Below are 54,718 nucleotides of genomic sequence, written 5' to 3'. Positions count from 1 at the left end.
GCTGGTAGCCGGACCCGGCCGCCTGCCCGATCAGCTCGGTGACGGCGGCGGCCACGTCGGCACCGCCGGCCACCGCGAGGCTGCCCCCCTCGCAGAAGTCGTTCTGCACGTCTACGACGATCAAGGCGCGGCGCATGGTCGGTGTCCTTCGGTTATGGACGCGGAGGTCGGGACGGTGAAAGGGTGCGGGCCCGGCCGTGAACTTCCGAGCCTAGAGACTTCCCGTTCGGTGCGGGAGGGGGCATGGGGTGAGCATGCCGGGCGCGCTCGCTTCACGCCCCCGTCCGGCTCCCCGAGCGCCCGTTGACATACTCCGTCGGAATGACGGGTTCCCCTCGCGACAGCTGCGTCGCGGACAGCGGCAGGTTCGCCCGGGCGGCCGTGTGCCGGTCCCGTACGACGTCCAACGGCTCCCGGCCCAGCACGTCACCGCCCTTGACCAGCTCGACCAGCAGCTGCCGTTCGGCGAGCTCGGGCGGAACCGGCCCGGTGCCGATGACCTCGGCCTCCGCGACGCCGTACTCGTCGAGGCGGCGCGCGGCCCACTTGCGGCCGCCGACGGAGGTCTTGCCGCCGGTGGACTTCTTCGCCACCGCCACCATCGGCGCCCCGGGGTCGGCCGACTCGGCGCGGGCGACCAGCTTGTAGACCATCGAGCTGGTGGGGTGCCCGGACCCGGTCACCAGCTGGGTGCCGACGCCGTACGCGTCCACCGGCGCCGCCGCCAGCGAGGCGATGGCGTACTCGTCCAGGTCGGAGGTCACGATGATCTTCGTGTTCGTCGCGCCCAGCTCGTCCAGCTGCTGCCGCACCCGGTGCGCGACCAGCAGCAGGTCGCCCGAGTCGATACGGACGGCGCCCAGCTCGGGTCCGGCGACCTCCACGGCCGTACGGACCGCCTCGGCGACGTCGTAGGTGTCCACGAGCAGCGTGGTGCCGCGGCCCATGGAGTCCACCTGGGCCTGGAAGGCGTCCCGCTCGCGGTCGTGCAGCAGGGTGAAGGCGTGGGCGCTGGTGCCGACGGTGGGGATGCCGTACCGGAACCCGGCGGCCAGGTCGGAGGTGGAGGTGAAGCCGCCGAGGTAGGCGGCCCGGGAGGCGGCGACGGCGGCCAGCTCGTGGGTGCGCCGGGCGCCCATCTCGATGATCGGACGGTCACCGGCGGCCGACGCCATGCGGGAGGCGGCCGCGGCTATGGCGGAGTCGTGGTTGAGGATGGAGAGGATCACGGTCTCCAGCAGCACGCACTCGGCGAAGGTGCCCTCGACCCGCATGATCGGAGAGCCGGGGAAGTACACCTCCCCCTCGGGATAGCCCCAGATGTCGCCGGAGAAGCGATAGCCCGCGAGCCAGTGAAGGGTCTCGTCGTCGACGATCCCGCGCTCGCGCAGGAAGTCGAGGACGCCCTCGTCGAACCGGAAGTTCTCCACGGCGTCCAGCACCCGCCCGGTGCCCGCCACGACGCCGTAGCGCCGGCCGTTCGGCAGCCGCCGGGTGAAGACCTCGAACACCGACCGTCGCTCGGCGGTGCCCGCCTTCAGGGCGGCTTGCAGCATCGTGAACTCGTACTGATCCGTGAAGAGCGCCGTCGAGGGGACGTCCACCGGCAGCCCAAGGTCCGCTGTGTTCATGAGGGGGATGGTACCCCCATTTCGTCAGTCTGACGATTTCGGGGGCGGGTCGGCCGCTCCCGCCTCAACGCACGCGTTGCGCAGCCCGTTTGTGCGACCGCGCCCCTCGGGTGGCAGCATGGGCTGTGTGACGTCACCCGCTCCCCTTGAGATCGAACGCACCGAGTCGGCGGAGGAAGTCTTCGCCGTACCTGAGCCCGACGTCCCCTGGGTCACGATCGTCCACAACGACCCTGTCAACCTCATGAGCTACGTGACGTACGTCTTCCAGTCGTACTTCGGCTACTCCAAGGACAAGGCCACCAAGCTCATGCTCGATGTCCACCACAAGGGCCGGGCGGTCGTCTCCAGCGGCACTCGTGAGGAGATGGAACGCGACGTGCAGGCCATGCACGGCTACGGCCTGTGGGCCACCCTCCAGCAGGACCGGAAATGACCCGACCCGCCTCGCAGGACCGGAAGTAGCGAATCTCCTCCATGCCAGGAACCTTCGAACCGCTCCCCGGCGGCGGCGCGGCCGTCGCCCTCGACGACGTCGAGATCTCCATCATCCGGTCGCTGGCCGTCCAGCTCCTGGAGCTCATCGGCCCCGGCCCCGCCGAGGACGCCTCCGACGACCCCCTGGCCGAGCTGTTCGCCGAGGGTCCGAGCGAGCCGCCGGCCGACCCGGTGCTCAAGCGCCTGTTCCCGGACGCCTACAGCGACCCCGAGGGCACCCCGCAGTCCGCGGAGGCCGAGGAGCAGCGGGCGTACTCCGCGGAGTTCCGTCGCTACACCGAGAACGACCTGCGCGCCGGCAAGCGCGACAAGGCGCTCGCGGTGGTCCGCTCCCTGGACGCGCTCAGCGCCGCCTCCGCGGGAGAGGGCGGCGCGGTGCTCAAGCTCTCCCCAGAGGAGTCCCGGCAGTGGCTCGGCGCCCTCAACGATCTGCGTCTGGCCATCGGCTCGCGCCTGGAGATCACCGACGAGGACGACACCGACCTGCTCTACCGGCTCCCCGACGAGGACCCGCGCAAGCCGATGGTGATGGCGTATCTGTGGCTGGGCGGGCTCCAGGAGACACTCGTCGCGACGCTGATGCCATGAATCCCGACGACTTTGTGACCACATGTGGTGATTCTGTGTTCGCTCAGAGGACGCTCAAATCCGAATAACGATCCTGTCAACGCCGTCGCCCTTTATGAGCGGCGGCGGTTTGTTTGTCCGGTTCTTCTTGTGTGATGTGCCACATGTCCCGGACCCGATCACTGTTACGGCCGTGATAAATCTTCACGACCGCCCGGCGAACACCACCCGAATGTTCGGCCGGGTGCGCCATGTGGCCGGCGGATCGCCGACCAGGCACGGGTGGGCCCCGCGGCCCGCCCAACTCCATCAATCCGGGGGGATCGAGACCCGATCCGAGGCCGACGAAAGGCCCGGGTCGGCATGGAGAAAGGCGCACTACACATGACCTCTTCGAAGGTCACTGACACGCAGGCCGCCGAAGCCCCCGAGGAGGGGTACGAGCGCGGTCTCGGCAGCCGTCAGGTCCAGATGATCGCGATCGGCGGCGCCATCGGCGTCGGCCTGTTCATGGGTGCCGGAGCGAACATCGCCAAGGCCGGCCCCAGCATCATCCTCATGTACGCCCTCGCGGGCGTCGTCATCTTCTTCATCATGCGGGCCCTGGGCGAGCTGCTCCTCTACCGGCCCGTCTCCGGCTCCTTCGCCGAGTACGCCCGCGAGTTCCTCGGTCCGTTCTTCGGCTTCGTCACGGGCTGGACGTACTGGCTCATGTGGGTGGTCACCGGCATGGCCGAGCTCACGGCCGCCGCGATCTACATCCACTTCTGGTTCCCGGAGATCCCGCAGTGGGTCAGCGCCCTGGTGTTCCTGGTGGTGCTCTTCGGCGTCAACCTGATCTCCGTCAAGATCTTCGGCGAGGTCGAGTTCTGGTTCTCGATGATCAAGGTCACGGCCATCATCGGCATGATCGTCATCGGCCTCGGCGTGCTCACCCTCGGCTTCTCCGACGCCGGTGACACCGCCACCGTCTCCAACCTCTGGGCGCACGACGGCTTCTTCCCGAACGGCATCGGCTCCAGCCTGATGACGCTCCAGGGCGTCATGTTCGCCTACCTGGCCGTCGAGCTCGTCGGCGTCACCGCGGGCGAGTCCGAGAACCCCGAGAAGACCCTGCCCAAGGCCATCAACACCCTGCCCTGGCGCATCATCGTCTTCTACGTCGGCGCGCTCCTCGTGATCCTCTCCGTCGTGAAGTGGACCGAGTTCTCCGCCGGTGAGAGCCCCTTCGTGCACGCCTTCGGCAAGATCGGCATCCCGCTCGCCGCGGGCATCGTCAACTTCGTCGTGCTCACCGCGGCCCTGTCGTCCTGCAACTCGGGCATGTACTCCACCGGCCGTATGCTGCGCGACCTGGCCTCCAACAGCGAGGCGCCGCAGGCGTTCGGCAAGCTCAACGCCCGCAAGACGCCCGCCGTCGGCATCACGGTCTCCGTGGCGCTCATGGGCATCGGCGTGGTCCTGAACTACGTCGTCCCGGAGAAGGCGTTCCTCTACGTCACCTCCGTCGCCACCGCGGCCGGCATCTGGACCTGGATGATGATCCTGGTCAGCCACATCCGCTACCGCGCGGCGGTCGATGCGGGCCGACTGCGCGCCTCGTCCTTCCCCGCCCCCGGCGGAGCGCTCTTCAGCTGGGTCGCACTCCTCTTCCTCATCGGCGTGACCTGCATGATCGCGTACGACAAGGACGCGCGGATCTGCCTGTACGTCGCGGCCGGCTGGGCCGTCGCCCTCGGCGTCGGCTGGAAGGTCCTGAAGAGCCGCAACCCGCAGCTCGCCGCTCGCGGCGGCGAGGAGCCGGAGCTCGAAAAGGTCGGCTGACCCGAGACCGTGGACGTCCAGCCGGCAGGGGGCACTCGTGGCGCCCGCTGCCGGCTGCCGCTCAGGACGTCCACACTCAGGACGCCCCCACGTCCGGCATGTGGGCCGTCCCGTACCACTCCTCGGTACGGGACGGCCCTTCTGCTTATCCTGACCGACATGCTGACCATCACCCAGGCCCTCGTCGACCAGATCGTCGCCCACGCCCGCAAGGACCACCCCGACGAGGCGTGCGGCGTCGTCGCGGGGCCGGCCGGCTCGGACCGCCCCGAGCGCTTCATCCCCATGCTGAACGCCGCCATGTCGCCCACGTTCTACGAGTTCGACTCCGGGGACCTGCTCAAGCTCTACCGCGAGATGGACGACCGCGACGAGGAGCCGGTGGTCATCTACCACTCCCACACCGCGACCGAGGCCTACCCGTCCCGCACGGACATCTCCTACGCCAACGAGCCCGGCGCCCACTACGTCCTGGTCTCCACCGCCGACACCGACGGCCTCGGCGACTTCCAGTTCCGCTCCTTCCGGATCGTCGACGGCGAGGTCACCGAGGAGGAGGTCAAGGTCGTCGAGGCCTACTGATCCACGACCCCGCGGCGGGACGCCCGTCCGAACCTTCTGAGCAGCGCGGTCTCACCCTCCGACCCGGATCCGTCCGCGATGTGGGATCGCCTTCCAGAACCCGGACCGGGAATCGATACGATGACCCCATGGTTTCCCGCGACGTGAGCGAAAAGACGCCGGGCATGATGCTCGTGGCGCGGCTGCACGTCGACCTGTGCAGGCTCGCCAGCGCCATCTGTTGACGCGACACCCTGCCGCCGTACGGCCGTGAGCCGCGGCGCTGCACACACGCACCACCCTGCTGCACTTGCGCTGCCGCGCGCCCCCGACTGACTACTCCCGACAGGAGCCCTGAGCCATGGCCATCGAGGTCCGCATCCCGACCATCCTCCGCACGTACACCGACGGTCAGAAGGCGGTGGAGGGCAGCGGTGACACCCTCGCCGACCTGTTCACCGACCTCGAAACCCGGCACACGGGCATCCAGGCCCGCATCGTCGACGGCGACCAGCTGCGCCGCTTCGTCAACGTCTACCTGAACGACGAGGACGTCCGCTTCCTCGACGGCATCAACACCAAGCTGTCGGACGGCGACAACGTCACGATCCTGCCGGCCGTGGCCGGCGGCATGGCCTGAGGGCCCTGACCTCCGATGCGTTACGACTCCCCGTTGGCCGCGGTCGGCAACACCCCGCTGGTGTGCCTGCCGCGGCTCTCGCCGTCCGCCGACGTCCGCATCTGGGCCAAGCTGGAGGACCGCAACCCCACCGGCTCGGTCAAGGACCGCCCCGCGCTGCACATGATCGAGCAGGCGGAGAAGGACGGCCGTCTCACGCCGGGCTGCACCATCCTGGAGCCCACCAGCGGCAACACCGGCATCTCGCTGGCCATGGCCGCCAAGCTCAAGGGCTACCGCATGGTGTGCGTGATGCCCGAGAACACCTCGCAGGAACGCCGTGACCTGCTCGGCATGTGGGGCGCGCAGATCATCTCCAGCCCTGCGGCGGGCGGCTCCAACACCGCCGTACGGGTCGCCAAGGAACTCGCCGCCGAGCACCCCGACTGGGTGATGCTCTACCAGTACGGCAACCCCGACAACGCCGGTGCCCACTACGCGACGACCGGCCCGGAGATCCTCGCCGACCTCCCCTCGGTCACCCACTTCGTCGCCGGCCTCGGCACCACCGGCACCCTGATGGGCGTCGGCCGCTACCTGCGCGAGCACAAGCCGGACGTCAAGATCGTCGCCGCCGAGCCGCGCTACGACGACCTCGTCTACGGCCTGCGCAACCTCGACGAGGGGTTCGTGCCCGAGCTGTACGACGCCTCCGTCCTGACGACCCGCTTCTCGGTCGGCTCGGCCGACGCGGTCACCCGCACCCGCGAGCTCCTGCAGCAGGAGGGCATCTTCGCGGGCGTCTCCACCGGAGCCGCGCTGCACGCCGCGATCGGCGTCGGCAACAAGGCGTTGAAGGCGGGTCAGTCCGCCGACATCGTGTTCGTCGTCGCCGACGGCGGCTGGAAGTACCTCTCGACCGGCGTCTACACCGCGGCGACGACGGAAGAGGCCATCGAGACGCTCCAGGGCCAGCTCTGGGCATGAGCCGGCCCTCCGGCTCGGGGGCCGCGAGGCCCTGACGGGGCGAGTGACGGCGCCCTACGTCGCGAGGTGACGGACCTGGTCCCACACGATCGGGTCCATCACCCCGACCCGCCGCCGGAAGTCCCACACCGGCACGTGGCGCAGCTCGCCCGTCTCCAGGAAGCTCGCCCGCCCCCGGGCGTCCCCGACCGAACCCGGCGGCAGCGGGATGACCCCGTGCCGCTCGTCGCGGTACTTGCTGGTGATCTTGGCGACGGTGACCTGCTGCCCGCGCACCGCGAGCACCAGACACGGCCGGTCCTTCGCACCCGGCCCGTCCTCGTACGGCACGTTCGCCCACCAGATCTCCGCGGGCTCCGGCCGACGCGCCGGAGCACGCCCCCTGGCTCGCCCCAGAGGCCGCCCGGGCGGCCGGGTCCGCCGCCCCTGCGGCCGCCGCCCGCGCCCCCACCCGTCGACGAGCGTGGCGACCAGCGCGAGCAGTACCACCGCCGCGAGCGCGAGCCACCAGGACGTGTCCATAGGGACGAAGGTACCGGCGCGCGCACACCCGCGCGCGCTTTCTCTCACGCCTCACACTCCCCGCGTCCAGCCGAACGCGTGACACCACAGGTGAGTTCGCCCACAACAGCCCTTGGCGGAGGAGCGACCGGAGGATTTGCGCCTTACGCTCGACAAACCGCACGACCCCCGACGCCAAAGTTCCCGATCCTCTCATTTTCCGCCAGCGGAGGTTTCTGTTTCATGAAGCTCACCGTCGTCGGCTGCTCGGGGTCGTTCCCGTCCGCGGAATCGGCCTGTTCGAGCTACCTCGTCGAGGCCGACGGCTTCCGGCTGCTTCTCGACCTGGGCAACGGCGCCCTCGGCGAGCTGCAGCGCCACTGCGGTCTCTACGACCTCGACGCGATCTTCCTCAGTCATCTGCACGCCGACCACTGCATCGACATGTGCGCGTACTTCGTGGCGCGCTACTACCGGCATGACGGCGGCCGCTGCGACCCCATCCCGGTCTACGGACCCGAGGGCACGGAACAGCGTCTGACCACCGCCTACGCCGACACCCCCACCGCCTCGTCCATGAGCGAGGTCTTCGACTTCCACACGGTCAAGCCGTCCACCTTCGAGATCGGCCCGTTCACGGTGCACACGGAACGCGTGGCCCATCCGGTGGAGGCGTACGGCATCCGCATCGAGCACGGCGGCAAGGTCCTGACCTACTCCGGCGACACGGGCATCAGCACCGCCCTGGACGAACTCGCCCTCGACGCCGATCTCTTCCTGTGCGAGGCAGCCTTCACGCACGGCAAGGAGGACATCCCCGACCTGCACCTCAACGGCCGCGAGGCGGGCCAGACGGCCGCCCGCGCGGGTGTCCGCCGCCTGGTCCTCACCCACATCCCGCCGTGGACCGACCCCGAGGTCAACCTGGCCGACGCGCGCGCGGTCTACGACGGTCCGGTGGAACTGGCGGCGCCGAGGCAGACGTACGAGATCTAGAGACGGACGTACGGGGTTCGGTCCCGTACGCGCGCGAAGGCCCCGGAACCATCCCGTTCCGGGGCCTTCGTCGTGCCGTGGCGATCACGCCTTGGTGAGGTCCTCGACCTCCTCCTCGGGCTCGCGGCCCGGGGTGGCCAGGTTCCACTTGGTGATGGCGAAGCGGAAGACGGAGTAGTAGACGGCGGCGAAGACCAGTCCGACCGGGATGATCATCCAGGGCTTGGTGGCCAGGCTCCAGTTGAGGAAGTAGTCGATCGCGCCGGCCGAGAAGCTGAAGCCGTGGTGGACGCCCAGGGCCCAGGTGACGGCCATCGAGAGGGCGGTCAGCACCGCGTGGATGACGTACAGCACCGGGGCGATGAACATGAACGCGAACTCGATCGGCTCGGTGATGCCGGTGACGAACGAGGTCAGCGCGAGCGACATCATCATGCCGCCGACGGCCTTGCGGCGCTCGGGGCGGGCGCAGTGCGTGATGGCCAGGGCGGCGGCCGGGAGCGCGAACATCATGATCGGGAAGAAGCCCGTCATGAACTGGCCGGCGGTCGGGTCACCGTGGAAGAAGCGCGGCAGGTCACCGTGCCAGACAGCGCCCGCGGAGTCCTTGAAGGAACCGATCTCCTGCCAGGCCACGGTGTTGACGAACTGGTGCATGCCCACCGGGAGCAGCGCGCGGTTGATGGCGCCGAAGACGGCCGCGCCCGCGGCGCCGAGGCCGGTCATCCACTCGCCGAAGCTGGTGATCACGTCACCGACGGGCTCCCAGACCAGGCCGAAGAAGACACCGACAGCGGTGCCGATGAAGGCCATGAGGATCGGGACCAGACGGCGGCCGTTGAAGAAGCCCAGCCAGTCGGGAAGCTTGGTGCGGTGGAATCGCTGCCAGGTGACGGCGGCGATCAGGCCCATCACGATGCCGCCGAGCACCTTGGGATCGTTGTACGTCGCAGCGACGTCCGCGCCCTTGGTTATCTTGGCCTCGGTGATCGGGAACGCGGTCAGCACGTTCTTGTACACCAGGAAGCCGACCAGCGCCGCCAGCGCCGTGGAGCCGTCGGCCTTCTTGGCGAAGCCGATGGCGATGCCCACGCAGAACAGCAGCGGCAGGTTGGCGAAGACGGCATCGCCGGCCGTCATGAAGACGGCGGCGACCTTGTTCCAGCCGAGACCGTCCTTGCCGAACACGTCGTCCTGGCCCAGGCGCAGCAGGATGCCCGCCGCCGGCAACACGGCAATGGGCAGCTGCAGGCTGCGGCCGACCTTCTGCAGGCCCTGGAAAAGACCGGATCCCCACTTCTTCGTGGGGGCCGCCGATGCGGTGGCGGTGCTCATAGACTTCCTCCATCGGGTGGTGGTCTACACCACTCAGTGGTGTAGACCTGTTGTAGCACGATGAAGGTGAGATAAGGAACCCGCGATTCCCAAGGGTTTTCCCGACCGTTATCAGGCCCTTTTAGATCTTTGCGACGTCCTCGACCTCGTCCTCCGGCTCCCTGCCCGGAGTCCTGAGATCGAACCTGGTGATCGCGAAACGGAAGATCCCGTAATAGACGACCGCGAAGCACAGACCGATCGGAATGATCGCCCAAGGCCGCGTCGCCAGATTCCAGTTGATGACGTAGTCGATCAGCCCGGCCGAGAAGCTGAAACCGTCGTGCACCCCGAGCCCCCACGTCACCGCCATCGACACCCCCGTCAACAGGGCGTGCACCACGTACAGAAGCGGAGCGACGAACAGGAACGAGTACTCGATCGGTTCCGTGATCCCCGTGACGAACGACGTCAGCGCCACCGACGTCATCAGCCCCCCGACCTCCTTGCGCCGACTCGGCCTGGCGCAGTGCGTGATGGCGAGGGCCGCCGCCGGCAACGCGAACATCATGATCGGGAAGAAGCCCGAGGTGAACTGACCCGCGTCCGGGTCGCCCGCGAGGAACATGTTGATGTCCCCGTGCACCACCTCCCCGTCCGGCGTGGTGTAGCTGCCGAACTGGAACCAGATCGGCACGTTCAGGAACTGATGCAGCCCCACCACCAGCAACGCGCGGTTGGCGACGCCGAACACACCCGCACCCCACGCACCCAGGTCGCTCATCCAGTCGCTGAAACTCTCCAGCGCGTCCCCGATCGGCGGCCACACCCACAGACACAACGCGGCGAACACGATCGCCACGAACGCCATGATGATCGGCACCAGCCGCCGCCCGTTGAAGAAGCCCAGCCAGTCCACCAGCCGCGTACGGTGGTAACGCTGCCAGAAGAAGGCCGCCAGCAGACCGACGACGATGCCGCCGAACACACCCGGGTTCTGATACTCGTACGCGCTCACCGTCCCGTCGGCCGCCGCACAGCCGATGTCGGTGACCTCCCTCGTCCCCGCCGGACAGTCCTCCGGGAACTCACGCAGCACGTTGTAGTAGACGAGGAACCCCACCACCGCCGCCAGCGCCGTCGAGCCGTCCGCCTTCTTCGCCATGCCGATGGCCACACCGACGCAGAACAGCAAAGGCAACCCCAACGAGCCGTCCAGCAGCGCACCACCCGCGCCGTCCATCACCTTCGCGACGTTGTCCCAGCCCAGCCCGTCGTCCCCGAACACATCCGGCTGCCCCAGCCGGTTGAGGATGCCCGCGGCCGGCAGCACGGCGATGGGAAGCTGCAGACTGCGCCCCATCTTCTGCAACCCCTGGAACGCACGGTTCCAACGGGCACGCGCGGGACTGACCGTACCGTCGGCGCTGTCGGCGCTCATCGCTTCCCTTTCCGGCTCCCCCCACCGCTGGGTTTGTCGGCCGTCCCCGTGGTGGTGTAGACCAGTCGACGGGACGGTTCCGCTGTCGTGAACGCCATCCTTCGGCAGGTACGACAGGACCGCTCGCAAAGATGGGCCAACTGTGGGTTACTGCGACAAAGCGGTTCGGATCAGGGAGAAGGAACATGGCCACCAAGGCTGAGAAGATCGTCGCCGGGCTCGGCGGCATCGACAACATCGAAGAGATCGAGGGCTGCATCACCCGACTCCGCACCGAGGTCAGCGACCCCGCACTCGTCGACGAGTCCGCCCTCAAGGCCGCCGGCGCCCACGGCGTCGTCAAAATGGGAACCGCCATCCAGGTCGTCATCGGCACCGACGCCGACCCCATCGCGGCAGAGATCGAAGACATGATGTGACGCACCCGCGTCCACAGCGGCCACACCTTCAGGCCCTGCCCGGCCCCTCCCACCACGGGAGGGGCCCTTCCCATCTGCGACTAGGCTCAACGCCATGTCCTCACTGTCTCGAATCGACGGCCGCACCCCCGAACAACTCCGCCCCGTCACCATCGAACGCGCCTGGAGCAAGCACGCCGAAGGCTCCGTCCTCGTCTCCTTCGGCGACACCAAGGTCCTGTGCACCGCCTCCTTCACCGAAGGCGTCCCGCGCTGGCGCAAAGGCAGCGGCGAGGGCTGGGTCACCGCGGAGTACGCCATGCTGCCCCGCGCCACCAACACCCGCGGCGACCGCGAATCCGTCCGAGGCAAGATCGGCGGCCGCACCCACGAGATCAGCCGCCTCATCGGCCGCTCCCTGCGCGCCGTCATCGACTACAAGGCACTCGGCGAGAACACCATCGTCCTCGACTGCGACGTCCTCCAAGCCGACGGCGGCACCCGCACCGCAGCCATCACCGGCGCCTACGTCGCCCTCGCCGACGCCGTCTCCTGGGCCCAGGCCAAAAAACTGATCAAGCCCGGCCGCAAGCCGCTCACCGGCACCGTCAGCGCCATCTCCGTCGGCATCGTCGACGGCGTCCCACTCCTCGACCTGCGCTACGAGGAAGACGTCAAGGCCGACACCGACATGAACGTCGTCTGCACCGGCGACGGCCGCTTCGTCGAGGTCCAGGGCACCGCCGAGGCCGAACCCTTCGCCCGCGAGGAACTCAACGCCCTGCTCGACCTCGCGGTCGCGGGCTGCGGGGAGCTGGCGGAACTGCAGCGCAAGGCACTTGATACCGTCCTCGAAAAGTAAAGGGCACACCAAGAACAGCTGGGGCCCCGGGCAACCGCGCCGCCCTTCCCCGCGTCACTACGGGTACGGGCGTACGGCACACCACCGTACGCCCGGCCAGTGAACAACGGGGGGCCGCAAGCCCTGGGCAGGGAGGGAACGTCAACCATGGCCACGAGCCGACGCCGCCGGAGCCGTATCGCCATAGCCGCCGCAGCCGTCGCGGCCGTCGCACTGACGGCCGGGCTGACCACCGGCTGCGACGCCGTCAGCAAGGCGATGGACTGCGTCCAGACCGCCGACGCCATCGCCGACAGCGTCACCGAACTCCAGCAGGCCGTGGACAGCGCCGCCAACGACCCGACCCAGCTCGAGGAATCGCTGACCTCCATCGACAAGAACCTCGACAAGATCGGCGACAAGACCGACAACACCGACGTCAACAAGGCGGTGGACGACCTCCAGCAGGCCGTCACCAACGTCCGCGACTCGATCAAGAACGGCGACGAGACCCCCGACATCACCCCCGTCACCAGCGCCGCCGGTGAACTCACCAAGGTCTGCACGCCGTAACACCCGGCACGGGCAAGCGGGCTGGGCGCCGGGATACTGGACCCCATGACCCGCTTGATCCTCGCCACCCGCAACGCCGGAAAGATCACCGAACTCAGGGCGATCCTCGCCGACGCAGACCTCCCTCACGAACTCGTCGGCGCGGACGCCTACCCGGACATCCCCGACGTCAAGGAAACCGGCGTCACCTTCGCCGAGAACGCCCTGCTCAAAGCGCACGCCCTCGCCAGGGCCACCGGCCTCCCGGCGGTCGCCGACGACTCCGGCCTGTGCGTCGACGTCCTGAACGGCGCCCCCGGCATCTTCTCCGCCCGCTGGGCCGGCCGACACGGTGACGACCAGGCGAACCTGAACCTCCTCCTCGCCCAGCTCTCCGACATCGACGACGCACACCGCGGCGCCCACTTCGCGTGTGCGGCCGCCCTCGCCCTGCCGGACGGCACGGAGCGGGTGGTCGAGGGGCAGTTGCGGGGCGTCCTGCGGCACGCCCCCGTCGGCACGAACGGATTCGGGTACGACCCGATCCTGCAGCCGGAGGGGGAGACGCGGACGTGCGCGGAGCTGACTGCCGAGGAGAAGAACGCGATCAGCCATCGGGGGAAGGCGTTCCGGGCGCTGGTGCCGGTGGTGCGGGAGCTGTTGGGCTGAGACGTGGAAGGGGCCGTCCAGATGGACGGCCCCTCTGCGTGTGCGGCCGATGGGAGTCGAACCCACATGGGCAAATGCCCCGAGGCACCTAAAACCTCTGCTTATACCATTCAGCAACGGCCGCGTGTGCCTGCCCATGCTACCGGGGATGCCTGCCGCTTCGGCCTCCGCCTCGGCACCACGTTGCAGTGGCGGCGTGACAGTTGGGGCACAGCATCCGCAGGTTCTCCCGCCGGTCGTCGCTCCAGTCCCCGTTGATGTGATCGATCTCCAGGGTCATGGGTTTGCCCAGCCACTCGGGCCCGACGCCGCACTCTGCGCACACTTCGGGCACACCCACCTCCTGAAGCGCACGCCGCAGCAAGTGGGTTCTCGTACGGCGTCCGCCGTCGTGTCGCACCAGGATCTCCTCGGCGCGTCTGACGGGAGTCGGGCCTGATTTTCCCCGCTGATGCGCCTGTCCCAGAAAATGGGAAGTGTCGAGACGGTCCTCTGCCACCCACTCGTGGAACAAGGCGCGCAGGCGACCATTGGAGGGTGCCATTCCCAGGGCGCGGAGGGCGCCGGCGATAGAGGTCGCCTCCGCAACGGCACGGCGCAGGTCGTCGGCAGGTGGTCGGGCGGGCGCCTTCGCTCGCCTCGCGCGCGGCATGTGCGAGACGTCGATGCCGAAGTGGTCGAAGCGCCGGAAGAGATGGCGGCGGAGCTTGCCGTAAGGCCGTGTGCCGAAGAACGCGATGACCTCGTCCATGTCCGAACACTGCGCCGCGGCCTCGGCCAACCGCTCACGGGTGTACTGCACGCCCCCGTTCATGCGGCGCCACTCCTGATGCCCGCCTTGGCGCGTCCGCGATAATTGTCCGTCGTCGAGTGGCAGTTGGGGCAGAGCAACCGCAGGTTCTCGATGCGGTTGTCTCGCCAGTTGCCGTCGATGTGATCGACCTCCAACGGGAGCGGCCGGCCTCGCCAGGACGGCTCTGTGCCGCAGAGGGAGCACCGGTCCGCAACCCCGACAGCAGTCATCGCCCACTTGAGGCGGTCGCCCGGGACGCGTCGGGCGTGACCAGCCGGCTGCTCGATCAGCAAGCCCTCCGGCGTTCGAGGGCGCCAGGGACGGTCACGCCGGGTCGGCATCCGGAAGTGCGAGGTGTCGATGCCGTATGCCTCGATCCGACGGCTGATGTGCGTGTGATGCCCGCCGACCACGTCAAGCCCGAGATGCCGCAGCACCTCGCACATGTTCGTCGAGGCCGAGACAGCGGTCTGGAGGACTTCCCTCGTCCATCTAATCCCCTCCCGCTCGAAGTGCGAGACGTCCACCCCGAGCCGCTTCATCCGCCCCAGCACGTACCGCCGCGCCGAACTTCCCGGATCCACCCCCAACCGCACACACGCCTCCGACAACGTCCGCGCCCCCCGAGCCGCCGCCTCCAGCCGCTCCTTGGTGTACGCACTGGCCCCCATCGAACCCCTCCGTTCTCGATCACCCGTTCGTGATCTCGTACGGAGTAACGAACCGCTCATCGGACGGTCACGCCCGAAAGGCGAAGCGGCCCGGGCCGGGGCACCCCGGGCCGGGCCGCTTCGAGCGGACGAGGAGGGCTCAGATGCCCAGGTCCTTGATGATCTTCGCGACGTGGCCGGTCGCCCGGACGTTGTACAGCGCCCGCTCGACCTTGCCCTCCTCGTCCACGACGATCGTGGAGCGGATGACGCCCATGTAGGTCTTGCCGTAGTTCTTCTTCTCGCCGTAGGCGCCGTAGGACTCGGTCACGGACTTCTCCGGGTCGGCGAGGAGCGTGATCTTCAGGGACTCCTTCTCGCGGAACCTGGCGAGCTTCTCCGGCTTGTCGGGGGAGATGCCGATCACGTCGTAGCCGGCGCCGGCCAGGAGCTCCAGGTTGTCCGTGAAGTCGCAGGCCTGCTTGGTGCAGCCGGGGGTGAGGGCCGCCGGGTAGAAGTACACGATGACCTTGCGGCCCTTGTGGTCCGAGAGGGACACCTCGTTGCCGTCGGCGTCGGGCAGGGTGAAGGCGGGGGCCACGTCCCCCGGCTGGAGTCGCTCGCTCATCGAACCAGCGTAACCGGGGAGCCTGACGGTGCGGTTCGCCGTGGAGCTGACAGACTGTCCGCAAACAGCATCAGCTTCACTTCGGAGGCCGAACGGTGGCGGACACGTCGGACACCAGAACACCGGCGCAGATCGAGGCGGACATCAAGGCCCGCCGCGCAGCGCTGGCCGAGACGCTCGACGAGATCGGGGTGCGGGTGCACCCGAAGACGATCGTCGGCGACGCCAAGGCCAAGGTCGTCTCGAACATCGACCACACGCTCGGACGGGCCTATGTCGGGGTCAACCGGGCCGTGAGCGATGTCAAGGCCAAGTTCACCGACGAGGAGGGCGCGCCCCGTATCGAGCGGATCGTGCCCGTGGCGCTCGTCGCGGTCGGCCTCGTGGGCCTGCTGGCCCTCGGTACCCGGCGCCGCAAGGGCTGAGTGACGGCGGACCCGGCGGCGGACGCAGGCGGCGAAGGCAGGTAGGTTCAAGGTGTGAGCGCCAACAGAAACGAGCACAGTACCCATCACGACAAGCTGCCCATCCGGATGCTGCACGACCGTGTACTCGTGCGGCAGGACACCAGCGAGGGTGAGCGGCGTTCCGGTGGCGGCATTCTGATCCCCGCCACGGCGGCCGTCGGTCGTCGGCTGGCCTGGGCGGAGGTCGTCGCGGTGGGGCAGAACGTACGGACTGTGGAGACCGGTGACCGGGTGCTGTACGACCCGGAGGACCGTGCCGAGGTCGAGGTGCGCGGGGTGGCGTACGTGCTCATGCGTGAGCGTGATCTGCATGCCGTGGCCGCCGACCGGTTCGAGGGGTCGGAGGACTCGACGGGGCTCTACCTGTAGTGCGGTGGGCGGGAGGGGCCGGTGACCAGGGTCACCGGCCCCTTCTGTCGTTCGCTTGCTAGCGTGGGAGGAGCCCGACGAGACGCGCCGTACCGGGATGCAGGAAAAGACGACGCACCCCCTTTCACGTCGATACGTCTCGGAGGTGCCCGTCGTGGCCTGGGTTCTGCTCGTCGTCGCCGGTCTGCTGGAGGTCGGCTGGTCGGTCGGCATGAAGTACACCGACGGTTTCACCCGTCTTGTCCCCAGCGTGTTCACCGGCGCCGGCATCGTCGCCAGCATGCTGCTGCTGTCCTACGCCGCGAAGTCGCTGCCCATCGGTACCGCCTATGGCGTGTGGGTGGGGATCGGGGCGGCCGGTGCGGCGGTGGTGGGCATGGTGGTGCTGGGTGAGCCGGTCACCGCGGCGCGGATCTTCTTCGTCTGTCTGCTGCTGGTCGCCGTGGTGGGGCTGAAGGCGACCAGCGGGCACTGAGCCGGCCCGGTCGTCACCGGACCGGCTCGGGCCTCACAGTCCGAGGCCCGCGGTCTGTGGTCCGCCCGTGTTGCCCGATGTTGAGCCGCCTCCGGTGTCCGTTCCGCCGGTACCGGTGTCGCCCGTACCGCCGGTGTCCGTTCCTCCGGTGTCCGTCCCGCCGGTGGTGTCGCCGGTGGTGCCGCCGCCGGTGGTGCCGCCCGTGTCAGTCCCGTCGGTGGTGCCGCCGTCGGTCGTGCCGCCGTCGGTGCCGCCGGTGTCCGTTCCGTCGGTGGTGCCGCCGTCCGTCTGGCCGGGCGTCTCACCTCCGGTCTGTCCTTCGGTGTCCTCGCCGCCGGTGGTGTCGCCGGTGGTGCCGCCGTTGTCCTGGTCGCCGCTGCCCTGGTCGCCCGGGGTGGGGTCGGTCGTCGGGTACTGGGGCACGTCGGCGCCCTCCTGGAGTTCCAGGTCGAAGTCGGTGACCGGCTTGCCCTTGAGGGCTTCCTTGGTGAACTGGGCCCAGATCGCGGTGGGCGGGCCGCTGCCGTTCATGCGCGGGAGGCCCAGCGCGCCGTACAGGGGCTTCTGGGCGGCGGTGACCGGGTCCTGGCCCATGACGGCGACGACGGTGGCGAGTTCGGGGGTGTAGCCGGCGAACCAGGCGGCCTTGTCCTCCTCGGCGGTGCCGGTCTTGCCCGCGGCCGGGCGTCCGGCGGCCTGCGCGGGGGTGCCGGTGCCGTTCTCGACGACGCTCTTGAGGACGGAGGTGGTGGTGTCGGCGGCCTCGCGGCTGATGACCTGGGAGGTCTTGCGCTTGGGCAGGTCGATGACGTCGGCGCCGTCCTTGGTGACCTTCTCGATCATGGTGTACGTGCCGTGCCTGCCGTGGTTGGCGAGGGTCGCGTAGGCCTCGGCCATGTCCAGGACGCTGGCGGTGGCGGTGCCGAGCGCGATGGACGGGTACGGGCTGAGGTCGGGGGTGGCGGCGGGCAGGCCGAGATCGACCGCGGTGTCCTTGACCCTGGCGGGGCCGACGTCGACGGCCATCTGCGCGTACACCGAGTTCACGGACTTGTCGGTGGCCGTGCGTACCGTGATGTCGCCGTAGGAGACGTCGTCCTCGTTGGCGGGGTCGTAGCCGCCGGTCCAGCCCTGGACGGGGCGCTTGTTGGTGCCGTCGTAGATCGTGTTCGGGGTGATCGGGCGGCCGTCCTGGGTGGTCGATCCGTGCTGCACGGCCGAGGTGAACACGAACGGCTTGAACGTGGAGCCCACCTGGTAGTCCCGGCGGGTGGCGTTCGGGGTGTACTGCTTGACGTAGTCGATGCCGTTGTACATCGCGACGACCTTGCCGGTCTTCGGGTCGACGGAGGCGCCGCCCGCGCGGACGTAGGTGTCGATCTTGTTGTTCTTCTTGTCCAGCTTGGACATCAGCTGGTCGTTGACCGCGTCGACGAAGGCGTTCTGCTTGTCCTTCTGCAGGGTGGTGGTGATGCGGTAGCCGCCCGCCTCCAGGTTCTCCTCCGTGGCGATCTTGTTCTCGATCAGGTGGTCCTTCACGATCCGCACGATGTAGCCGCGCTGCCCGGACAGGTTGGTGGAGGCCGTGGCCTCCTTGGGCATCGGGAACTTGATGCCGGCCCGGTCCTTCTGGGCCAGCCAGCCCTTGGTGACCATGCCGTCCAGGACGTAGTTCCAGCGGGCCAGCGCCGCGGACTTGTTCTCCGGGTGGGCGATGACGTCGTACTGGCTGGGCGCGTTGACGAGTGCGGCGAGGTAGGCGGCGCGTGCCGGGTCGAGGTCCCTGGCGTCCATGCCGTAGTAGGCCTGGGCGGCGGCCTGGATGCCGTAGGCGTTGCGGCCGAAGAAGCTGGTGTTGAGGTAGCCCTCCAGGATCTGGTCCTTGCTCTTCTCGCGGTCCAGCTTGATCGCGATGAAGAACTCCTTCACCTTGCGGGTGACGGTCTGTTCCTGGCGCAGGTAGTAGTTCTTCACGTACTGCTGGGTGATCGTGGAGCCGGACTGCTTGCCCTTGCCCAGGGCGGTGTTCCAGGCGGCGCGCACCATCGCCTTGGGGTCGACGGCGGACTCGGAGTAGAAGTCGCGGTCCTCGGCGGCCAGGATGGCGTGCTGGGCGTCCTTGGAGATCTGCGCGAGGGTGACGTTCTCGCGGTTGACCTGGCCGTCGCGGGCGATCACGGAGCCGTCCGCGTACAGGTAGACGTTGGCCTGCTTGGTGGCGAGCGCGTTGGCCGGCGGGATCTTGACCATGGAGTAGCCGAGGAAGAACAACCCGAACAGCAGCAGCGCGCCGATGACGAGGGTGCCCAGCACCGTGCGCCAGGTCGGGATGATCCGTCGCCAGCCCGTCCGTTTCGGCCGACCGGCCGTCGGGATCGGCTGCTGTGGCGGCTGCTGCTCGTCGCTCATGTCGTGCCCGAACTCCTGTTTCGCGTCGTACGTTCCCGTACGCCTCGTACGCCTACTGCGCCCCCATTGAAGACTCTCGCACCAGGCGAACCGTTCCCGGAAACCGGCGCGTGTCCGCGAAAGTGAGCAGGCTCTCCCGTCGGCGGTTTTCCGCCAGAAATCGGGTGGCCCTTCTCCTCGGCCGCGCACTAGGCTCCTGCGCTTCGGTGTCCGCGGGGCGAGGAGGGCTGTGGATGTGGGCTCGGGGCGGTTGTACCTGGCCGTCGCCGTAAGAGGGTTCAGACGGTACGCGACCTATCGGACGGCTACGGCGGCGGGGGTTTTCACCAACACCGTCTTCGGCGTGATCCTCGTGCACACCTATCTGGCGCTCTGGGACCAGAAGCCGCATCTGGGCGGGTACGACCAGGCGCAGGCCGTCACCTATGTGTGGCTGGGGCAGTGCCTGTACGCCACCCTCGCCATCCAGGGCGGTGGCGCCGAGAAGGACCTGATGGGGCGCATCCGCACCGGGGAGATCGCCGTCGACCTGTACCGGCCGGCCGATCTGCAGCTGTGGTGGCTGGCGAGCGATCTGGGGCGGGCGCTGTTCCAGTTGCTGGGGCGGGGTGTGGTGCCGTTCGCGTTCGGCGCGGTCTTCTTCCCGATGGCGTTGCCGACGGACGTGACGCTGTGGGCGGCCTGTCTGGTGGCGCTTGTGCTGGCGGCGGTCGTCAGCTTCGCGATCCGCTACCTGGTGGCGTTGAGCGCCTTCTGGCTGATGGACGGCACGGGCGTCAACCAGGCCCTGATGATCACCGGGATCTTCTTCTCCGGCATGGTGCTGCCCCTGAACGTCTTCCCGGGAGCGCTCGGTGACATCGCGCGGGTGCTGCCGTGGGCGGCGCAGATCCAGATGCCGGCGGACGTGCTGATGGGCGAGGCGGATCCGCTGCGGGCGTACGTCTTCCAGGCGTTCTGGGCGGTGGTGCTGCTGGTGGCGGGGCGGCTGCTGCAGTCGGCGGCGACGCGGCGGGTGGTGGTCCAGGGTGGCTGAGGGTGGTGTGCTGCGCGAGGGGCTGCGGGCGTACGGTCTGGTCGCCGGGATGTGGGTCCGGTCGAGCATGACCTACCGCACCTCCTTCGTGGTCACGGTGCTGGGCAACCTGCTGGTGACGGGCCTGGACTTCGTGACGATCCTGCTGATGTTCTCGCAGGTCGACTCGTTGGGCGGCTGGTCGATGCCGGAGGTCGCGCTGCTGTACGGGTTGTCGGTGACGGCGTTCGGGATCGCGGATCTGGCGCTGGGCTCGATGGACGTGCTGGGCGGCCGGATCCGGGACGGCTCGTTCGACACGCTGCTGGTGCGGCCCGCGCCGGTGCTCGCGCAGATCGGCGCGGACCATTTCGCGCTGCGCCGTCTGGGCCGGATCGTGCAGGGCGCGGTGGTGCTGGGCTGGTCGCTGGTGGCCGTCGACGTCGACTGGAGTCCGGCGAAGGTGCTGCTGGTGCCGTTGGTGGTGGTCAGCGGGGCGCTGATCTTCGCGTCGTTCTTCGTGGCGGGCGCGGCGTTCCAGATTCTGGCGCAGGACGCGGCCGAGGTGCAGAACGCGTTCACGTACGGCGGGACCACCCTGCTGCAGTACCCGCCGACCGTGTTCGGCAAGGACCTGGTGCGGGGGGTGACCTTCATGCTGCCGCTCGCCTTCGTCAACTGGGTGCCCGCCGCTTACCTGTTGGGGCGGCCGTATCCGGTCGGCCTGCCCGGGTGGACGGCATTCGCGTCACCGCTGGTGGCGCTGGGATGCTGCGTGCCGGCCGGTCTGGCGTGGCGGTCGGGGCTGAGGTCGTATCGGAGTACGGGGAGTTAGAGGGCAGTCGATGGACGTTGTCACGGAGCCTGGTGCGGACCCTGTCAGGGAGCCCTTCATCGAACTCGACCGGGTCGAGAAGGTCTTCGACGTGCGCCGCAAGACCGGTTTTCTCAGGCGGGAGCGGCGGCAGGTGCGGGCCGTCGACTCGATCTCCTTCACCGTGGCGCGCGGTGAGATGGTGGGCTACATCGGCCCGAACGGCGCCGGCAAGTCGACGACGATCAAGATGCTGACCGGCATCCTCACGCCGAGCGGCGGCCGGCTGCGCGTCGCCGGTATCGACCCGTCCCGGGAGCGGACCCGGCTCGCGCACCGTATCGGGGTGGTGTTCGGTCAGCGCACGACGCTGTGGTGGGACCTGCCGCTGATCGACTCGTACAAGCTGATGCACCGCATGTACCGCATCCCGGACGGCCGTTACCGCGAGAACCTCGACCGGCTGGTCGAACTCCTCGACCTGGGCGCCCTGTTGGACGTCCCGGTGCGTCAGCTCTCCCTCGGCCAGCGGATGCGCGGCGACATCGCGGCGGCGCTGCTGCACGATCCGGACGTGCTGTACCTGGACGAGCCGACGATCGGGCTGGACGTCATCTCCAAGGCGAAGGTGCGGGAGTTCTTGCGGGAGGTGAACACCGAGCGCGGTACGACCGTGCTGCTGACCACGCACGACCTGCAGGACATCGAGCAGCTGTGCTCACGGGTGATGGTGATCGACCGCGGGCGGCTGATGTACGACGGTCCGCTCGCGGGGCTGCACGAGGTGGGGGAGAGCGAGCGGGTCCTGGTGGTCGACCTGGAGCGCGAGCTGCCGCCGATCGAGGCGGCGCCGGCGCGGGTGGTGAAGGTGGAGGGGCCGCGGCAGTGGCTGGCCTTCCCGGCGTCCGGGTCGGCGGCGGAGCTGGTGGCGCGGGTCGCCGCCGAGTATCCGCTGGTGGACCTGTCGGTGCGGGAGCCGGACATCGAGACCGTGATCGCCAAGATGCTGCACACGGTGGGGGGCGCCCCCGAACCCCCGCCCGGACAGGCCGAGCGGGCGCTCTCGTAGCCCCGGTGCGGTGTTGCTCGTAGGCTGCTGTCCATGACCGACGACGCCCCGGAGCTCCGTGCCTCCGACGCAGATCGTGAACGAGTCGCCGAGGTCCTGCGGGACGCCCTCGCGGAGGGGCGTCTGGACATGGAGGAGTTCGAGGAACGCCTGGACGCCACGTACCGGGCGCGTACGTACGGTGAGCTGGCGCCGATCACCCGGGATCTGCCGGTGGGCGAGGTGGCCGTGCCGAAGGTCGACATGGTCAAGAACGCCGGGGGCGCGGAGACTAGTTGGGCGGAGCGGATCGTCGGGGGCGAGGGGTCGTCGACGTGGGGTGTCGCGGTGCTGTCCGGCTTCCAGCGCAAGGGGCGGTGGACGGTGCCGAAGCGGTTCAACTGCTTCAGCTTCTGGGGCGGCGGGGAGATCGATCTGCGGGAGGCGAACTTCGCCGACCGGGAGATCCAGATCAACTGTGTCGCGATCATGGGCGGCATGCAGGTGATCGTGCCGCCCGGGGTCGAGGTCGTGGTGCGTGGGATCGGGATCATGGGGGGCTTCGATCACCGTGAGGAAGGGGTGCCGGGGGATCCCGGTGCGCCCCGGGTGATCGTCACCGGGTTCGCCTTCTGGGGCGGCGTCGGGGTCGAGCGGAAGCTGACGCGGACCCAGCGGCAGGAGCTCCGGGAGGAGCGCCGGCGGGAGAAGCTGGAGCGCAGGGCCGCCGCCCGGGAGCTGAGGGAGACGATCCGGGACGACGTCCGCGAGGCGCACCGCCGGATGATCGAGGGCCACCACGACCTGATGGGGGAGATGCGGGGGCGGCGCGAGCGACGGCGGGAGCGGGACGAGGACTGAGCCGCCCGTCCCGCTCCGGGTGCGTCACAGCTCCGCCGGGGCCGCGCCCTTCAGGTCGCCCAGCTCGAAGGTCTGGGCCATGCGCTCATAGCCCTTGTCGCTCGGGTGGAGGTGGTCGCCCGAGTCGTAGTCGGGGCGGAACCTGCGCGGGTTGTACGGGTCGCGGACCGCCGCGTCGAAGTCGACGACCGCGTCGAAGACCCGGCCGGCGCGGATCTCGGCGTTGATCCGCTGGCGCACGATCTCGCGGGCGTCGGTGTAGCCGCGGTGGCCCTGGAAGGGCATCAGGGTCGCGCCTATGACCTTGATGCCGCGGGCGTGGGCGTGGCGGACCAGGGTGCGCAGGCCTTCGAGGATGCGGTGGGGGTCGGCGAGGTTCGGGTTGCGCAGGATGTCGTTGACACCCAGGTCGATGACGACGACCTTGACGTTCGTACGGGAGAGGACGTCGCGGTGGAAGCGGCCGACGCCGGCCTCGTTGTTCGCGGGGCGGCCGGAGCCGCTGGCGAGGATCTGGTTGCCGCTGATGCCCTGGTTGACCACGCTGTAGCGGGGCACGTCCTGACCGGCCGCGACGGCCGCGCGCAGTCGGCGCGAGAGGACGTCCGTCCAGCGGCGGTTGGCGTTCGGGGTGGACGTGATGCCGTCGGTCAGCGAGTCGCCGAAGACCACGACGGTGCCGTCGGACTCGTTGCTGATGACGTCCAGCGCGGTCAGGTACCGCCAGGAGCCGACCTGCTCGGTGTACGCCACGCCGGTCGCGTCCTCGGCGAGGTCGCCTTCGGCGACGTAGCTGGTCTGACGTGCGTGCGGGTGGTAGGTCACCGGGCCGGACGGGGTGGGGGAGTAGGTGGTGACCAGCACGTCGGAGTCGGCGGGGATCGCCAGCCGCACGGCGTCGCTGAGCACCTGCTGCCCGGGCGGGACGACGACCGTGGTGTTGCCGGCGAAGGTGAGCCTGCGCATGGTGTCGGCGACGGCTGCCGCGGTACCCGTTCCGGCGGCGACGGCGATCGTCGCGTGGGTGATCGTCAGCGCCGACTGGCCGTACAGATTGGACAGCGTGATCCGGGCACTCGTACCGCCGACGCCGGTGTGCACGACGTTGCGCACCGAGCGGCCGGCCAGGCCCTCGACCTCGGTGCCGGGCTCCGCGCCGACCGGGGAGGCGGACCAGGCGCCGACCCAGATGCCGGTGGACGCGGGGGCGGCGCGGTTGCGCGGGCCGCCCTCCTTGGTGGTGGTGCTCTTGCTTGTGGTGCTGCCGTCGTCGGAGGCGACTCCGACATAGATGGCGGCCGAAACCGCGACGATCAGGGCGATGATCGCGGAAAGCAGGGCATAACCGTGACGCTTGGTCATGCGGTGCGTGTCTCCTCGGGAGGATGGGAGCCCGAGGCTCCGATGTGATCACCTCATGATGCGTCATAAGGCGGAGGGGAGTTGCACGGACCCCCCATTGGGCCGCCGGACTTCATCCGGAGTTCGCCATCGACCTCCCCCCACCGAACAGACGCCGGGAACTCTTGATTCGTTCCGGGAGTAGGTCAGGAAGGGACAATGTGTGCGGGGGATCACTGGACGGGTGGAGCGGATGGAACGTACGAATCCGGATGAAACGGGAACGCGTGGTGTAGAGCAGCATGCCCGGGCCGACGCCGCCGGTAACCGGCGCGTCCCCGCCTCGGCCGTACGTGCGATGACGACGTTCACCGCGGCCGACGAGGAGAAGCGGCGCGGGGTGCGCCGGATGAAGATCACCGCGACCGGCATGCTGCTGTGCGTGGCGCTGGTCTACGTCCTCGCCAAGTGGGCGTCGAACGCGGGCGCCGGCGACTGGGCGAGCTATGTCGCCGCCGCCGCCGAAGCCGGGATGGTCGGTGCGCTGGCGGACTGGTTCGCGGTCACGGCCCTGTTCCGCCACCCGCTGGGCATCCCCATCCCGCACACCGCGATCATCCCCAACAAGAAGGACCAGTTGGGCGTCTCACTGGGCGAGTTCGTCGGGGAGAACTTCCTCTCCGAGGACGTCGTACGCCAGCGGCTGCGCGCCGTCGGCATCGGCAGCCGGCTCGGTGCCTGGCTGGCGGACCCGGAGCACGCGGACCGCGTCACGGCCGAGTTGGCGACGGCGTTGCGGGGTGCTCTGCGGGTCCTGCGGGACTCCGACGTCCAGGCGGTGGTCGGCGAGGCGATCACCCGTCGCGCCGACGCCCGCGAGATCGCGCCCGGCGTCGGCAAGATGCTGGAGGGCGTCGTCGCCGACGGCGCCCACAAACGGGCCGTCGACCTGATCGTGACGCGGGCGCACGACTGGCTGGTGCTGCACGGCGACGACGTGATGGGCGCCGTGCAGGGCGGCGCCCCCGGCTGGACGCCGAAGTTCGTCGACAAGAAGGTCGGCGAGCGGGTCTACAAGGAACTGCTGCGCTTCTGCGCCGAGATGCGCGACATGCCCTCCCACCCGGCGCGCGGTGCTCTCGACCGGTTCCTCATCGACTTCGCCTCCGACCTGCAGTCCGACACGGACACCCGCGCGCGCGTGGAGCGCTGGAAGGGCGAGGTGCTGGCCCGCGGCGAGGTCCAGGACCTGATCGCCTCCGCCTGGACCGCCGTACGCGCCATGATCGTGTCGGCCGCCGAGGACGAGCGCAGCGAACTGCGCCTGCGCGTGCGGGCCTCGCTGCTCTCCCTGGGCGCCCGCATGGCCGCGGAGCCCTCGATGCAGAACAAGGTGGACCGCTGGGTCGAGGACGCGGCGGTGCATGTCGTGACGACGTACCGCGCGGAGATCACCTCCCTGATCACCGACACCGTGGCGAGCTGGGACGCCGAGCACACGACGAAGAAGATCGAGGCCCACATCGGGCGCGATCTGCAGTTCATCCGGATCAACGGCACGGTGGTCGGTTCGCTGGCCGGACTGCTGATCTACACGGTGTCGCGGGCGCTGGGGGCGTAGAGCCGGGGGCGGGGGAGGGGTGTGTCGTTCGGTGTAGGGCCGGGGGAGGGGTGTGTCTTTCGGTGTAGTGCCGGGGGAGGGTGCGTCGTTCGGAGTATTGCCGGGGGCGGGGAGGCCGGGGCGTAGTGCGTGCGGCGCGGTGTGAAGCGGGGGGCTGGTGCGTGTGGCGCGGCGTGGTCGGGGTGCGTGGGCCGGAGCGTGGAGCCGAGGGATAGCACCGCCCACTCCGGGCACCCGAACCGGGTTTCCGCTCACCGAGGAGGGGGCCCATGACCACCGCGCAGGCCGAGACCGGCCGCACCCTGACCACCGACATCCCCGCCCGGCTGGACCGCCTCCCGTGGTCGCGCTGGCACTGGACGATCGTGATCGGTCTCGGCACCGTGTGGATCCTCGACGGCCTGGAGGTCACGGTCGTCGGCAACATCGCCCCGCGGCTCTCCGAACCCGGCAGCGGCCTGCCGATCACATCGGGGCAGGTCACCGGTCTGGCCGCCGCGCTGTATGTGGCAGGCGCCTGCATCGGCGCCCTGTTCTGGGGCCGGCTGACCGACAGATGGGGCCGCAAGAAGCTCTTCATGATCACGCTGGCGGTCTATCTGGGAGCGACCGCCCTGACCGCCGTCTCCTTCGACACCTGGTGGTTCTTCCTGTTCCGGTTCCTGACCGGGTTCGGTATCGGCGGCGAGTACGCGGCGATCAACTCCGCGATCGACGAGCTGATCCCCGCGCAGTACCGCGGCCGCGTCGACCTGATGATCAACGGCAGCTTCTGGCTGGGAGCGGTCGGCGGCGCGCTGCTGTCGATCGTCGCGCTGGACACGGCGATCCTGCCCGCCGACGTCGGCTGGCGGCTGACGTTCGCGCTCGGCGCCGTCCTCGCGCTGGTCATCCTCGTGGTGCGGCGGCACGTCCCGGAGAGTCCGCGCTGGCTGCTGATCCACGGACGCGACGACGAGGCGGAACGGATCGTGTCCGCCATCGAGGAACGGGTGGAGGCCGAGCGGGGTGAGCCGCTGCCGCGCCCCGAGGGCGAGATCACCATCCACCAGCGCCCCAGCGTGACGTTCCTGGAGATCGGCCGCACCGTCTTCGCCAAGTACCGCAAGCGGGCCACCCTCGGCTTCGCCCTCTTCATCGGCCAGGCGTTCCTCTACAACGCCATCACCTTCGGCTTCGGCGCGATCCTGACCCAGTTCTTCGACGTGCCCAGCGGCAACACCGGGTACTACTTCGCCGTCATCGCGGTCGGCAACTTCCTCGGCCCGCTGCTGCTCGGCAAGCTCTTCGACACGGTCGGGCGCCGGGTCATGATCTCCTCGACGTACCTGCTCTCCGGGCTGCTGCTGTTCGGCACGGCCTGGCTGTTCGACCGGGGTGCGCTGAGCGCGGCCACGATGACGGCCTGCTGGTGCGCGGTGCTGTTCTTCGCCTCGGCCGGTGCGTCCAGTGCCTACCTCACGGTGTCCGAGGTCTTCCCGATGGAGACCCGCGCGATGTCCATCGCCTTCTTCTACGCCCTCGGCACCGCCGCCGGCGGCATCAGCGGTCCGCTGCTCTTCGCCGACCTCACCGAGAGCGGCAAGGTCGGCGACACGGTCCTCGCCTTCCAGATCGGCGCGACCTTGATGTGCCTCGCGGGCCTGGTGGCGGCCTTCCTCGCGGTCCGTGCGGAAGGCCGGTCGCTGGAGGACATCGCCCGCCCGCTCACGGCGGTCGCGAGTCCGGCTCACACGGGGACGCGGACGGCTGGGGCCGCCGGAGGCGCCACCGGGACCACCAGGACCACCGGGCCCACCGGGGCTACGGGGGCGCCGGGAGCCACGGGGGCGTAGAGGCCGGAGCGGGCGGGAGCTGGCGCGAGCGGGCGGGAGTGGCTTACTCGGACGCCCGCCGTGCCCGGTCCCGGCGACGCAGCAGGAGCAACCCTCCGGCGAGGGCGGTGATGCCGGTGGCGGCGGTCCAGCCGACGATGTCGCCGGAGCCGGTCGAGGCGAGGCCACCGGAGGCTGAGGCGGAGGCGGACGTGGACGCGGAGGGTGAGGCCCCCGTCTGGGGCCGCGCACCCGTCGCCGGGTCCGCCGCCGATCCGGCTGGTCCGGCTGATCCGGCTGGTCCGGCTGATCCGGCCGACCCGGCAGAGGCCGACGGACCCGCCGCACCGCCCCCGCCCCCTTCGGCCTTGTCCCGGGTGAACGTCAGTGTGCCGAAGCCCAGTTGGTCGTAGCCGCCACTGTTGGGCCCGTAGTCCCCGCCGCCGCCCTCCGGCGCGGACTTCGCGGCGATCCTCGTGACGTACGGCGCCGGCAGGCCCCGGCGACCGGTGTAGTGGTTGGCGATCATCGCCCAGATCGGACGGGTCATCGCCGGGTCCACGGACGCGGCCTCGGTCACGGTCTCCGACCCCGACCAGCCGTTGATCGCGCCCTTCTTGCGGGTGTGGGCGGTGAACGGGACGTCCCCGCCCAGCGCCCACTTGGCGACGTACTGGGCGCCCTTGAGGAAACGGCTGTCGTCGTAGCCGTACAGGTCGATGCCCTGGTTCCAGGCCATCTCGCACAACGTGCCCATCAGGCCGACGCCGAGCAAAGCGTGCCCCTGGTCGCGGCCGGCCTCCAGCCACTCGGCGAGTCCGTCGGCGTGCACCCGGGGGATGGCGTTCCTGATGGAGCCGAGGCCCTCACCGTGCTTGAAGTACTCGACGGCGCGGGCTACCTGGACCTTGTCGTCGCAGAAGATGCCGGTGGCGAGGACGCAGCACAGGGCGGTGAGGTCCCAGTTGGTCCAGTAGTTGCTGACGACGGCGCCGTTGTGCCGGGCCAGGAAGTCGTCGCTGAGCGGCGCGAAGACCCGGGTCAGCAGCTCCTGGAACCGGCCGAGATCGAAGTCGGGGTGGTCGCGGACGAGTTCGGCCGCGTTGGCGATCTGGTAGCCGTACAGGCCGGCGGCCAGGAAGCGGTCGGCGCTGCCGTCCAGCCGGGTCAGCCTGCCCGACCAGGCGTTGAGGATCGCCACGGCGGTGTCGGCGTGGGAGGCGTCGCCGCCGACGTGGTGGCGCAGGGCGTTCTGGTAGGCGGCGTGGACGTCGTTGTAGAGGGTCCGGTAGTTCTGCGGTGACCCCGCGCCCCGGTACACGATCGCCTGCGGGGCGGGCGTCCAGCCGCTCTGCGCGTGCCGGTTGGCGGTCAGCTTGGCGTATCCGGCGGTGTAGGGCGCGGCACCGGCCCTCACCTTGGCGGCCATCCGGCCGAGGTCGGCGCGGGTGTGCAGGAGGCCGGGGTGCGCGTAGGCGCCGGCCGCCGCGGCGGGGGCGGGCGTCAGGGCCGTACCGATACCGGCGGCTCCGGCTGCCGCGCCCGCGGCCTTGAGCATGCTCCGGCGGCTGATCTGTCGTGTCACGTCGTCAATTCCTCGCGTGCCTGCGGCTGGGGACGGCGAGGAGACGGGGGAGGACCGGGGGCGATAACAGAAAGCCGCCCCCGATCACAGATGGTGCGGCCGCGGACCTCGGGCAAGGGATCCCGTACGCGGGCTTCGGGACGAGGAGGGCGGGAGCGTCAGCCGAGTCGGCTGAGCGCAGCCCGGCCCGTCGTCAGTCGCGTCGGTCCGCCACCGCCCAGGACGCCAGGGCGACGGCACCGGCGACGCCGAAGACGGCCGGCCAGGCGCCCACCTTCTTGGCCAGCGGATGCGAGCCGGCGAAGGCGGCGACGTAGGCGGCGGTCAGCGCGCCGGCGGCTCGCCCGCCCGCCTGCTGCCGCCACTGCTGGGCGGCAGCGGCCCCCGCCACGGCCAGTACGGCGCCGCCGAGCTGCCGCTTCCTGGTCCAACGGGCCACGCCGTACCCGCCCACCAGCCCGCCCGCGGCGACCGCCGCGCTGGGGATCTTCGCCATGACTTCCTCCTGGAGTTCGGGGTACGAGGCTACCGCTCACGCTGCGCTTTCCCTCGAAGTTGAGTCTGGGGTTGTCAACTTTTCGGCCCCGAGCTATATAAGAAGGCGTCGAGGGCATCGCAACGACAGAGGCTCAGGAAAGGAGTGACCTGTGATGCTCATGCGCACCGACCCCTTCCGCGAGTTCGACCGACTCGCGCGGCAGGTCTTCGACGCCCCCCGTCCGGCAGCCATGCCGATGGACGCCTACCGTGCCGGGGACGACTTCATCGTCCACTTCGACCTGCCCGGCATCGCCCCCGAGACAATCGAACTCGATGTCGAACGCAACGTCCTGAACGTTCGCGCCGAGCGCCGCACCCCCGCTCCCGAAGGCGCGGAGCTGGTCGTGGCCGAGCGCCCCACGGGTTCCTTCACCCGGCAGCTGTTCCTCGGCGACACGCTCGACACGGACCGGATCGACGCCTCGTACGACGCCGGCGTGCTGACCCTGCGCATCCCGGTGGCCGAGAAGGCCAAGCCGCGCCGCATCCGGATCACGGGCGGCCGTGACCGCAAGCAGCTCGCCGGTGCCTGACCCGTCGCACCGCAGCACCGCACGACAAGCGTCCCGCAGGCGGCTGCCCGGCCTGCGGGACGCCGCACGTCCCTGAGCGCAACCCGAGGAGGACCCCGCACGATGACCACGACGACGGTGCCGGCCACGACGAGGCAGGCGCACGCCCGTTCCGCACCCCGGCCCCGATGGTCCCGACTGATCGAGGACGTACGGCGTTCAGGGCGTTACCCGACCACGGAGCAGGCCGAGCGCGTCACCCGCACCGTCCTGTCAGCGCTCGGCGCCCTCGTGATCGGCGAGGAACGCGTCGAACTGGCCCGAGCCCTGCCGGAGGCGGCGGCCAGAGTGATCGCCTCCCAGATCCCGGCCACCCGTCCCGTCACGGTGGCGGAGTTCGTCGACTCGATCGCCGCCCGCTCGGAGGGCGCCACGCCCGCCACCGCCCGCTGGGACGCCGGCTCGGTCCTCGGCGTCCTGACGAACCTCGTCGGGGAGGACCTGTCGGACCGTGTCCTGAGGGAACTCCCGCCGGGATACGCCCCGTTCTTCGGCCGACCTGAGCCGGCGGGGGCGCGCTGACCGCGGGCGGGCAAGGACCTGTCGGCCTGTCGGCCGGCCGGGCCGGTGCGAGGGAGGCCGCGGCGGTGAGTCAGGCGACTCGGTCAAGCACGGGAGTGAAGGGCGCGGGAGCAGCGAGGGCACAGGAGGCGGCGGGTCCGGGAGAGTCCGCGCCGGTCAGGAACCGTCGCGCCGAGCCTGCCCCTTCCGTATCTCCGCCCGCGCCTGCAGTTCCGACACGTACCCCGCCCCGACGGCGCACCCCGCTCCGGCGAGCGCGAGGCCCAGCACGCCGGGGTTGACGTACCCGGGCACGTCACCGGTGTCGTAATCGCCGCCGTCGCTGGTCTCGCACATGAAGCCGAGCGGGACGTACGAGACCCTGTAGTCGACGATCTCGATGCCCCGCTGGTGCCGCTCCACCCACCCCTGGGTCCGGCAGGACCGGGGCGGGGACGAGTCCGTGCCGCCGTCCTCCGCCGTCATGACCGCGCCGGTGACGCCGAGCAACCCCCAGGCGTACAGGGCGCACGCGCCGGCGCCCGCCAGGGCCGCGAGTGCGCGGAGCACGCCGGAGACGCCCGCCTGCCGTACGTCCGGGTCGGACAGTGCGCCGACGCCGTAACCGCAGAGACCGAACGCGACGACCACCAGGATCAGGACGAACAACAGGAGCAGCAGGAACACGTGGCCTCCAGGCGGCACGGTGACGAGGCGGCGCGGACGGGCAGGCCGAGTCGAGCAGGCCGAGTCCAACAGGCCCCGGCCCGCCCGGCTGTGGCGGAGCCCACCCTTCCGGCAACAGTGGTGTCACAGGAGATGCAGGGCCCCGCCCGGCCTCAGAGCACGTCGGCCAGGCGGTCCACCTGGTCCGGGTCGAGGCCGTAGCAGTAGAGCATCACCTCGTCGGCGCCCAGATCGGCGTAGGCGGTGAGCGCGGCACGGATCTCCGCGGGGGTGGTGAGCAGGCCGGCGACCATGCGGTCGGCCATGCCGGTGAAGGCGTAATAGTCGTGCATCCGGACGCGGGCGTCGTCGAGCACGTCCGGCGGCCCGAGCGCGACGTTCACCTGGGCCACCAGGCGGGGCTCGCCCTCGCGGCCGTACTCCTTCCAGAAGCCGCGGACGGTGTCGAACAGTCCGCCCGCCCAGGAAGGCGGCGCCGCCGCGAGGAAGCCGTCACCGAAGCGGGCGACACGTTCCAGCGCGACGGGCTTGAAACCCCCGAACAGCACCTGGGGCCCGCCCGGCCGGGCGGGCGCCGGACCGATCGGGCCGACGCCGTCGCCGTACGGATCGCCCCACCACAGACGGCACATCACCGCCATCTGCTCGTCCAGGCGCCGGCCCCGCGTGCGCAGGTCGGTGCCCGTGGCACGGTGGTCGTCCTCCCGGCCGCCGATGCCGATGCCCAGGACGAGGCGGCCGCCGGTCATCCGGTCCAGGGTGGCGGCCTGCTTGGCCAGCAGGGCGGTGTCCCGCAGCGGGGCCAGCAGTACCTCGGTCTGGACGCGGACGCGCGTGGTGGCGCCCGCGAGGACCGCCAGGGCGACCAGGGGCTCGGGGTTGTCGTAGACGAGCCGGTCGAGCAGACCGACCGAGCTGAAGGGGCCGGCGTCGGCGCGCCGGGCCCAGGCGAGCAGGGTGGTGGGGTCGCCGATGGGCAGGCCGATGCCCACCTGTGTACCGACGTTCATGGAGGAGCCTCCGACATGAGGGGTCGACAAGGACAGCTGCCGCCCCTCCTGCACCTCGGCGAGCCTGCCGGCGAGGTGGGACGCTCCCGCTCTGCGGCGTGTTTCCGGGGGAACGTCTCTTCGAAGTCGGCTCACTGTAGGGCGAGTCGACCGCGGCGGACAAACGAATTTCGTCCGGCCCAGCAGCCTCCTGCCTCGGCGGCGGAGGCCACCGGTCGGGGATGAGCGTCAGCGCCTGGAGGCGATGATCAGGAGCAACACCACGATCCCCAGGGCGATCAGGCACCCGGCGCCGCCGCCGGAGGACCCCTTGCGGAACTCGACCACCCCGCCGGGGGCGACCCGCGGATGACGCCGGGCGTAATGGGTCTCCATCGCCTGCTCTCCCTGCGATTCGCTCCCCCAAGCGGTGCGGTGCCCGCACTCGCCGCACCGGTAGCGGTAGCTGTCTGCCATGCCGTTCTCCTTCTGTGCTCGGTGAGTTGTCCGTGGTCGCCGTTCGCGTCCGGTCGGAGGCCGGGGGTGCGTGGTCGGAGGCTGAGGGCGGCCGGTGAAATCGCTCTGAAGCGGGGGCCGTACGTCAGCCGTCAGCCGTCAGCCGTCGTCCCCCTGTCCGGCAGCGGTGAGCTGCTCGACGAGGGCACGGAAGACACAGAGGTTCGGGATCCCGGACGCGACGCCCCGCCACATCTGCCACCGCCCGGCGGCACGGACGGCGACGGAACCGTCGAGGACCTCGATCCGCTGGACCTGCGCCCAGCGCAGTGACGTGCCCCGGGATCCGACCTCCTCCCGAGTGATCCACACGGGACCGAAGGCGAGCCGCGCCCCCCGCGCCAGCGCGGCCAGGGCAGCCGGTACCCGGGCGTCGGTGACGGCCCGGCGGATCTCGGCGCACCACACCTGCGGGTGCTCGAAATCGCCAGGGCGCAGCACGACCGGCTCACCGTCGACGCCGACGACCACCTGGGCGCGGGTGATGCCCTGCCGGGACAGCGTTCGGCGCCCGCGTATCTCCGTGGTGGCGTAGCGGACGACATGGATCCGCCCGGCCACGGCGATCGTCAGTCCGTGCTCGTACAGGTCCAGGCGCGGCCTGGTCGGGCCGAGCCGTGCTGCGGTCGGGCTGAACCGTGCTCCGGCGGGGCCCAGCAGGGCTTTGGCGCGGTCCAGCAGTGCCCTGGAGGGGTCCAACAGTGCTCTGGTGGGGCTCAGCAGTGCCGCCGCCGGACCGGTTCGGCCCCCCGTCGCACTCGTCCCTGCCCTGCCTCCTCGCCTCAGCCGTCGCCGTATGCCCGCGACGGCGGCCCGCAGACCCCGGGGTGCGGCGAACGGCCCCCGATAGGTCCCGCGTCGTCTGCCCAGCCCCGCCCGGCCCGCGGCCTCGGAGACCCTGGCCAACAGCAACTGGTCGGCGCGGTCGTCGGTCCGGTCGTCGGTCGCGTGGTCAGTACGGTCGTAGGTCCGGTCGTCGGTCGCGTCGTCAGTACGTTCGTCGGTCCCGTCGTCGGTCCTGTCGCCGACCCGATCGGAGGCATGGTCACCGGCACGGCATGGCTCTCCGTCACCGTTCACGCCGCACCCGCCCGCCCGCGACCGGTGGCCGTACCGTCCCCGCCCAGGACCGACCACCGTGCCCGGCGCAGCAGCTCCCCCGGGGCCACGCCCAGGTCGTCGGAGAGTCGGCCGGCGGTGCGATCGAAGACGGCCAGCGCCTCGGCCCGCCGGCCGGCGCGGTGCAGCGCGCTCATCAGCAGCGCGGCGACCGGCTCGTTCAGCGGCTGCCGCAGGGCCAGCGCGGACAGGTCGGAGACCGCCTCGGCGACCCGGCCGAGCCTCAGCTGCCACTCCGCCTTCCGCTGTGCCAGGGCGACCCCGCGCTCGACGAGCCTCAGCCGCTCCAACTCGGCCAGCGGTCCGGGCAGCCCGGCCAGCGGCTCCCCGCGGAACAACTCCAGCGCCCGGGTGCACAGCCGTACCGCCTCGGCCAGATCACCGGCCCGCTCGGCGACTCCGGCGGCGCCGACGAGTTCCTCCATGCACGTCACGTCCACCTCGACCACGCCGGGCACCAGCCGGTAGCCGTACCGGTCCCGCCGGATCACCGAGTCCGGACACGCCCCGAGTCGCAGGCCCTTGCGCAGCCGGTACACATAGACCGGTACGACGTTCGCGCCGGGCGACTCCATCCCCCAGACACCGTCGAGCAGTTCCTGCCGGCTGACCGACCGCTGCGGGCTCAGCGCCAACGCCGCCAGCACGGCCTGCTGCCGGAGGGGGCCGGCGTCCACGGGCCGCCCGGACAGCCACGCCCGCAACGGGCCGAGCAGGCAGACGCGCAGCCCGGCCTCGGGCGTGGGGCCGACGCGGCGAGGGGACGCCCCGGACACGGCCGTACGTCTGCGCGGCCCCTGCCCCGGCACGACCAGACCGCAGTCGAAGGCGTGCACGATGGCGGCGGCCCGGTCGGGCAGCGCCAACTTTCCCAGGACGCGGTGCAGTCGCTGCGTCACCACATGCTCCGGCAGCGCGAGCGCGTCCGCGATCTCGGTGTCCTCCAGGCCGCAGCCGAGGGCGTAGAGGACCTCGCGCTCCTGGGTGGTGAGGACCGTGACGCTCGGGCGCGGCTGGCGTGCGGTCGTCGTCGGCATGGCGGTTCCCCTTGCTCCGGACCGGTCGATGCGCCGGCTGTTGCCGACGTACTCGTACCGGTCGATCCCGTCGATGCCGTCGAAGGTGGCCCCGGTGGAGGAAACGTGCACAGGACATTGAGGCGGCCATATATGGCCGGTGACCGCGCTAGAGTCCCTCACCTGCGAAAAGTCCATAACTCAGGGGGGAAGGCCGTGACTTGTGGCCGGTGAGTTCGGTGAGGTGCTGCGGCGGCTGCGGGGTCGGGCGGGGTTGACCCAGGACGAGCTGGCGGAGCGTTCGGGGGTGAGCGAGCGCACCATCCGGCGCCTGGAGAGCGGCAAGCGCACCAACCCGCGCATGACCACGGTGCAGGAACTGGCCAGGGCGCTGCCGCTACGGCCCGAGGAGCGCGAGGAGTTACTGAGGGCGGCGGTCCCGGGGGAGGTGGGGAGCGGCCAGAGCTACCAAAGCGGCCAACGGGACGAAGTGGAGGACGGAGCCTCGACCGACCCGACGACGGTCGATACGGGCCTTGGGGCAGTGCCCGGCGATTCCGCGGGGGTGGATACGGGCCTTGGGGCGGTGCCCGGCGATTCCGCGGGGGTGGGTACGGGCCTTGGGGCGGTGCCCGGCGATTCCGCGGGGGTGGGTACGGGCCTCGGGGCGGTGCCCGGCGATTCCGCGGGGGTGGGTACGGGCCCCGGGGCGGTGCCCGCCGACCCCACCACGCCGCCCACAGACCCCACCACGCCGCCCACAGACCCCGCGACGGCCCCCACGGCAGCCATCCCCACCACCATCCCCACGGTCACGACCACCCCCACCCCTACCCCCACCCCCGCCGAGCAACTGGCGAAGCTGGTGGCCGCCCGCTGGCAGCGCGAGGAGGAACAGCGCCAGGTCCAGGACCCGTTCCCCCTGCCGGTCCGCTGGCGAACGGCCCCCGAGTCGCTCACCGACCACTGGGCCAACATCCTCCGCCTCCCCGCGAAGGCCACGGCCGACCCTCTCGACCTCGACGGCATGCTGGACGAGATCGCCGAAACCTACCGGCGCATCCCGTCCGGACGCCTGGTCGTCCTCGGCAGATCCGGCTCGGGGAAGACGATCCTGGCCCTGCGCTTCGTCCTTGACCACCTGAAGACCCGCACCTCCGAGGAACCCGTCCCGGTGATCTTCAGCATCGGCGCCTGGAACCCCACCACGCTCACCCTGCGCGACTGGCTGACGGCTCAGCTGACACGCGATCACCCCGGATACGCCGCACGGGGACCCGGCGGCGAGAGCCTCGCCTCCGCGCTCGTCGAGTCCGGCCGTGTCCTCCCCGTCCTGGACGGCTTCGACGAGATGGCCGACGGCCTGCGCCGCCCCGCGCTGGAGGCCCTCAACGCCACCACCCTCCCGCTCGTGCTCACCAGTCGCCCCGCCGAGTACGCCGCCGCGGTCGCCGAGACCGACGTCCTGACCGCCGCCGCCGCGCTCGAACTCACCGACCTCACCCTCGACGACCTCGACGCCTACCTGCCCCGCACCACCCGGAAGACGGACGGGACGGACCCCGGCACGAACGCGTGGACCCCTGTCCTGACCGAACTCGGCAATCAGCCGCAGGACCACCCGGCGTCCCCGCTCGCCACGGTCCTGTCGACCCCGCTGATGGTCGCGCTCGCCCGCACCGTCTACAGCGACACCCCCGACCACGACCCGGCCGCACTCCTCGACACCGAACGCTTCGCCGGCCCGGAGGAGTTGGAGGACCACCTCTTGGACAACTTCATCCCGACCGTCTACCGCCCCCGGCTCCACCGCGCCTCGTCCGGCCGCGTCCACCCCGGCTTCGACCCGGGCCCCGACCGCGCCCAGCACTGGCTCGGCTACCTCGCCCACCACCTGACCCGGCTGGAGACCCCCGACCTCGCGTGGTGGCGGCTCGGCGACGGCCTGCGCCGCTCCACCCGCGCCCTCGTCACCGCGCTGGTGACCGGACTGGCCATCGGTCTCATCGACGCCGTCGTCAGCGTCGCCTTCCACGGCACCCTCATCGGCCCCCTCGTGGACGCGACCGCCGTCGGGCTCCTCGCCGGCCTCATGTTCGGGCTCGTGCACGGGCTGACGTACACGGTCAAGGGCAAGCGCGTCACACCGTCCGTCGTACGCCTGCAGATCCGCGGCAGGCCCAGGACCACCGTGTGGACGGCCGGTCCCCGGCTGGTGATCGGGACGCTGGGCGGGGCGGTCTTCGGCTTCGCGTACGGATTCGTCATCGGCGTGGTGAAGTCGTACGCCGTGACGCCCGAGCTCTCGGCGGTGCTGCACGTCGGGTTCGTCGACGGACTCGTCTTCGGCCTGGTCTTCGGCGTAGGAACCGGCGTCACCTTCTGCCTCCTCGGCCTCCTCGAAACCCCGCTCGACCTGGACTCCGCCGTCAACCCCCGCAGCCTGCTCCACACGAACCGCCGCACCGTGACCATGCAACTCCTCGTCTGGGCACCCACCTTCGGGGCGGTCGTCGGGTTCGGCAGCAGAGCGGCCGTCGACGTGCTGCAGGGGCCCCTGGGCCCCCTCATCTGGCCCTCCGAGGCCAGCCTCCTGCTCGGCGTCATCAGCGGTCTCGGCGCCGCCCTCGGCCATGCGCTCACCCTGACGGCCTGGGGGCAGTGGCTCGTCCTCTCCAGGATCTGGCTGCCGCTGACCGGCCGCCTGCCGTGGGCCCTGCTGACGTTCCTGGAGGACGCCTACCAGCGCGGGGTGCTGCGCCAGGCCGGCGCGGTCTACCAGTTCCGCCACGCCCGCCTGCAACACCACCTCGCCCAGGCCCACCGCGCGGGCCGTACCTCCGGCCGGCCGGACCGCCGCGGCAGCCGACGGCTCCGTCGCTCCGGCCGTCACGACGATTTCATCGCCCCTCTTTAGCGTCCGATGACGTGACGCCGGCCGGCCGGCGGGCGCCGGCTCATCCGCGCCGCCGACCGCGCCACCCACGCCACCGACACCACCCACACCATCGGACCAAGGGGGACACCCGTGTCGAACAGCAGCCGACTCCTGCGCCGCGCCAGGACAGTCGCCACAACCGTCGCTCTCACGGCGGCGATGACGGCCGCCGCAGCCGTCGCACCCACGGTCGCCCAGGCCGCCGACGCCGCCCCGCACCACTACTACATCGAACTCGGTGGCACCGGCAGCGCCCAGCCCGCCCCCACCTGCACCGGGACGTTCTACTACGCCAACCAGCACCTGGAGGAAGGCGCCCAGGCCGTCCCCGTCTGCTATCCCGCCAGCGCCGGCCCCTGGCTCAACGGCCAGAACGTCCCGGACCTCATGGCCCCGAGCTACGACAGCAGCGTCGCCCAGGGCTACACGAACCTCCTGGCCGCCGCCGAGGAAACCCACCGCAAGGACCCGACGGCACGCCTGACGATCGTCGGCTACTCCCAGGGCGCCCAGGCCGCCGACGCGGTACTGGAGACGATCGCGAACGGCGGCACCGCCATCCCGCGGCAACTGGTCGACGGCAAGCTCTACGCCGACCCGAAGCAGCCCGACACCGGCATGTGGGCCAGGGTCCCCAAGGGCCTGGGCGCCCTCGGTCTCACCTCCACCGGACCCGGCCCCAGGGAGTTCCCGGGCGTCCCCGTCGCCCGCTTCTGCATCCGCGGTGACCTGGCGTGCGACGCCTCGACCCCGGTGGCGGCGTTCGACTTCTTCCTCACCGACAAGCACCGGCGCTACGCGCAGGACGGCAACATCATGACCCGGACCATCGCCCAGGACGGCCTCAACGGGACCTTCTGGTACGAGTCCTGACGCCTGCCCGGACAGGAGACGACAGCCCAGGTCAGCCGCGTTCGGCCTGGGCTCGACCATGCCCAGCCGGCTGTGACTCACGTCACGGCGGCAGCGGGGGAAAGAAAGCGGCTGCTGTATCGGCGGTGCTGGCATGCTCATGCATGACTACCGGGGGGTAACCGCCTGCGGGCCCTGTCGCTCTGTGCGTCCGTGCGTCCGTGCGTCCGTGCGTCTACGGGCCTACGGGCCTACGGGCCTACGGGCCTACGGGCCTACGGGCCTACGGGCACTTCGACTCACGGGCTGTGCGCACGGTGGACGCGCACCGCATCCATCGTGCGCACAGCGCCCGTACAGCCACGCCCTCCCGTAGTTCACCTCCCGAAGCGCACCCCCATACACCGCTCCCGAGGAACACGCGTGCACAGATCCAGGCTCAAGGGCCACGCCTTACTGACGGCCATCACCCTCGCGGCCCTGCTCACCACCGGCTGCTCCACCGACTCTCCAGGGGCCACCGCACCCTCGCCCACGACGGCGGCCGAAAACCCTGAGGCCGACGCCGCTCAGGAGCAACTCGCCGTCGTGGCCGCCCCCTCCGGTACGGCCACCCCCACCGCCGTGGCCGACGCGGGCGAGGCGGGAACGGCGAGGAAGTCCTCCCTCAAGGTCGCCTCGTACGACAGGAGCAGCGGTCGGGCCGTGATCGAGGCCCGGTCCGCGGTGAAGCCTTCCACCGAGCCGACGGCCGGTTCCACACCCCGTTCACCCGCTCCCGGCACCGGTTCCCCGGCGAGCCCTCCGGCCACCCCCGCCACCCGGCCCCCGGTCTCCGTGGGCGACGTCATCGCCAGCGCTCCGGCCCCCGGCGCCCCCGACGGCGTACTGGCCGAGGTCACCCAAGTCGTGGGCACCTCGCGGGACGGAGCCACGACGGTCGAGACGGAACCGGCGAAACTCAACTCCGTCCTCGGCGACCGCAAGGCCGACGGCACCGTCCCGGTCGATCCGTCGGCCGTCGAGGTCGACCCGCTCCTCCAGGGCGTCAAGGTCTCCTGGGCGAAGACCGGCAACCTCCGCTTCGGCCCCGAGGGCGCCGCACTCCCGCTCGGCAGCCTCCGCATCGACGTGGGCGCGGCGATCGCCACGGCCGAGGGAGCGGAGGGCGCCCCGGCCGCGTCGGCTTCCGCCTCCGTCAAGGGCTTCGTCCAACTGGCCCCCGAGGTGGCCTTCTCGTACGACGGCTCCGGCGGCTCCCGCGACTCCGGTACGGGCGCCGCGCCCGGCGGCGCCTTCCTCGGCCTGTCCGGCGACTGGGTGTCCCAGTGGTCCCTGAAGGGCCGGGCGGCGGCATCGAGCGGCGGGCAGCCCCTGCGCATCCCCTTCGCGAAACTGCATGCCGACCCGGTGATCCAGGTCGGTCCGATCCCCGTCGTCGTCAACCTGGACATGACGTGCTACATCCAGGTGACCGCGGACGGCCGGGTCACCGTAGACGTGGAACAGGACCTCAAGGGCGACTTCCGCGTCGGCGGCACCTTCTCCTGGGCCGAGGGCTGGACCCCCGTCAGCGAGTCCGACATGAAGGGCGACCCCCTCAAGGCCCGCGTCACGGCCGCGGGGGACGTCAAGGCCGCGCTGGGCGCCGAGGCCACCGTGGGCCTCTACGGCACGGTCGGCGTCACCGCCGACCTGGCCCCGTACGTCCGCGCCCACGCCGACGCCTCGGCCGAGCTCTCCTCGACGGGCACCGCCACGGCGACCGGCGCCTACGCCCTGTACGGCGGCGTCGACCTGACCGGCTCCCTGCACCTCCAACTGACCATCTTCGGCACGCCCGTCTTCCAGAAGAAGATCCCGCTCGGTGCCCTGCACCGCGAGTGGCTGCTGACGAAGGGCGAGGGAACGGCGACGACGAGACCGGCGGCGAAGACGACCGGCTGACGTCTACGCCACGTCCGGCCGTACGAGTGGACGTCCCGCGGCCCGAGCCGAACCAGAAGCCGCCACCTGGGCACGGCCCGCGGGACCCCCACCCCCACTCGTCACACAGGGGCGGTGACGTCACTCATCGGAGCCGGAATTCGCCCCCGAACCGCCGCCGAGCCCCCGCCCCTTACGCCGGGAACTCCCCACCACCTCACCCAGGACCAACGTCACGGCGGCCACACCCCGCACCCACCGCGGCCCCCCGCGTGACGCCCACACGACACAGACGCATCCCGCGACGACGAGCGCGAGAACCCCGACCAGCACGAGCACGATCACACCCATCCCCCTTCTCTCCTCCAGGTCCGCGTCATCCTCTCAGGCGTCACGAACCGTCAGGCGTTCGGCGTACGAGGAGCAGAGCCGGTGACCCGCCAGTCCGGGCCTGTCACGCGGCGCCGGTCAGGGAAGCCGAGGCATCCGCCAGTACTGCCGCTTCTTCTCGTCCCGCACGACGACGCCGAGCCTCAGCAACTCCCCACGCAGCTCCCGGGCGTCCTCGCCACCGCTCTCCTTCTTCCGCGCTTCCGCACGAGCCCTCAGCAAGGCATCCGCCCCCTCGGGCAGACCGGGCACACCGGGAACCCAGCGCCTGAACTCCTCCCGGTACGGGTCCTCGTCCGCCCAGCGGTACCCGTGCTCGGCGAAGGCGTCGGCCAGCCGCCGCCAGGACAGATGGCAGTCCTCCCGCGCGAGCTCCATCCCGTCCGGACCGAGCAGCACGAACTGCTTGCCGTCCCGCACCGCGAGGGCGACCTCATCACGCGTGAACTCCCGCGAGGCGTCCCTGATGGTGAGCACGACACGATCGCCGGAGAGCCCGACCCGCAACGACTCGTGCACGGCCAGGAACGCGACGAACAGCCCCAGCACCACCCCCACGGCCAAGGCGCCGACGGTCCGCCACGGCTCCGGCACGGAGCTCAGCAACTCAGCCGGCCCCTTCAGGGGCGCCCAGCGCAGCGTCACCAGCCAGTCCGCGAGCAGCGGCGCCAGCCAGCCGACCACGACCCCGCATCCCACCCAGAAGAGCACCAGAACCCAGGCCGACTCCGCCACGACGGTCGCACCACGGTCGAGCGCCCGCCCCCCGAGGCCCCCACTGCCCTTCTCCACAACATCCCCCGTATCCCTCATGTCCCCCATCCCGATCCCATGGCCGTACGCGGCCAGCGCCATTCTGAAGCCAGGCCGCCCACCTGGTCGTCGGCCGATGGTCTACGTCACTACGACTTTGGTCGCCCCCTCGGCCGACGCCCCGGCGCCCCGGCGAACACCCCAGACCCCCCGGGCGGGGTGGGGCACGGGGTGTGGCACAAAGAGACAGGGCCCCGGCGCCGGGCAGGTGCCCGGGCGCCGAGGCCCCATGTCAGTGAGCTAGGTGAAGAGTCTCCCGCTGCTCAGTGGTGGCCGTGGCCGTGTTCGCAGGAGGAGCCGAGATGGGTGTTCTGCCCACCCGCGTTACCTTCACCGTTGAGCGCATTGCCCAGCAGGCCGTTCAGGATGCCGACATTGCCCAAGAGGTCAATGTTCATGTCGTGCGACTTGCATCCTCCGGCGGCCTTCACGACGGTCGCGCTCTGTGCGGTGGCGGTGCCGGTGGCTATGTAGCTGAAGCTCCCGAGGATGGCGGCCGCGACAGCGGCCTTCTGAAGCTTGCGCATTTTTTCCTCCTTGGGTCAGAGCGCACGATAAAAGATCCACTAAGCGCTCATTTCGGAGGCTAATCCGATATCTCCCCCACCGCTCATCGAGGCCGCCATCCGGGGAACTGACACCCAATCGGCTGGCGGGGGAGCCTGGCACGGTGCGGTCCTGACGCCCCATCGCTATGTGACGGCCCGGGACATAGCAGGACGTGGCCCACGAATGAGAAGTCGGAAAACTGGCACAGTCCACCTCTTCGGTCACGAGCAGCTCAACCTGTTCCCCTCGCGCCGGACCACTGGCGCACTGGCCGCCACCCCCGTGTGCGCGGGATCGAATCCGCAGGAGACCAGCTCGCGGGACCAGCAGTCTGCGCGCGCCTGCCTTGAGCCCGCGGCACTGGGCGAGGGCCTGAAGCGCCGTCCCGTATTCCTGGCTCGCTCGAACTTCACTTTTCCACCGCCGACTCGCGGGGGTTGTGCGACCACAATTCCCGGCGTTGCCGACATGGTTGTCCGAGGCACTTCCGAGAGCAATGCTCCAGGTCATCAGTACCTCATGATTCGTGAAGAGCGCGTCGAATTCGAAGCGCCGACAGACATGGTCAGTACATCCAGGGGGAGAATCGGAACGTCTTCTCAGGGTCCCCACAAGGTCTCTTGACGACGTATCCGGGCCTCTACTGCCGACTCGGTGAGCCTTTCCAACCAGAGTGCCAAATAGAGCAGTTGGGCTGACAACGTGGTCAAGCCCTGATAGTCGGAGGGATAGGCGGGCACGCCGAGTTCCCCTGCGGGCGTCGCACGGAAGACTGCGACAAGAGGGCCTCCTTTTGCTCGGATGGATTCGGCATCCACGAGCTGTGCAGGAGGCGCTGCCTTCATGCCCGTGACACCGGACCACCGCCCGGGGACCCTGCTCGACCGCCAAGGCAACCTCTCGGTCCGACAACGGCTACTCAGCCATGCACCAGATGTCAGTACGCGCATCAGGACGAACGCCATCTGTATCCAGTCGCGTCAGCGGAACTCCTGAATACCAGGCCGGGGCTCCTGGTACCCCTGTCCATGTCGCAGTCACATCAAGGAGGATGGATGCGGTCCAAGCTGCTCGCCACCACCCTGGGTGTCGCTACCCTGCTCGCACTTTCCCTCACAGGCGCCGCACAGGCAGACACCTCGGACACCGGCCGGACAGCGGCAACCACCGCCGCGGCCAGCGAGATCGACTACGCCGTAGCCGGAAGCCCCCCGTCAGACCGCATCTGCACATCCGGCCAGGGCTCCACGGGTTGTCTCCGCAAGTACGGAGACCAATGGTGGGTACTGGACACCGACCGTCCCTACGCAGCCATCGTCAACTGGGAAAACCAGCTCTGGGACGGCGCCAGCTGGCGCAGCTACCGCAACGGGAATTGCGAGAACCTCCTCGGTGAGGGCAGCTGGGGCGTCTGCAACAAGGACTACTACGAAAACAGCAGCCTGAACGCCTACGGCAGCTACGGCAGCCGACTGCGCTGGCGAGCGTGCGGCGTCTTCGGCTGTTCGCCCTGGACATCGTGGACCCTCAACAACGGGTAGCCTGCCTGCCCCGCACCCATCGGCTGCCCGGTTTGGCGTGCGCTCCGCGTACCTTGAGCTTTCCGTCCTCACCCTGAGCTGGTCGATGCAGGGTGAGGACGGCCTGGACGAGGCTGGTGATCCGGGTGGTAGAGCGCCGCAGTTTGCGAAGAAGCCGCAGGACTTCGGGGTGGTGAAGGCCTTCTCGACGATGGCTCGGATCCCCGCATGAGATCGGTTGACCGCCTGCTGGCCTGCGGAGAGGATCTCCCATCGTCCCCAACACGGGATGTGGACGCTGCTGCTGGCGCCTCGGTACCCCTTGTCGGCCCTGCACGGGATGCCGGGTTCGGTCAGGGCGCCGACGATGGGTGATCGCGGGCTGCGCGGATGTCGTGGACGGCGCCAGGCAGGGCCGGTGAGGCCGACAGCAGCCAGCCGAAGGGGGCCGCGATGACCTGCACGTTCATGCCGCGCCTCTTGTGCTTGCCGGAGTAGCACGGCCCTTTCGAGGGGATGCACTCGATCGGCAGGAGTGTGCCGTCCAGAATCAGGTACGCCTTCGCCGACGCGGTCCGCACCGCGTCGGTCAGGCCGGGGGCGAGAGCGGCCAGGAACTCGACCGCATCGGTGACGTAACGGTAGGCCGTCGTAGTGCCGATGAATGCAGAATCCGGCAGCGAGCTGGGCATAGGTGTCACCCATCCGCAGATGGGCGAGGGTGAGCAGGGCCTGACGGCCGGCGGTCAGGACCCGCCCCGAGAGCCGATCGTGCGGCGGTGGCGCCGCAGCTGCTGTGTGAGGAAGCGGAGGGCGGGGCTGGACACGTCGACGCCCGACGGGCAAGCACGTGAAGTCTCCAGTGGAGCGCGGACGATGTCGTCACCCGCCAGGAATCGTGCCCACTTGTGGCTGTTGCGGTCGGAGACGTAGCCCCGACGGGTCGCCGGCCGCCAGGCCGAATGCTTGAACTCACGAAACAGGTGAGAGATCGAGACGAAGCTCAGGGCGCACTCATTGGAGCAAGTGGTCGGCCTTGCCCGCCTTGATGTCGAGAATCATGGTGCGAAGTGCAGTTCTGCTGTCCCTGATGAAACGGTCCTCCTGTCCGCGTACAGCTATGTACGCGTTGCCCTCCTGGTCAAGGCCTATTCGAAAGCATGAGTTCCCCTCTCCACAGAAGGGCTCTTCCCACTCGATCTCGGACATGCCGCCTCCTACAGCTCGCGTGCGATGGTGAGGATGAAGTTCCTTGAGTCCTCGGGGGACAGGGCCAGTTCCTCCATCCGATCCAAGTGGCAACGATATTTGGCCAGTTCGGCCTCCCCGTACAGGAAGTCCGGCCCGTGGGAGTTGTCGATCTGAACGGTGTCCAGTTGCTCTGTCGGCCCCTCGGCGTACAGGACAGTCTGCCCGGCGCCAGGAAAGGCCCCGTGGGCAAAAGGGATCACCAGCACCGTCACACTGCTCTTTTCGGCCAAATAGACCATGTGCTCCAACTGGGCGCGGGCGACCTGAGGCCCTCCGAACTGCATTCGGAGCGCTGCCTCGTGCACGATGCCAATGAAAGGGGTGGGGGTCTCACCCCTCAAGGCACTCTGGCGATGGCTGCGATGGGCCAACCTCATCGCAACTTGGTGCTCCGGAAGCTGTGGAAGTACGGCACGGAAGACTGCCAGTGCGTAATCCGTCGTTTGAAGCATGCCAGGAATGTGCACGGTGCAAGCCGTCCGCATGCGAGTCGCCTGTGCCTCCAGCTCGGCGATGTCCAGCAGCCCTTGGGGAAGCGCTTGGCGGTACTGCTCCCACCAGCCCTGGGTTCCGGCCGAGGCCATTTCCACCAAGGCTTCCACGTACCTCGAGTCGGTGCAGTGGCAGGAGTGCGCCAAGGTGCGCAGCCGTGCCTCGCTGATGTTACGGACGCCGGACTCCATGTTGGAGATCTTTCCCCGATCCACGCCGAGGAGGTTGGCCGCCTGCTCCGCGGACATGCCTGCGGCCACCCGCATCCTGCGCAGTTCGTGACCGAGGCGCTTCTGACGCTGGGTGGGGACTGTCTTCGGGGGCATGCGGATCCTTCCGTGTGCGCTCAGGCGCAGTCTGCCGCGTCTTTCAACCTCAATCCACGGTCGAGCTAATTTGCCGGAACAGATGGCAAATTTACCTCAGCCTCTCTACGGTGAGTGTCGTTCAGGTTGCACGTTGTGAGCAAAGGTGTGTCCCGCGTGCCTGCCGGGTTCTGCCTGTTCGCGGGTGGTGAGTCTGCGTCAGGTGATGGGGCCGGTGCTCGCTGCATGACCCGGACCAGCCACGAAGTCGCTGAAACCAAGGAGGCCGCACGTGGATCACGACAACTGCCTGCCGCGCCCAGCGCTGGAAGTCCCCTTCGACGCGACACCGAGAGAGGTGCCGGCCTTGCGTCGGGTCATGCGCCAACACCTCTCCCATTGGGGCTTGCTCCATGTACTCGATCCCGCCCAGCTGTGCGTCAGTGAGCTGGTTACGAACGTGATCAGGCACGTGGGCACGGGCGTCCCCGCCAGTCTCGCCGTATCCATGAAGGGCACGAACCTTCGTCTGGAAGTGGAGGACCCGTTCATCGACGAACTGCCGACACTGGGCAGAGCAGAGACCGAGGCAGAAGGGGGGCGGGGCCTGGCTCTCATTGATGCGATGTCCGAGGAGTGGGGCGTGCGCCTCACGTCGGCAGGGAAAGTGACGTGGTGCGAACTGGCCACAGAGCTCACGTCCCCACACGGGCACGTTCGAGATCACCGAGTCTCCCGCGCCGACGAGCTGTTGACCTCGTACGGCTCACAGGGGTCGCTGTCCGCAGACTCGGTCGGATCGGCCGTCTCCCAAGCGGCCGAGGGGGCAGTCAACCTGATTGCGGATGTCCTGCATTGGGTTCAGGCCCATGGCCTGGACCCTGAGATCACGCTGGAGAGAGCGCAGATCTGCTTCGACTCGGCATCGGTGGGGCGGGTGCTGTGAAACACGACAACAGGATCGAGGACTTCGAATCGACCGATGTTGTCAACCTCAGCTGGTGTGACACGGATGCGCTTCGTCTGCTTTGCCGAGTCGCAGGAGAAGCCGGGTTCCTCGATGGCGTGGAGGTGCTTCCCTTGGCGATCGATCCAGCTGGAACGGAGTTCCTGTTGACGGTTGACGTCGGGGACGGCGTCCTTCTCGCCTCGGGCAGGTGCCGTTGGAGCGAACTCCAGCCTCCCGACGGTATGTCGGGCATCGAGGCGGCGCGTCACGTACTTGGACGCCTCGATGGGATCGCGCGGCGTACCAGGATCGGATTGGGCGCGTATACGTGGATGCGGGTTGCGTCTGGACTGGAGGAGGTGCGGGCGATCCTGGAACGGGCCGGTAAAGGCTGAGTCTTGAGGCCGTTGGTTCCCGTTGGTCCATGGCTCGATGGCATGGAGAACGGTCCGGGCGCGATCTAGGCTGACACCATGCCGATGGATGAGAACACTCTGTTCGACGAGCCGGATGGATTCGCCGCCGGGGAGAGTGGGCCGGGAACGAGTGGAACCCATGACAGTGGTGTCGAACGGGTGGCGCGATGGTTTGAGCGGCACGCCGACCTGGAGGGTCGTTTCTCTTCCGTCTTCAGGCAGGCTCTGGACGAGGTGCTGGACGGGCAGAGGACCGGCAGGTACGACGTGGACACCCTTGAGAAAACGGAGAAGACCTACCTGGGGACGAAGGTCGAGATTGTTTGTCGCGTAGCGTTCGGCCTGCCATTCGGCGACGAGATGGACTATCGGGTTGCCGAGCAAGAGGTGGACGCAAAGTTCTCATTGGAAGGCAAGTGGATGATCCCGCGTGAGGCGATGGGGCATCTCTGTCTTCTGATGGCTGCGAATGACAGGCGCTCGACCTTCAAAGTCGGTCTCGTCCGCATCTCGGAGGACGTTCTGACTCGGGGGGGAAACCAGGACGGGAAGCGATCGATATCACTCGCCGGGCGAAAGCACATCAAGTGGCTGTGCAGGGAGGGGAGATTGAAGACAAATCTCCTATTGGCACTCGACCCGTCCACCCGTGCGGTACTGGAGCGCGTCCCCGAGGGGCAGAACCGAGTCGATCAACTGTTCAGACACGTACACGGTCGCATCATTGACAGGAACGCCGTGGTGACGGTCGCGAAGCAGTTGGATGCGCCGAAGCGGGTACGGGACGCCAGGCAAAGACTGGCGCCGGAAGGCGTTGTCATCCTCGGAGCTCAGAACGAAAGCCCTCACGTAGCTAAGGCTCTGCGGTTGCCGACGCCGGACAAGGGGACGTGGATCGCAGTGCGTCTCGTTCCTGCACCGCGCGGAGAGGACGACCGGCCGCAAGTTTGGATCAAAGGCGTTCCCTATGCGGTGGCGAGGCCGGACGAGCCCAAATGCCCGGCGCCCACCATCGCTTACTGAGCGTTCAGGATGTACGGCTTGATCTGTCGCGCGATCGCCTCGGCCAGAACCGTTGGGACGGCGTTGCCGATCTGCTTGGCAATCTGGATCTTTGTGCCGCACCACTGGTATGTGTCGGGGAAGGTCTGAAGCAGAGCTGCTTCTCGGTGGGTGATGGGACGGTCCACGCGGTACCCGTTCGTCCCCGGCTCCCACTGAGGGTGCAGATACTGGCCCTTCTCCGGCTTGTAGAATTCGGTTCGAATGGTGAGTGATGGCTCGTCCCATCGCATTCGACCCATGACGTCGGTGGTGCCGGACGGCTTGTTCTTCCAGCAGTTTGGCAGCAGTTCCTCAGGAAGGTCGAACCGTCCCCCGCCCGGAGGGATATGGGCGTAACGGAGGAGTGAGAGCTCGGTGGGGGTTCGTCCGATGTGCAGGTCCTCGCTCTTGTAGATGCCTGGCACGGTCTGACCGAAGAACGAGACCTTCGAGTCGGGGAGTGACTTGACGGTGGGTACATCGAGCAGTTGCTTTCCACTGAAGGCCTCGCGAACAGTGCGCCAACTCTTCAGTCCCATCGGGTTCCCCTGACCGTGTGTGGGTTCGGGGAGGGGGATCCTGCCGACTCGTGATCCGATCACGATCGTCCGCTTGCGACGTTGGGGCGCGCCGTAGTCCGCGGCCATCAGCAGGCCATGGGTGAGTTCGTACCCTTCAAGGAGCCCGCCGGGGCGTACCTCGGCCTGCAACAGCGCAAATTCGGAGGACTTGAGGAAGCGGTCGACGTTCTCGATGACGAAGACCACTGGGCGGGCATGTCTGACGAACCGGATGTACTCCTTCCACAGCTTGTTGCGTGGATCGTTCACATCTCGAGTGCCGAGGTTCGAGAAGCCCTGGCACGGGGGGCCGCCGATGATGACATCCGCCTTCGGGATCTCGCGATCCTTGATGTCCTGAATGTCACCCCAATGCATGTGTGATTCCCCGAAGTTGGCAGCGTAGGTGGCTGCCGCATGAAGGTCCCATTCGACGGCCATGACCGGTTTGTAACCTTTTGCGGCAATGAAACCCGAGGTCATGCCGCCGCAGCCGGCGAACAGGTCGATCATGGAGATGCGCTTGGCCATGCTGGACAGGTTAATCCCAGGGACTGACAGTCGGACGCGAGGAGCGTGGTGACATTGGGCGCCGTGCGGCTGCTGGTCGGCGCTTTCTCGTGCACCCATGGCGGAACCCCGCAGTGGTTGTGTTGCCGGTCACAGGGTCGCGACGTAACTGCGCAGTTCGTCGTAGTCGCGGATCCGTCGCTGGTCCCGCAGGCGCCTGAAGTTGTCTCGGATGGCCAGCCGAGCCTTGTGTTTCGTTCCGGAGCAGTACTCGTCTATCGCGTCGGAGAGGGCGTGCAGGTGCAAGTGGTACACGCAGTCGATGTCGCCGGATCCACGTCCCAGAAGGGCTAGCATGGACGGACGGGGCTCCATGGTGACTGCTGCGAAGTGCGGCATGCGACCTCGGCGCAGTGCGGCCATCTTCGCTCCCTGGCTTCTGCAGTCCTGGGCTCTGTCGGTTCGGAGTGTCCACTTCAGTGACAAGCCGGCCACGAGATGTCGCAGAGGGGATGTTTCGTAGGAGTCACCGGTCAACTCGCGCGAGACGGTGACGTCCAGCTTGAGCAGTGACTCTTCACCCAAGAGGTTCAAGAGCTCGCGACGGCGGCTCTCGGTCAGTCGAATCTGCTCACGAATTTTTCCCAGATGCCCGGTCAGCTTCTCCAACGCCTCTTCGTCGAGACCTACGCGTGAGGAGTACTTCTCCAGTTCGTTCACGGCTTGGGTCACTTCCTTGGCCATGTCGCCTCGGAGCTCTCGTGCTGCGCTGAGGTGTGTGAACTGTTCGAAGCCTGTAAAGGCTCGCTCAGGTTCGACCGTCAAATGTGGCGCCTTTTCCTTCAGGATGTCCTCCAGGTCGGCGGACAGCAGGCTCGCCATGAGATTGCCCACCGTTTTCCTTTCGTCGCCCTGTTCCGGAGGTGCTGCATCGGCTGGGATTCCCATGGCCTCGAAGAATACTTTGCCCAGTGCAACAGACCCGCTGTCACTCTTATCCGATGTGTTGGGTCTTCCGTCGCGGTAGCCGCAAAGTGAGCTGATGAAAGGGGCGGGCACGGAGATCCTCCCTGAGGACTGGATCGAAGCTACGGGCTTTACTTGTGCCTCGAGATCGATTTTGTTGACTACTTTTTCTCTCTGTGGGATGTCGCGCGTCGCTGAGTCAATGCTTCGGTGACGGTGACGGCGATGGCAGTCGGAATTTCATGCTCCCAGAAGCGCAGGACGACCCAGCCATGAGATTCCAGATGCTCCGTCGTTTCCCGATCGCGGGCGATGTTCTTGGTCAGCTTCGTGCGCCACCATTCGGCGTTGGCCTTGGGGTGTGTCGCATGCTCCGGGCAGCCATGCCAGAAGCAGCCGTCGAGGAAGACCGCGATCTTTGCCCGACTGAACGCAATGTCGATGCTTCGGCGGGGCATGCCCGGAACGGGGAAGTTGACTCGGTAGCGCAGTCCGGCTGCATGCAACAGCTTGCGCACCGCGACTTCAGGTGTCGTGTCGCGTGAACTCTGCCTACTCATTCGGGCAGAGACGGCGGGGGAGGACGGGGCGGCACGAACCACAGAGACATTCTGCCGGCGTGCTCAGAGTGTTGTGAGTGGGGCCGGCGTTGTGAGAGAGCTGGCATGGGGCGATGGGTCGTCCGAAACTTGGCCCTCGACGTCGGGGCCGGCCGCTTCGTGGTCAGTGTCGTGCCTCCGCGGGCCGCGTCAAGGGAGCTGCACTCCGCTGCATTTCGTTCCGCGTCGGCTGTTCCGACGGCCCTCCGGGCCACCCTTGGCGCGGCCAGATCCGGCACGAGGAAGAAGTGCGCGGGGCGGCACGGCGAGACGGGTGGCGTGGTCGGTGTGAGGTCGATCAGGCTGTTGCTCGGGGCTGGGTGCGCCCGCGTCTCGGCGAGTGCATGGCGGGACTGACGCCCGGGACATCGCCGGCATGTGGGGCTGTTGGCCTTCGGAGTGCTTCAAGTCGTTCGCCTGCGAATGAGCGCTCCTGGCCGCACTGGAGGTGCTGAATATGCGCGTGACGCAGCGTCCGCCTCTGCATGCTCCGCGTTGAATCGTCGAACGATACGCGATCAAGCCAGGAGGGCCCATGTGCGTCGTGGCCCGCACGAGATCCTGAAGCCGGAGGCAGCGTTTCCCCGAGGCCAAGCCCTGTAGAAGGGCCGCCGTCACGTGCTGCTGGGAGACAAATTCTCTTGAAGACGTTCAGCGTTTTCGTCGAGATCGCTCTCGGGGACTCGAGCGCTGGTGTCTGCTGTGAGGTCGACTCGGAGATGGCATTCGCTGACCGCCCACTCGGCCCGAGGCCGTCCTCGGCTCCCGTCAGCACCTGTGGCGAACGATACGAGCGACGCGGGCCCCAGCAGGAGCAGCTGACCAGGGCCTGCATCGCGGAACCGGAAACCTCAGTCTTGCGGTTCGTCGCCGTGACACTCCCCGTACACCCGCCCCGACCCGCACCAGCAAGCAGTCCCCCGCTGCGGCGGCCATCCCACCGCCCGCCCTCGCGCGGCCAGCGTCGTCGCGTACTGCGGTAGCAGGGTCGCGTCCTCGGGCGAGGTGCCCTCCGATGCCGCGAAGGCCTCGTACGAAGGGACCGTGCCCGTCACGATGCCGAGGTTCGGGGTGCCCGAGGAGGACAGCTCCCGCAGGGAAGCCTCTATCGTCGCCAGGTGCTCCTCATGCGTGGGGTACTCCACGGCCAGCGACGGATACGCGGCGATCAGCTCCGCGAGCTCCTCCGCCGTCCAGTGCAGGACCGCCACCGGGAAGGGGCGGGACAGCGCCTCCCGGTAGGCGCCGAGTTCCGCTCGCAGACGGGAGATCTCCGCCTCCAGCTCCGCCGGGTTCTCCGAGCCCAGTGACCACACGCGCTTGGGGTCGTGGAGTTCGTCCAGGGAGACCGGCATCGAGTGCAGGGTGTCCGCGAAGGCGTCCCACTCGTCGTGGGCCACGCCCAGCATGCGCCGCACGCGGTGGCGGCCGAACAGCAGCGGACGGGTCGCGTACGGGGGTTCCGGGACGTCCGTCAGGAGGAGGCGGGCGCCCTCGGTGAACGTCTCGTGCGCCGCCTCCAGCTCGTCATGCGCCTCCAGCGCCTCCGCCACGATCACCCACGGGGCCGCATCCCGCGGGGACGCCGCCCGCACGCCGTCGATGATGGCCCGTGCCTCCGCCTCATGGCCGTACTCCCACAGGTTCGATGCCTTCAGGGCACGGACCAGATGCGGGTTCTCCAGAGGGGTCGGCGACGACAGCAGGCGGTCGTAGAGCGCGGTCGCGGCGGGGCGGTCGCCGGACAGCTCCAGATGGGCCGCGGCCTGGAGGAGCAGGGCCTCGGCGTCCTCGGGGTAGAGGCCGGCGGTTCGCTCCAGGCGTGCCGCTTCGGCGGTGTGGTCGACGTTCTCGGCAGGCGTGTCGGGGCGCATGGGGGACACCGTACTGCTCATGGATGACGGAGCGGAGAACAGAAGGGAGAAGAGGGGGCAGATATTGCCTGGTGGTGACTGGTGGCCTCATGCCTTCGCCAGAGACAGCAGGACGAGGAACGGCACGAGGGCCAGCGGCGCCATGGCCGGCCATCTACGGGGGCGGGCCTCGCCGCGGCGGCGCGGGCCGAGGACGTCCACCGCCGGCAGCAGCGCCAGCAGCGCGGCCCCTGTCAGTGCCAGTGCGAACATCACCGGGCCCGCGTGGCCGTACGTGTGGTAGTTGCAGTACCACATGTCCGGCCTGGCCGCGTCGTCGAAGATGCTCAGACCACCACCCCGTCGATCTGCAACGTCTGCACCGACTTCGCCGCGAACGGCACCACCACCGACTTCCCGCTCAGGAAGGTGTTGGAGTACGCCCGGTAGCGGTCCCCGCCCGTCGTCACCGTGTTCCAGCGAGGGACCACTCCTCCCGAACCGCCGGAAACCGTGCCGAAGCGGGACAGGTCGAAGGTGAAGGTCTGGGCGGAGGTCGAGGTGTTCACCGCGACGATCACCAGGCGGCGCGCCGTCGCGTCGTAGGCCGCCGCCGCGTGGCTCACGCCCGTGTCGAGGATCCGCATCCCGCGGCGGATGTGCCGGCTGAACTGGGCCATCACGTAGTACTTGGTCTGGATCGACGTCGGCTGAAGGGTGTTCGGGTCGTACGCGATCATCGCCCAGCCCGCCGTCGGATCCATGACCTGCCAGTAGCACCAGGCGGTCGGGTGCAGCCAGCGGAAGTCGTAGCAGAGGTTGGACGCCATGGTGAGGCCGGTGCCGTCGCCGTCGCCCGTCTCCGAGTTCCACAGCTTCTTGCCGGACGTCGTGACCACGTCCGTGTGGAGGAGGTCCCGGCGGCCGCCGGAACCCTGGTAACCGTGCACGTTGACCTGGCTGACCAGCGCCTTCGTCGAGGAGCTGAAGGCCGCCCAGGTCGAGCGGGCGGTGTCGTAGTTCGTCTCGTCGGAGGCGGCGATACGGACGCCGGTCAGGCCCCGCTTGTCCAACTCGCTGCGCATGTACGGCAGTACCGCCGCCTGGACCGCCGGGTCCATGTGGCAGCCCTCCTGGGTGCCGGTCGCGGTCCACCAGGTCGAGGCGGGCTCGTTGAAGGGGTCGACCGTCGCGAAGTTCACGCCCCAGTTGTTGCGCGCGTACAACGCCGTCGCGGCCAGGTGGGAGGCGTGCTGGCGGTAGTTCCACGTCTGGAGGTTGTTGCCGCCGCCCGCCGCGCCCGAGGGGTTGTGGTTGTTGCACATCCACCACATGGGGGAGTTGGCGAACAGCTCCGTCGTCGCGCCTCGTTGGACGGCCTTCACCAGCATCGCCCGCTGGTTCGCGTCCGCGGACCAGTTCCAGGCGGAGGAGGCGGGGTCCTCGTTGTTCCAGTTCTGCCAGAAGCCCTCGATCTGCTTGAAGGCAGGGATGTTCGGCGACTCCACCATCGTCTCGCCGTCCACGCTGTTCCAGCTGCACGCGCCGAGGTTGTA

The 54,718-nt window shown here is 69.2% G+C and carries 58 protein-coding genes, 1 tRNA gene, 2 pseudogenes and 1 riboswitch (2 of these 62 only partly in view); of the genes and pseudogenes, 30 read left to right on the top strand and 31 right to left on the bottom strand.

Annotation, left to right across the window (positions count from 1 at the left end):
* Both ACFYNL_RS11430 and ACFYNL_RS11425 read right to left on the bottom strand, forming a co-directional pair.
* Positions 1-136 carry the 5' portion of an isochorismatase family protein gene (locus tag ACFYNL_RS11430; protein ID WP_388800259.1) on the bottom strand. It extends 455 nt beyond the left edge of the window, so only the first 136 of its 591 coding nucleotides appear in the window; its start codon is at positions 134-136; its stop codon lies off the left edge, out of view.
* A gap of 136 nt (positions 137-272) precedes the next feature.
* Positions 273-1,631: a nicotinate phosphoribosyltransferase gene (locus tag ACFYNL_RS11425; RefSeq protein WP_388800256.1), complete on the bottom strand. Its 1,359-nt coding sequence runs from the start codon at positions 1,629-1,631 to the stop codon at positions 273-275.
* A gap of 118 nt (positions 1,632-1,749) precedes the next feature.
* Between ACFYNL_RS11425 and clpS the strand changes: the two genes are divergently transcribed.
* The 7 genes from clpS to ACFYNL_RS11390 all read left to right on the top strand — a co-directional run bounded on the left by clpS (position 1,750) and on the right by ACFYNL_RS11390 (position 6,687).
* Positions 1,750-2,067: an ATP-dependent Clp protease adapter ClpS gene (clpS, locus tag ACFYNL_RS11420; protein ID WP_388800254.1), complete on the top strand. Its 318-nt coding sequence runs from the start codon at positions 1,750-1,752 to the stop codon at positions 2,065-2,067.
* 41 nt (positions 2,068-2,108) lie between these two features.
* Entirely contained in the window at positions 2,109-2,717 is a 609-nt protein-coding gene (locus ACFYNL_RS11415; protein ID WP_388800251.1) for a DUF2017 domain-containing protein, read from the top strand.
* Positions 2,718-3,080: 363 nt separating this feature from the next.
* Positions 3,081-4,520, top strand: coding sequence for an amino acid permease (locus tag ACFYNL_RS11410; RefSeq protein WP_388800249.1), 1,440 nt, complete (start codon positions 3,081-3,083; stop codon positions 4,518-4,520).
* A 159-nt stretch (positions 4,521-4,679) separates the two neighbouring features.
* Positions 4,680-5,102, top strand: a complete 423-nt coding sequence (locus ACFYNL_RS11405) for a Mov34/MPN/PAD-1 family protein (protein WP_030945922.1) — start codon at positions 4,680-4,682, stop codon at positions 5,100-5,102.
* A 128-nt stretch (positions 5,103-5,230) separates the two neighbouring features.
* Positions 5,231-5,326, top strand: a complete 96-nt coding sequence (locus ACFYNL_RS11400; protein ID WP_388800245.1) for a putative leader peptide — start codon at positions 5,231-5,233, stop codon at positions 5,324-5,326.
* A 116-nt stretch (positions 5,327-5,442) separates the two neighbouring features.
* The gene (locus ACFYNL_RS11395; RefSeq protein ID WP_019759526.1) at positions 5,443-5,721 is read left to right on the top strand and encodes a MoaD/ThiS family protein; all 279 of its coding nucleotides are present in this window, start codon (positions 5,443-5,445) and stop codon (positions 5,719-5,721) included.
* 15 nt (positions 5,722-5,736) lie between these two features.
* Entirely contained in the window at positions 5,737-6,687 is a 951-nt protein-coding gene (locus tag ACFYNL_RS11390) for a PLP-dependent cysteine synthase family protein (RefSeq protein WP_388800241.1), read from the top strand.
* 54 nt (positions 6,688-6,741) lie between these two features.
* Here the strand turns inward: ACFYNL_RS11390 and ACFYNL_RS11385 are convergent, their stop codons facing one another.
* The gene (locus ACFYNL_RS11385) at positions 6,742-7,209 is read right to left on the bottom strand and encodes a type II toxin-antitoxin system PemK/MazF family toxin (protein ID WP_388800238.1); all 468 of its coding nucleotides are present in this window, start codon (positions 7,207-7,209) and stop codon (positions 6,742-6,744) included.
* 222 nt (positions 7,210-7,431) lie between these two features.
* Here ACFYNL_RS11385 and ACFYNL_RS11380 point away from each other — a divergent pair, with 222 nt between their 5' ends.
* On the top strand, positions 7,432-8,184 hold the full coding sequence (locus ACFYNL_RS11380; RefSeq protein ID WP_388800236.1) for an MBL fold metallo-hydrolase: 753 nt from the start codon (positions 7,432-7,434) through the stop codon (positions 8,182-8,184).
* An 84-nt stretch (positions 8,185-8,268) separates the two neighbouring features.
* Here the strand turns inward: ACFYNL_RS11380 and ACFYNL_RS11375 are convergent, their stop codons facing one another.
* A complete protein-coding gene (locus ACFYNL_RS11375; protein ID WP_388800233.1) occupies positions 8,269-9,519 on the bottom strand; it encodes a PTS transporter subunit EIIC in 1,251 nt (416 codons plus the stop codon).
* Between the two features lie 121 nt (positions 9,520-9,640).
* A complete protein-coding gene (locus ACFYNL_RS11370) occupies positions 9,641-10,939 on the bottom strand; it encodes a PTS transporter subunit EIIC (protein ID WP_388800230.1) in 1,299 nt (432 codons plus the stop codon).
* Positions 10,940-11,124: 185 nt separating this feature from the next.
* Here ACFYNL_RS11370 and ACFYNL_RS11365 point away from each other — a divergent pair, with 185 nt between their 5' ends.
* The 4 genes from ACFYNL_RS11365 to rdgB all read left to right on the top strand — a co-directional run bounded on the left by ACFYNL_RS11365 (position 11,125) and on the right by rdgB (position 13,399).
* Positions 11,125-11,358, top strand: coding sequence for a PTS glucose/sucrose transporter subunit IIB (locus tag ACFYNL_RS11365; RefSeq protein WP_019754029.1), 234 nt, complete (start codon positions 11,125-11,127; stop codon positions 11,356-11,358).
* Between the two features lie 103 nt (positions 11,359-11,461).
* Positions 11,462-12,199 (top strand): ribonuclease PH, encoded by a 738-nt coding sequence (gene rph / locus ACFYNL_RS11360; RefSeq protein WP_388800640.1) that lies wholly within the window; start codon positions 11,462-11,464, stop codon positions 12,197-12,199.
* 147 nt (positions 12,200-12,346) lie between these two features.
* The gene (locus ACFYNL_RS11355; RefSeq protein ID WP_388800226.1) at positions 12,347-12,751 is read left to right on the top strand and encodes a hypothetical protein; all 405 of its coding nucleotides are present in this window, start codon (positions 12,347-12,349) and stop codon (positions 12,749-12,751) included.
* Positions 12,752-12,796: 45 nt separating this feature from the next.
* Positions 12,797-13,399 (top strand): RdgB/HAM1 family non-canonical purine NTP pyrophosphatase, encoded by a 603-nt coding sequence (rdgB, locus tag ACFYNL_RS11350; RefSeq protein WP_388800223.1) that lies wholly within the window; start codon positions 12,797-12,799, stop codon positions 13,397-13,399.
* Between the two features lie 41 nt (positions 13,400-13,440).
* Here the strand turns inward: rdgB and ACFYNL_RS11345 are convergent.
* From ACFYNL_RS11345 to bcp, 4 genes are all read right to left on the bottom strand, one after another.
* A tRNA-Leu gene (locus ACFYNL_RS11345) sits at positions 13,441-13,523 on the bottom strand.
* A 15-nt stretch (positions 13,524-13,538) separates the two neighbouring features.
* Entirely contained in the window at positions 13,539-14,213 is a 675-nt protein-coding gene (locus ACFYNL_RS11340; protein WP_388800220.1) for an HNH endonuclease, read from the bottom strand.
* The gene (locus tag ACFYNL_RS11335; protein ID WP_388800217.1) at positions 14,210-14,863 is read right to left on the bottom strand and encodes an HNH endonuclease signature motif containing protein; all 654 of its coding nucleotides are present in this window, start codon (positions 14,861-14,863) and stop codon (positions 14,210-14,212) included. The genes ACFYNL_RS11340 and ACFYNL_RS11335 overlap by 4 nt, the downstream gene beginning before the upstream one ends.
* Before the next feature lie 139 nt (positions 14,864-15,002).
* Positions 15,003-15,470 carry a thioredoxin-dependent thiol peroxidase gene (bcp, locus tag ACFYNL_RS11330; protein WP_388800214.1) on the bottom strand — a complete coding sequence of 156 codons (468 nt, stop codon included), beginning with the start codon at positions 15,468-15,470 and terminating at the stop codon, positions 15,003-15,005.
* Between the two features lie 95 nt (positions 15,471-15,565).
* Here bcp and ACFYNL_RS11325 point away from each other — a divergent pair, with 95 nt between their 5' ends.
* From ACFYNL_RS11325 to ACFYNL_RS11315, 3 genes are all read left to right on the top strand, one after another.
* A complete protein-coding gene (locus tag ACFYNL_RS11325) occupies positions 15,566-15,895 on the top strand; it encodes a DUF3618 domain-containing protein (protein WP_388800211.1) in 330 nt (109 codons plus the stop codon).
* A gap of 54 nt (positions 15,896-15,949) precedes the next feature.
* Positions 15,950-16,306, top strand: coding sequence for a co-chaperone GroES (locus tag ACFYNL_RS11320; RefSeq protein ID WP_128428777.1), 357 nt, complete (start codon positions 15,950-15,952; stop codon positions 16,304-16,306).
* A 49-nt stretch (positions 16,307-16,355) separates the two neighbouring features.
* Positions 16,356-16,425, top strand: a riboswitch (guanidine-III (ykkC-III) riboswitch).
* Positions 16,426-16,460: 35 nt separating this feature from the next.
* Complete coding sequence (locus ACFYNL_RS11315) at positions 16,461-16,781, top strand: DMT family transporter (protein WP_388800208.1); 321 nt, start codon at positions 16,461-16,463, stop codon at positions 16,779-16,781.
* 33 nt (positions 16,782-16,814) lie between these two features.
* Here the strand turns inward: ACFYNL_RS11315 and ACFYNL_RS11310 are convergent, their stop codons facing one another.
* Positions 16,815-19,190, bottom strand: a complete 2,376-nt coding sequence (locus ACFYNL_RS11310; RefSeq protein WP_388800205.1) for a transglycosylase domain-containing protein — start codon at positions 19,188-19,190, stop codon at positions 16,815-16,817.
* 235 nt (positions 19,191-19,425) lie between these two features.
* Here ACFYNL_RS11310 and ACFYNL_RS11305 point away from each other — a divergent pair, with 235 nt between their 5' ends.
* Genes ACFYNL_RS11305 through ACFYNL_RS11290 form a run of 4 tightly spaced genes read left to right on the top strand, consistent with a single transcriptional unit; the run spans position 19,426 to position 22,928 of the window.
* Complete coding sequence (locus tag ACFYNL_RS11305) at positions 19,426-20,226, top strand: ABC transporter permease (RefSeq protein ID WP_388800637.1); 801 nt, start codon at positions 19,426-19,428, stop codon at positions 20,224-20,226.
* Positions 20,219-21,040, top strand: coding sequence for an ABC transporter permease (locus ACFYNL_RS11300; protein ID WP_388800202.1), 822 nt, complete (start codon positions 20,219-20,221; stop codon positions 21,038-21,040). The genes ACFYNL_RS11305 and ACFYNL_RS11300 overlap by 8 nt, the downstream gene beginning before the upstream one ends.
* 10 nt (positions 21,041-21,050) lie before the next feature.
* On the top strand, positions 21,051-22,088 hold the full coding sequence (locus tag ACFYNL_RS11295; RefSeq protein ID WP_388800200.1) for an ATP-binding cassette domain-containing protein: 1,038 nt from the start codon (positions 21,051-21,053) through the stop codon (positions 22,086-22,088).
* A gap of 33 nt (positions 22,089-22,121) precedes the next feature.
* Positions 22,122-22,928 carry a DUF1707 domain-containing protein gene (locus ACFYNL_RS11290; protein WP_388800197.1) on the top strand — a complete coding sequence of 269 codons (807 nt, stop codon included), beginning with the start codon at positions 22,122-22,124 and terminating at the stop codon, positions 22,926-22,928.
* A gap of 24 nt (positions 22,929-22,952) precedes the next feature.
* On the opposite strand, the gene ACFYNL_RS11285 is transcribed toward ACFYNL_RS11290, so the two are convergent.
* Positions 22,953-24,290, bottom strand: coding sequence for an SGNH/GDSL hydrolase family protein (locus ACFYNL_RS11285; protein ID WP_388800194.1), 1,338 nt, complete (start codon positions 24,288-24,290; stop codon positions 22,953-22,955).
* A gap of 232 nt (positions 24,291-24,522) precedes the next feature.
* On the opposite strand from ACFYNL_RS11285, the gene ACFYNL_RS11280 reads away from it, so the two are divergent.
* Positions 24,523-25,890 (top strand): DUF445 domain-containing protein, encoded by a 1,368-nt coding sequence (locus ACFYNL_RS11280; RefSeq protein WP_388800191.1) that lies wholly within the window; start codon positions 24,523-24,525, stop codon positions 25,888-25,890.
* A gap of 269 nt (positions 25,891-26,159) precedes the next feature.
* A complete protein-coding gene (locus ACFYNL_RS11275) occupies positions 26,160-27,725 on the top strand; it encodes an MFS transporter (RefSeq protein ID WP_388800188.1) in 1,566 nt (521 codons plus the stop codon).
* 43 nt (positions 27,726-27,768) lie between these two features.
* Here ACFYNL_RS11275 and ACFYNL_RS11270 read toward each other — a convergent pair whose 3' ends face one another.
* Positions 27,769-29,262 carry an alginate lyase family protein gene (locus ACFYNL_RS11270; RefSeq protein ID WP_388800634.1) on the bottom strand — a complete coding sequence of 498 codons (1,494 nt, stop codon included), beginning with the start codon at positions 29,260-29,262 and terminating at the stop codon, positions 27,769-27,771.
* A 220-nt stretch (positions 29,263-29,482) separates the two neighbouring features.
* Entirely contained in the window at positions 29,483-29,785 is a 303-nt protein-coding gene (locus ACFYNL_RS11265) for a hypothetical protein (RefSeq protein WP_388800184.1), read from the bottom strand.
* Positions 29,786-29,939: 154 nt separating this feature from the next.
* On the opposite strand from ACFYNL_RS11265, the gene ACFYNL_RS11260 reads away from it, so the two are divergent.
* Both ACFYNL_RS11260 and ACFYNL_RS11255 read left to right on the top strand, forming a co-directional pair.
* Positions 29,940-30,362, top strand: coding sequence for an Hsp20/alpha crystallin family protein (locus ACFYNL_RS11260; protein WP_388800181.1), 423 nt, complete (start codon positions 29,940-29,942; stop codon positions 30,360-30,362).
* A 102-nt stretch (positions 30,363-30,464) separates the two neighbouring features.
* Entirely contained in the window at positions 30,465-30,923 is a 459-nt protein-coding gene (locus tag ACFYNL_RS11255; protein ID WP_388800178.1) for a DUF2267 domain-containing protein, read from the top strand.
* Positions 30,924-31,079: 156 nt separating this feature from the next.
* Here ACFYNL_RS11255 and ACFYNL_RS11250 read toward each other — a convergent pair whose 3' ends face one another.
* From ACFYNL_RS11250 to ACFYNL_RS11230, 5 genes are all read right to left on the bottom strand, one after another.
* A complete protein-coding gene (locus tag ACFYNL_RS11250; protein WP_388800175.1) occupies positions 31,080-31,589 on the bottom strand; it encodes a hypothetical protein in 510 nt (169 codons plus the stop codon).
* 152 nt (positions 31,590-31,741) lie between these two features.
* Complete coding sequence (locus tag ACFYNL_RS11245) at positions 31,742-32,599, bottom strand: LLM class flavin-dependent oxidoreductase (RefSeq protein ID WP_388800172.1); 858 nt, start codon at positions 32,597-32,599, stop codon at positions 31,742-31,744.
* A 228-nt stretch (positions 32,600-32,827) separates the two neighbouring features.
* The gene (locus ACFYNL_RS11240; RefSeq protein WP_388800169.1) at positions 32,828-33,055 is read right to left on the bottom strand and encodes a hypothetical protein; all 228 of its coding nucleotides are present in this window, start codon (positions 33,053-33,055) and stop codon (positions 32,828-32,830) included.
* Positions 33,056-33,193: 138 nt separating this feature from the next.
* Positions 33,194-33,793 carry a DUF6585 family protein gene (locus ACFYNL_RS11235; RefSeq protein WP_388800166.1) on the bottom strand — a complete coding sequence of 200 codons (600 nt, stop codon included), beginning with the start codon at positions 33,791-33,793 and terminating at the stop codon, positions 33,194-33,196.
* 377 nt (positions 33,794-34,170) lie between these two features.
* Positions 34,171-35,250: a BTAD domain-containing putative transcriptional regulator gene (locus tag ACFYNL_RS11230; RefSeq protein ID WP_388800631.1), complete on the bottom strand. Its 1,080-nt coding sequence runs from the start codon at positions 35,248-35,250 to the stop codon at positions 34,171-34,173.
* 202 nt (positions 35,251-35,452) lie between these two features.
* Here ACFYNL_RS11230 and ACFYNL_RS11225 point away from each other — a divergent pair, with 202 nt between their 5' ends.
* From ACFYNL_RS11225 to ACFYNL_RS11215, 3 genes are all read left to right on the top strand, one after another.
* A complete protein-coding gene (locus tag ACFYNL_RS11225) occupies positions 35,453-38,146 on the top strand; it encodes a helix-turn-helix domain-containing protein (RefSeq protein WP_388800163.1) in 2,694 nt (897 codons plus the stop codon).
* A gap of 111 nt (positions 38,147-38,257) precedes the next feature.
* Positions 38,258-39,040: a PE-PPE domain-containing protein gene (locus ACFYNL_RS11220; RefSeq protein WP_388800160.1), complete on the top strand. Its 783-nt coding sequence runs from the start codon at positions 38,258-38,260 to the stop codon at positions 39,038-39,040.
* Positions 39,041-39,442: 402 nt separating this feature from the next.
* Complete coding sequence (locus tag ACFYNL_RS11215) at positions 39,443-40,966, top strand: hypothetical protein (RefSeq protein ID WP_388800157.1); 1,524 nt, start codon at positions 39,443-39,445, stop codon at positions 40,964-40,966.
* Positions 40,967-41,086: 120 nt separating this feature from the next.
* On the opposite strand, the gene ACFYNL_RS11210 is transcribed toward ACFYNL_RS11215, so the two are convergent.
* The 3 genes from ACFYNL_RS11210 to ACFYNL_RS11200 all read right to left on the bottom strand — a co-directional run bounded on the left by ACFYNL_RS11210 (position 41,087) and on the right by ACFYNL_RS11200 (position 42,675).
* Complete coding sequence (locus ACFYNL_RS11210; RefSeq protein WP_388800154.1) at positions 41,087-41,296, bottom strand: hypothetical protein; 210 nt, start codon at positions 41,294-41,296, stop codon at positions 41,087-41,089.
* 117 nt (positions 41,297-41,413) lie between these two features.
* Positions 41,414-42,148, bottom strand: a complete 735-nt coding sequence (locus tag ACFYNL_RS11205; RefSeq protein ID WP_388800152.1) for a hypothetical protein — start codon at positions 42,146-42,148, stop codon at positions 41,414-41,416.
* A 263-nt stretch (positions 42,149-42,411) separates the two neighbouring features.
* A complete protein-coding gene (locus ACFYNL_RS11200) occupies positions 42,412-42,675 on the bottom strand; it encodes a hypothetical protein (RefSeq protein WP_388800149.1) in 264 nt (87 codons plus the stop codon).
* A gap of 1,077 nt (positions 42,676-43,752) precedes the next feature.
* On the opposite strand from ACFYNL_RS11200, the gene ACFYNL_RS11195 reads away from it, so the two are divergent.
* Positions 43,753-44,238: a hypothetical protein gene (locus tag ACFYNL_RS11195; RefSeq protein WP_388800146.1), complete on the top strand. Its 486-nt coding sequence runs from the start codon at positions 43,753-43,755 to the stop codon at positions 44,236-44,238.
* A gap of 85 nt (positions 44,239-44,323) precedes the next feature.
* On the opposite strand, the pseudogene ACFYNL_RS11190 reads toward ACFYNL_RS11195, so the two are convergent.
* From ACFYNL_RS11190 to ACFYNL_RS11175, 4 genes and pseudogenes are all read right to left on the bottom strand, one after another.
* A pseudogene (locus ACFYNL_RS11190) lies at positions 44,324-45,080 on the bottom strand (transposase family protein); the annotation flags it as partial.
* Between the two features lie 21 nt (positions 45,081-45,101).
* Positions 45,102-45,200 (bottom strand): annotated as a pseudogene (locus tag ACFYNL_RS11185) (hypothetical protein); the annotation flags it as partial.
* Between the two features lie 31 nt (positions 45,201-45,231).
* Positions 45,232-45,426 (bottom strand): hypothetical protein, encoded by a 195-nt coding sequence (locus ACFYNL_RS11180; RefSeq protein ID WP_388800143.1) that lies wholly within the window; start codon positions 45,424-45,426, stop codon positions 45,232-45,234.
* Between the two features lie 8 nt (positions 45,427-45,434).
* The gene (locus ACFYNL_RS11175; protein WP_388800140.1) at positions 45,435-46,286 is read right to left on the bottom strand and encodes a helix-turn-helix domain-containing protein; all 852 of its coding nucleotides are present in this window, start codon (positions 46,284-46,286) and stop codon (positions 45,435-45,437) included.
* Between the two features lie 271 nt (positions 46,287-46,557).
* Here ACFYNL_RS11175 and ACFYNL_RS11170 point away from each other — a divergent pair, with 271 nt between their 5' ends.
* The 3 genes from ACFYNL_RS11170 to ACFYNL_RS11160 all read left to right on the top strand — a co-directional run bounded on the left by ACFYNL_RS11170 (position 46,558) and on the right by ACFYNL_RS11160 (position 48,653).
* Entirely contained in the window at positions 46,558-47,211 is a 654-nt protein-coding gene (locus ACFYNL_RS11170; RefSeq protein WP_388800137.1) for an ATP-binding protein, read from the top strand.
* Positions 47,208-47,609, top strand: coding sequence for a hypothetical protein (locus ACFYNL_RS11165; protein WP_388800134.1), 402 nt, complete (start codon positions 47,208-47,210; stop codon positions 47,607-47,609). The genes ACFYNL_RS11170 and ACFYNL_RS11165 overlap by 4 nt, the downstream gene beginning before the upstream one ends.
* A gap of 78 nt (positions 47,610-47,687) precedes the next feature.
* Positions 47,688-48,653, top strand: coding sequence for a NaeI family type II restriction endonuclease (locus ACFYNL_RS11160; RefSeq protein ID WP_388800131.1), 966 nt, complete (start codon positions 47,688-47,690; stop codon positions 48,651-48,653).
* On the opposite strand, the gene ACFYNL_RS11155 is transcribed toward ACFYNL_RS11160, so the two are convergent.
* The 6 genes from ACFYNL_RS11155 to ACFYNL_RS11130 form a co-directional block, all read right to left on the bottom strand.
* On the bottom strand, positions 48,647-49,765 hold the full coding sequence (locus ACFYNL_RS11155) for a DNA cytosine methyltransferase (protein ID WP_388800128.1): 1,119 nt from the start codon (positions 49,763-49,765) through the stop codon (positions 48,647-48,649). The two genes, ACFYNL_RS11160 and ACFYNL_RS11155, sit on opposite strands and share 7 nt — an antisense overlap.
* A 129-nt stretch (positions 49,766-49,894) precedes the next feature.
* Positions 49,895-50,803 (bottom strand): NgoMIV family type II restriction endonuclease, encoded by a 909-nt coding sequence (locus ACFYNL_RS11150; protein WP_388800125.1) that lies wholly within the window; start codon positions 50,801-50,803, stop codon positions 49,895-49,897.
* A gap of 68 nt (positions 50,804-50,871) precedes the next feature.
* The gene (locus ACFYNL_RS11145) at positions 50,872-51,270 is read right to left on the bottom strand and encodes a very short patch repair endonuclease (protein ID WP_388800122.1); all 399 of its coding nucleotides are present in this window, start codon (positions 51,268-51,270) and stop codon (positions 50,872-50,874) included.
* An 890-nt stretch (positions 51,271-52,160) separates the two neighbouring features.
* Positions 52,161-53,183 carry an SEC-C domain-containing protein gene (locus ACFYNL_RS11140; protein WP_388800119.1) on the bottom strand — a complete coding sequence of 341 codons (1,023 nt, stop codon included), beginning with the start codon at positions 53,181-53,183 and terminating at the stop codon, positions 52,161-52,163.
* Between the two features lie 87 nt (positions 53,184-53,270).
* On the bottom strand, positions 53,271-53,480 hold the full coding sequence (locus ACFYNL_RS11135; RefSeq protein WP_388800116.1) for a hypothetical protein: 210 nt from the start codon (positions 53,478-53,480) through the stop codon (positions 53,271-53,273).
* A gap of 29 nt (positions 53,481-53,509) precedes the next feature.
* Positions 53,510-54,718, bottom strand: the 3' portion of a protein-coding gene (locus tag ACFYNL_RS11130) for a beta-1,6-galactanase (RefSeq protein WP_388800113.1). The gene runs 264 nt beyond the window's last position; the window shows 1,209 of its 1,473 coding nt (coding positions 265-1,473); its start codon lies beyond the right edge, outside the window; it ends in the stop codon at positions 53,510-53,512.

The organism is Streptomyces sp. NPDC007808 (assembly GCF_042868655.1).
In the GTDB taxonomy this organism is placed as follows: Bacteria; Actinomycetota; Actinomycetes; order Streptomycetales; family Streptomycetaceae; genus Streptomyces.
Note: the sequence above shows the minus strand (reverse complement) of the source record. Positions and strands in the feature narration are given on the sequence as shown.

Coding starts and splice junctions, on each gene's coding strand:
- ACFYNL_RS11425 (WP_388800256.1), bottom strand. CDS start 1,631: ATGAACACAGCGGACCTTGGGCTGCCGGTGGACGTCCCCTCGACGGCG.
- clpS (WP_388800254.1), top strand. CDS start 1,750: ATGGGCTGTGTGACGTCACCCGCTCCCCTTGAGATCGAACGCACCGAG.
- ACFYNL_RS11415 (WP_388800251.1), top strand. CDS start 2,109: ATGCCAGGAACCTTCGAACCGCTCCCCGGCGGCGGCGCGGCCGTCGCC.
- ACFYNL_RS11410 (WP_388800249.1), top strand. CDS start 3,081: ATGACCTCTTCGAAGGTCACTGACACGCAGGCCGCCGAAGCCCCCGAG.
- ACFYNL_RS11405 (WP_030945922.1), top strand. CDS start 4,680: ATGCTGACCATCACCCAGGCCCTCGTCGACCAGATCGTCGCCCACGCC.
- ACFYNL_RS11400 (WP_388800245.1), top strand. CDS start 5,231: ATGGTTTCCCGCGACGTGAGCGAAAAGACGCCGGGCATGATGCTCGTG.
- ACFYNL_RS11395 (WP_019759526.1), top strand. CDS start 5,443: ATGGCCATCGAGGTCCGCATCCCGACCATCCTCCGCACGTACACCGAC.
- ACFYNL_RS11390 (WP_388800241.1), top strand. CDS start 5,737: ATGCGTTACGACTCCCCGTTGGCCGCGGTCGGCAACACCCCGCTGGTG.
- ACFYNL_RS11385 (WP_388800238.1), bottom strand. CDS start 7,209: ATGGACACGTCCTGGTGGCTCGCGCTCGCGGCGGTGGTACTGCTCGCG.
- ACFYNL_RS11380 (WP_388800236.1), top strand. CDS start 7,432: ATGAAGCTCACCGTCGTCGGCTGCTCGGGGTCGTTCCCGTCCGCGGAA.
- ACFYNL_RS11375 (WP_388800233.1), bottom strand. CDS start 9,519: ATGAGCACCGCCACCGCATCGGCGGCCCCCACGAAGAAGTGGGGATCC.
- ACFYNL_RS11370 (WP_388800230.1), bottom strand. CDS start 10,939: ATGAGCGCCGACAGCGCCGACGGTACGGTCAGTCCCGCGCGTGCCCGT.
- ACFYNL_RS11365 (WP_019754029.1), top strand. CDS start 11,125: ATGGCCACCAAGGCTGAGAAGATCGTCGCCGGGCTCGGCGGCATCGAC.
- ACFYNL_RS11355 (WP_388800226.1), top strand. CDS start 12,347: ATGGCCACGAGCCGACGCCGCCGGAGCCGTATCGCCATAGCCGCCGCA.
- rdgB (WP_388800223.1), top strand. CDS start 12,797: ATGACCCGCTTGATCCTCGCCACCCGCAACGCCGGAAAGATCACCGAA.
- ACFYNL_RS11340 (WP_388800220.1), bottom strand. CDS start 14,213: ATGAACGGGGGCGTGCAGTACACCCGTGAGCGGTTGGCCGAGGCCGCG.
- ACFYNL_RS11335 (WP_388800217.1), bottom strand. CDS start 14,863: ATGGGGGCCAGTGCGTACACCAAGGAGCGGCTGGAGGCGGCGGCTCGG.
- bcp (WP_388800214.1), bottom strand. CDS start 15,470: ATGAGCGAGCGACTCCAGCCGGGGGACGTGGCCCCCGCCTTCACCCTG.
- ACFYNL_RS11310 (WP_388800205.1), bottom strand. CDS start 19,190: ATGAGCGACGAGCAGCAGCCGCCACAGCAGCCGATCCCGACGGCCGGT.
- ACFYNL_RS11295 (WP_388800200.1), top strand. CDS start 21,051: ATGGACGTTGTCACGGAGCCTGGTGCGGACCCTGTCAGGGAGCCCTTC.
- ACFYNL_RS11290 (WP_388800197.1), top strand. CDS start 22,122: ATGACCGACGACGCCCCGGAGCTCCGTGCCTCCGACGCAGATCGTGAA.
- ACFYNL_RS11285 (WP_388800194.1), bottom strand. CDS start 24,290: ATGACCAAGCGTCACGGTTATGCCCTGCTTTCCGCGATCATCGCCCTG.
- ACFYNL_RS11280 (WP_388800191.1), top strand. CDS start 24,523: ATGGAACGTACGAATCCGGATGAAACGGGAACGCGTGGTGTAGAGCAG.
- ACFYNL_RS11275 (WP_388800188.1), top strand. CDS start 26,160: ATGACCACCGCGCAGGCCGAGACCGGCCGCACCCTGACCACCGACATC.
- ACFYNL_RS11270 (WP_388800634.1), bottom strand. CDS start 29,262: ATGCTCAAGGCCGCGGGCGCGGCAGCCGGAGCCGCCGGTATCGGTACG.
- ACFYNL_RS11265 (WP_388800184.1), bottom strand. CDS start 29,785: ATGGCGAAGATCCCCAGCGCGGCGGTCGCCGCGGGCGGGCTGGTGGGC.
- ACFYNL_RS11260 (WP_388800181.1), top strand. CDS start 29,940: ATGCTCATGCGCACCGACCCCTTCCGCGAGTTCGACCGACTCGCGCGG.
- ACFYNL_RS11255 (WP_388800178.1), top strand. CDS start 30,465: ATGACCACGACGACGGTGCCGGCCACGACGAGGCAGGCGCACGCCCGT.
- ACFYNL_RS11245 (WP_388800172.1), bottom strand. CDS start 32,599: ATGAACGTCGGTACACAGGTGGGCATCGGCCTGCCCATCGGCGACCCC.
- ACFYNL_RS11240 (WP_388800169.1), bottom strand. CDS start 33,055: ATGGCAGACAGCTACCGCTACCGGTGCGGCGAGTGCGGGCACCGCACC.
- ACFYNL_RS11230 (WP_388800631.1), bottom strand. CDS start 35,250: ATGCCGACGACGACCGCACGCCAGCCGCGCCCGAGCGTCACGGTCCTC.
- ACFYNL_RS11210 (WP_388800154.1), bottom strand. CDS start 41,296: ATGGGTGTGATCGTGCTCGTGCTGGTCGGGGTTCTCGCGCTCGTCGTC.
- ACFYNL_RS11205 (WP_388800152.1), bottom strand. CDS start 42,148: ATGAGGGATACGGGGGATGTTGTGGAGAAGGGCAGTGGGGGCCTCGGG.
- ACFYNL_RS11200 (WP_388800149.1), bottom strand. CDS start 42,675: ATGCGCAAGCTTCAGAAGGCCGCTGTCGCGGCCGCCATCCTCGGGAGC.
- ACFYNL_RS11195 (WP_388800146.1), top strand. CDS start 43,753: ATGCGGTCCAAGCTGCTCGCCACCACCCTGGGTGTCGCTACCCTGCTC.
- ACFYNL_RS11180 (WP_388800143.1), bottom strand. CDS start 45,426: ATGTCCGAGATCGAGTGGGAAGAGCCCTTCTGTGGAGAGGGGAACTCA.
- ACFYNL_RS11175 (WP_388800140.1), bottom strand. CDS start 46,286: ATGCCCCCGAAGACAGTCCCCACCCAGCGTCAGAAGCGCCTCGGTCAC.
- ACFYNL_RS11160 (WP_388800131.1), top strand. CDS start 47,688: ATGCCGATGGATGAGAACACTCTGTTCGACGAGCCGGATGGATTCGCC.
- ACFYNL_RS11155 (WP_388800128.1), bottom strand. CDS start 49,765: ATGGCCAAGCGCATCTCCATGATCGACCTGTTCGCCGGCTGCGGCGGC.
- ACFYNL_RS11145 (WP_388800122.1), bottom strand. CDS start 51,270: ATGAGTAGGCAGAGTTCACGCGACACGACACCTGAAGTCGCGGTGCGC.
- ACFYNL_RS11140 (WP_388800119.1), bottom strand. CDS start 53,183: ATGCGCCCCGACACGCCTGCCGAGAACGTCGACCACACCGCCGAAGCG.
- ACFYNL_RS11135 (WP_388800116.1), bottom strand. CDS start 53,480: ATGTGGTACTGCAACTACCACACGTACGGCCACGCGGGCCCGGTGATG.